Origin of the sequence: Lederbergia graminis, assembly GCF_042655485.1 — a bacterium.
GTDB lineage: Bacteria > Bacillota > Bacilli > Bacillales > Bacillaceae_C > Lederbergia > Lederbergia graminis.
Map to the genome: position 1 here is coordinate 57672 of NZ_JBHSMC010000011.1, position 57532 is coordinate 115203.

The 57532-nt window shown below is 36.5% G+C and carries 63 protein-coding genes, 1 tRNA gene and 1 pseudogene (1 of these 65 running past the window's edge); 18 read left to right on the plus strand and 47 right to left on the minus strand.

Features of this window, described 5'->3' with window-relative positions; all coding sequences use genetic code 11:
* Positions 1–689: 689 nt before the first annotated feature.
* The gene (locus ACFPM4_RS08265) at positions 690–1829 is read left to right on the plus strand and encodes a two-component system sensor histidine kinase NtrB (RefSeq protein WP_382350026.1); all 1140 of its coding nucleotides are present in this window, start codon (positions 690–692) and stop codon (positions 1827–1829) included.
* A 109-nt stretch (positions 1830–1938) separates the two neighbouring features.
* Here ACFPM4_RS08265 and ACFPM4_RS08270 read toward each other — a convergent pair.
* Positions 1939–2022, minus strand: a pseudogene (locus ACFPM4_RS08270) (YjcZ family sporulation protein); the annotation flags it as partial.
* Positions 2023–2239: 217 nt separating this feature from the next.
* Here ACFPM4_RS08270 and ACFPM4_RS08275 point away from each other — a divergent pair.
* On the plus strand, positions 2240–4327 hold the full coding sequence (locus ACFPM4_RS08275; protein WP_382350029.1) for a DNA topoisomerase III: 2088 nt from the start codon (positions 2240–2242) through the stop codon (positions 4325–4327).
* 184 nt (positions 4328–4511) lie between these two features.
* Here ACFPM4_RS08275 and ACFPM4_RS08280 read toward each other — a convergent pair whose 3' ends face one another.
* Positions 4512–5447: a dipeptidase gene (locus ACFPM4_RS08280; protein WP_382350398.1), complete on the minus strand. Its 936-nt coding sequence runs from the start codon at positions 5445–5447 to the stop codon at positions 4512–4514.
* A 140-nt stretch (positions 5448–5587) separates the two neighbouring features.
* On the opposite strand from ACFPM4_RS08280, the gene ACFPM4_RS08285 reads away from it, so the two are divergent.
* Positions 5588–5683, plus strand: a complete 96-nt coding sequence (locus ACFPM4_RS08285; RefSeq protein ID WP_144928159.1) for a YjcZ family sporulation protein — start codon at positions 5588–5590, stop codon at positions 5681–5683.
* A 472-nt stretch (positions 5684–6155) separates the two neighbouring features.
* On the opposite strand, the gene ACFPM4_RS08290 is transcribed toward ACFPM4_RS08285, so the two are convergent.
* Positions 6156–7565 carry a SpoVR family protein gene (locus ACFPM4_RS08290; protein WP_382350033.1) on the minus strand — a complete coding sequence of 470 codons (1410 nt, stop codon included), beginning with the start codon at positions 7563–7565 and terminating at the stop codon, positions 6156–6158.
* Positions 7566–7787: 222 nt separating this feature from the next.
* Here ACFPM4_RS08290 and ACFPM4_RS08295 point away from each other — a divergent pair, with 222 nt between their 5' ends.
* Positions 7788–8048 (plus strand): YhdB family protein, encoded by a 261-nt coding sequence (locus ACFPM4_RS08295; protein ID WP_144928164.1) that lies wholly within the window; start codon positions 7788–7790, stop codon positions 8046–8048.
* Between the two features lie 47 nt (positions 8049–8095).
* Here the strand turns inward: ACFPM4_RS08295 and ACFPM4_RS08300 are convergent, their stop codons facing one another.
* Genes ACFPM4_RS08300 through ACFPM4_RS08310 form a run of 3 tightly spaced genes read right to left on the minus strand, consistent with a single transcriptional unit; the run spans position 8096 to position 10445 of the window.
* Positions 8096–8644: an NADPH-dependent FMN reductase gene (locus ACFPM4_RS08300; protein WP_382350037.1), complete on the minus strand. Its 549-nt coding sequence runs from the start codon at positions 8642–8644 to the stop codon at positions 8096–8098.
* A gap of 26 nt (positions 8645–8670) precedes the next feature.
* Positions 8671–9312: a response regulator gene (locus ACFPM4_RS08305; RefSeq protein WP_382350040.1), complete on the minus strand. Its 642-nt coding sequence runs from the start codon at positions 9310–9312 to the stop codon at positions 8671–8673.
* 11 nt (positions 9313–9323) lie between these two features.
* Positions 9324–10445, minus strand: a complete 1122-nt coding sequence (locus ACFPM4_RS08310; RefSeq protein WP_382350043.1) for a GAF domain-containing sensor histidine kinase — start codon at positions 10443–10445, stop codon at positions 9324–9326.
* A gap of 222 nt (positions 10446–10667) precedes the next feature.
* On the opposite strand from ACFPM4_RS08310, the gene ACFPM4_RS08315 reads away from it, so the two are divergent.
* Both ACFPM4_RS08315 and ACFPM4_RS08320 read left to right on the plus strand, forming a co-directional pair.
* Positions 10668–11093 (plus strand): disulfide oxidoreductase, encoded by a 426-nt coding sequence (locus ACFPM4_RS08315; protein ID WP_382350046.1) that lies wholly within the window; start codon positions 10668–10670, stop codon positions 11091–11093.
* 12 nt (positions 11094–11105) lie between these two features.
* Complete coding sequence (locus ACFPM4_RS08320) at positions 11106–11573, plus strand: thioredoxin family protein (protein ID WP_382350049.1); 468 nt, start codon at positions 11106–11108, stop codon at positions 11571–11573.
* 52 nt (positions 11574–11625) lie between these two features.
* On the opposite strand, the gene ACFPM4_RS08325 is transcribed toward ACFPM4_RS08320, so the two are convergent.
* Positions 11626–12036 (minus strand): DUF5365 family protein, encoded by a 411-nt coding sequence (locus tag ACFPM4_RS08325; protein ID WP_382350052.1) that lies wholly within the window; start codon positions 12034–12036, stop codon positions 11626–11628.
* Between the two features lie 102 nt (positions 12037–12138).
* Between ACFPM4_RS08325 and ACFPM4_RS08330 the strand changes: the two genes are divergently transcribed.
* Positions 12139–13017, plus strand: a complete 879-nt coding sequence (locus ACFPM4_RS08330) for an RluA family pseudouridine synthase (RefSeq protein WP_382350055.1) — start codon at positions 12139–12141, stop codon at positions 13015–13017.
* 198 nt (positions 13018–13215) lie between these two features.
* Here the strand turns inward: ACFPM4_RS08330 and wrbA are convergent, their stop codons facing one another.
* A complete protein-coding gene (gene wrbA, locus ACFPM4_RS08335) occupies positions 13216–13827 on the minus strand; it encodes an NAD(P)H:quinone oxidoreductase (RefSeq protein WP_382350058.1) in 612 nt (203 codons plus the stop codon).
* 145 nt (positions 13828–13972) lie between these two features.
* On the opposite strand from wrbA, the gene ACFPM4_RS08340 reads away from it, so the two are divergent.
* Complete coding sequence (locus tag ACFPM4_RS08340; RefSeq protein WP_382350061.1) at positions 13973–14368, plus strand: thiol-disulfide oxidoreductase DCC family protein; 396 nt, start codon at positions 13973–13975, stop codon at positions 14366–14368.
* 159 nt (positions 14369–14527) lie between these two features.
* A complete protein-coding gene (locus ACFPM4_RS08345) occupies positions 14528–15826 on the plus strand; it encodes an NCS2 family permease (protein ID WP_382350064.1) in 1299 nt (432 codons plus the stop codon).
* 16 nt (positions 15827–15842) lie between these two features.
* On the opposite strand, the gene ACFPM4_RS08350 is transcribed toward ACFPM4_RS08345, so the two are convergent.
* From ACFPM4_RS08350 to ACFPM4_RS08380, 7 genes are all read right to left on the minus strand, one after another.
* Positions 15843–16181, minus strand: a complete 339-nt coding sequence (locus ACFPM4_RS08350) for a hypothetical protein (protein ID WP_382350067.1) — start codon at positions 16179–16181, stop codon at positions 15843–15845.
* A 22-nt stretch (positions 16182–16203) separates the two neighbouring features.
* Entirely contained in the window at positions 16204–17001 is a 798-nt protein-coding gene (locus tag ACFPM4_RS08355; RefSeq protein ID WP_382350070.1) for an ABC transporter ATP-binding protein, read from the minus strand.
* The gene (locus ACFPM4_RS08360; RefSeq protein WP_382350073.1) at positions 16979–18028 is read right to left on the minus strand and encodes an ABC transporter permease; all 1050 of its coding nucleotides are present in this window, start codon (positions 18026–18028) and stop codon (positions 16979–16981) included. The genes ACFPM4_RS08355 and ACFPM4_RS08360 overlap by 23 nt, the downstream gene beginning before the upstream one ends.
* Before the next feature lie 17 nt (positions 18029–18045).
* Positions 18046–19041, minus strand: a complete 996-nt coding sequence (locus ACFPM4_RS08365; RefSeq protein ID WP_382350076.1) for an ABC transporter substrate-binding protein — start codon at positions 19039–19041, stop codon at positions 18046–18048.
* A gap of 141 nt (positions 19042–19182) precedes the next feature.
* Entirely contained in the window at positions 19183–20349 is a 1167-nt protein-coding gene (gene yhbH / locus ACFPM4_RS08370; RefSeq protein ID WP_382350078.1) for a sporulation protein YhbH, read from the minus strand.
* Positions 20350–20646: 297 nt separating this feature from the next.
* Complete coding sequence (locus tag ACFPM4_RS08375) at positions 20647–22542, minus strand: PrkA family serine protein kinase (RefSeq protein ID WP_144928196.1); 1896 nt, start codon at positions 22540–22542, stop codon at positions 20647–20649.
* Positions 22543–22867: 325 nt separating this feature from the next.
* Positions 22868–24382, minus strand: coding sequence for a DHA2 family efflux MFS transporter permease subunit (locus ACFPM4_RS08380; RefSeq protein WP_382350401.1), 1515 nt, complete (start codon positions 24380–24382; stop codon positions 22868–22870).
* A gap of 196 nt (positions 24383–24578) precedes the next feature.
* Here ACFPM4_RS08380 and ACFPM4_RS08385 point away from each other — a divergent pair, with 196 nt between their 5' ends.
* Positions 24579–25466 (plus strand): TetR/AcrR family transcriptional regulator, encoded by an 888-nt coding sequence (locus tag ACFPM4_RS08385; protein WP_382350082.1) that lies wholly within the window; start codon positions 24579–24581, stop codon positions 25464–25466.
* A gap of 46 nt (positions 25467–25512) precedes the next feature.
* Here ACFPM4_RS08385 and trmL read toward each other — a convergent pair whose 3' ends face one another.
* On the minus strand, positions 25513–25992 hold the full coding sequence (gene trmL, locus ACFPM4_RS08390; RefSeq protein WP_382350085.1) for a tRNA (uridine(34)/cytosine(34)/5-carboxymethylaminomethyluridine(34)-2'-O)-methyltransferase TrmL: 480 nt from the start codon (positions 25990–25992) through the stop codon (positions 25513–25515).
* 83 nt (positions 25993–26075) lie between these two features.
* Positions 26076–26939, minus strand: coding sequence for an amidase domain-containing protein (locus ACFPM4_RS08395; RefSeq protein WP_382350088.1), 864 nt, complete (start codon positions 26937–26939; stop codon positions 26076–26078).
* 95 nt (positions 26940–27034) lie between these two features.
* Between ACFPM4_RS08395 and ACFPM4_RS08400 the strand changes: the two genes are divergently transcribed.
* Complete coding sequence (locus tag ACFPM4_RS08400) at positions 27035–27214, plus strand: hypothetical protein (protein ID WP_382350091.1); 180 nt, start codon at positions 27035–27037, stop codon at positions 27212–27214.
* 480 nt (positions 27215–27694) lie between these two features.
* Here ACFPM4_RS08400 and ACFPM4_RS08405 read toward each other — a convergent pair whose 3' ends face one another.
* The 9 genes from ACFPM4_RS08405 to ACFPM4_RS08445 all read right to left on the minus strand — a co-directional run bounded on the left by ACFPM4_RS08405 (position 27695) and on the right by ACFPM4_RS08445 (position 35110).
* Positions 27695–28009, minus strand: a complete 315-nt coding sequence (locus ACFPM4_RS08405) for a hypothetical protein (RefSeq protein WP_382350094.1) — start codon at positions 28007–28009, stop codon at positions 27695–27697.
* Between the two features lie 116 nt (positions 28010–28125).
* Entirely contained in the window at positions 28126–28626 is a 501-nt protein-coding gene (locus ACFPM4_RS08410; protein ID WP_382350097.1) for a DUF402 domain-containing protein, read from the minus strand.
* A 57-nt stretch (positions 28627–28683) separates the two neighbouring features.
* Complete coding sequence (gene queG, locus ACFPM4_RS08415) at positions 28684–29829, minus strand: tRNA epoxyqueuosine(34) reductase QueG (protein WP_382350100.1); 1146 nt, start codon at positions 29827–29829, stop codon at positions 28684–28686.
* Positions 29830–30012: 183 nt separating this feature from the next.
* Positions 30013–30086, minus strand: a tRNA-Gly gene (locus tag ACFPM4_RS08420).
* Between the two features lie 191 nt (positions 30087–30277).
* On the minus strand, positions 30278–31102 hold the full coding sequence (locus ACFPM4_RS08425; protein WP_382350103.1) for a sugar phosphate isomerase/epimerase family protein: 825 nt from the start codon (positions 31100–31102) through the stop codon (positions 30278–30280).
* 17 nt (positions 31103–31119) lie between these two features.
* Positions 31120–32175 (minus strand): oxidoreductase, encoded by a 1056-nt coding sequence (locus tag ACFPM4_RS08430; protein WP_382350106.1) that lies wholly within the window; start codon positions 32173–32175, stop codon positions 31120–31122.
* Between the two features lies 1 nt (position 32176).
* Positions 32177–32926, minus strand: a complete 750-nt coding sequence (locus tag ACFPM4_RS08435; RefSeq protein WP_382350109.1) for a sugar phosphate isomerase/epimerase family protein — start codon at positions 32924–32926, stop codon at positions 32177–32179.
* 257 nt (positions 32927–33183) lie between these two features.
* Positions 33184–34293 carry a Gfo/Idh/MocA family protein gene (locus ACFPM4_RS08440; protein ID WP_382350112.1) on the minus strand — a complete coding sequence of 370 codons (1110 nt, stop codon included), beginning with the start codon at positions 34291–34293 and terminating at the stop codon, positions 33184–33186.
* Between the two features lie 97 nt (positions 34294–34390).
* Entirely contained in the window at positions 34391–35110 is a 720-nt protein-coding gene (locus tag ACFPM4_RS08445; protein WP_382350115.1) for a glycerophosphodiester phosphodiesterase, read from the minus strand.
* Between the two features lie 137 nt (positions 35111–35247).
* On the opposite strand from ACFPM4_RS08445, the gene ACFPM4_RS08450 reads away from it, so the two are divergent.
* Together ACFPM4_RS08450 and ACFPM4_RS08455 are read left to right on the plus strand one after the other, a co-directional pair.
* Positions 35248–35751, plus strand: coding sequence for a DUF6241 domain-containing protein (locus ACFPM4_RS08450; protein WP_382350404.1), 504 nt, complete (start codon positions 35248–35250; stop codon positions 35749–35751).
* A gap of 84 nt (positions 35752–35835) precedes the next feature.
* Positions 35836–36525, plus strand: coding sequence for a zinc ribbon domain-containing protein (locus ACFPM4_RS08455; RefSeq protein WP_382350118.1), 690 nt, complete (start codon positions 35836–35838; stop codon positions 36523–36525).
* 599 nt (positions 36526–37124) lie between these two features.
* Here ACFPM4_RS08455 and ACFPM4_RS08460 read toward each other — a convergent pair.
* The 15 genes from ACFPM4_RS08460 to ACFPM4_RS08530 form a co-directional block, all read right to left on the minus strand.
* Positions 37125–38042 carry a LysR family transcriptional regulator gene (locus ACFPM4_RS08460; protein ID WP_144928685.1) on the minus strand — a complete coding sequence of 306 codons (918 nt, stop codon included), beginning with the start codon at positions 38040–38042 and terminating at the stop codon, positions 37125–37127.
* A gap of 155 nt (positions 38043–38197) precedes the next feature.
* Positions 38198–39298 (minus strand): ABC transporter permease, encoded by a 1101-nt coding sequence (locus tag ACFPM4_RS08465; protein WP_382350123.1) that lies wholly within the window; start codon positions 39296–39298, stop codon positions 38198–38200.
* The gene (locus tag ACFPM4_RS08470) at positions 39298–40548 is read right to left on the minus strand and encodes an ABC transporter permease (RefSeq protein ID WP_382350126.1); all 1251 of its coding nucleotides are present in this window, start codon (positions 40546–40548) and stop codon (positions 39298–39300) included. Before ACFPM4_RS08470 ends, ACFPM4_RS08465 begins: the two co-directional genes overlap by 1 nt.
* Before the next feature lie 15 nt (positions 40549–40563).
* Positions 40564–41496: an ABC transporter ATP-binding protein gene (locus ACFPM4_RS08475; protein ID WP_382350129.1), complete on the minus strand. Its 933-nt coding sequence runs from the start codon at positions 41494–41496 to the stop codon at positions 40564–40566.
* A gap of 230 nt (positions 41497–41726) precedes the next feature.
* Entirely contained in the window at positions 41727–42164 is a 438-nt protein-coding gene (locus tag ACFPM4_RS08480) for a PH domain-containing protein (protein ID WP_382350132.1), read from the minus strand.
* A 49-nt stretch (positions 42165–42213) separates the two neighbouring features.
* On the minus strand, positions 42214–42846 hold the full coding sequence (locus tag ACFPM4_RS08485; protein ID WP_144928675.1) for a response regulator: 633 nt from the start codon (positions 42844–42846) through the stop codon (positions 42214–42216).
* The gene (locus tag ACFPM4_RS08490; protein WP_382350136.1) at positions 42839–43876 is read right to left on the minus strand and encodes a sensor histidine kinase; all 1038 of its coding nucleotides are present in this window, start codon (positions 43874–43876) and stop codon (positions 42839–42841) included. Before ACFPM4_RS08490 ends, ACFPM4_RS08485 begins: the two co-directional genes overlap by 8 nt.
* A gap of 147 nt (positions 43877–44023) precedes the next feature.
* Positions 44024–44584 carry a 3-dehydroquinate synthase II domain-containing protein gene (locus ACFPM4_RS08495; protein ID WP_382350139.1) on the minus strand — a complete coding sequence of 187 codons (561 nt, stop codon included), beginning with the start codon at positions 44582–44584 and terminating at the stop codon, positions 44024–44026.
* Positions 44585–44666: 82 nt separating this feature from the next.
* Positions 44667–45374, minus strand: a complete 708-nt coding sequence (locus tag ACFPM4_RS08500) for a hypothetical protein (protein ID WP_382350142.1) — start codon at positions 45372–45374, stop codon at positions 44667–44669.
* Between the two features lie 118 nt (positions 45375–45492).
* Positions 45493–46146, minus strand: a complete 654-nt coding sequence (locus tag ACFPM4_RS08505; RefSeq protein WP_382350145.1) for a TVP38/TMEM64 family protein — start codon at positions 46144–46146, stop codon at positions 45493–45495.
* Between the two features lie 16 nt (positions 46147–46162).
* A complete protein-coding gene (locus tag ACFPM4_RS08510) occupies positions 46163–46468 on the minus strand; it encodes a DUF5658 family protein (RefSeq protein WP_382350148.1) in 306 nt (101 codons plus the stop codon).
* An 85-nt stretch (positions 46469–46553) separates the two neighbouring features.
* Positions 46554–47177 carry an LPXTG cell wall anchor domain-containing protein gene (locus ACFPM4_RS08515; RefSeq protein ID WP_382350151.1) on the minus strand — a complete coding sequence of 208 codons (624 nt, stop codon included), beginning with the start codon at positions 47175–47177 and terminating at the stop codon, positions 46554–46556.
* Between the two features lie 53 nt (positions 47178–47230).
* On the minus strand, positions 47231–47824 hold the full coding sequence (sipW, locus tag ACFPM4_RS08520) for a signal peptidase I SipW (RefSeq protein ID WP_382350154.1): 594 nt from the start codon (positions 47822–47824) through the stop codon (positions 47231–47233).
* A gap of 16 nt (positions 47825–47840) precedes the next feature.
* On the minus strand, positions 47841–48764 hold the full coding sequence (gene tapA / locus ACFPM4_RS08525) for an amyloid fiber anchoring/assembly protein TapA (RefSeq protein WP_382350157.1): 924 nt from the start codon (positions 48762–48764) through the stop codon (positions 47841–47843).
* Between the two features lie 125 nt (positions 48765–48889).
* Positions 48890–49567 carry a TasA family protein gene (locus tag ACFPM4_RS08530; RefSeq protein WP_382350160.1) on the minus strand — a complete coding sequence of 226 codons (678 nt, stop codon included), beginning with the start codon at positions 49565–49567 and terminating at the stop codon, positions 48890–48892.
* Between the two features lie 327 nt (positions 49568–49894).
* On the opposite strand from ACFPM4_RS08530, the gene ACFPM4_RS08535 reads away from it, so the two are divergent.
* Positions 49895–50257: a helix-turn-helix domain-containing protein gene (locus ACFPM4_RS08535; protein WP_382350163.1), complete on the plus strand. Its 363-nt coding sequence runs from the start codon at positions 49895–49897 to the stop codon at positions 50255–50257.
* A 13-nt stretch (positions 50258–50270) separates the two neighbouring features.
* A complete protein-coding gene (locus ACFPM4_RS08540) occupies positions 50271–50420 on the plus strand; it encodes a hypothetical protein (RefSeq protein WP_382350166.1) in 150 nt (49 codons plus the stop codon).
* Between the two features lie 31 nt (positions 50421–50451).
* Here the strand turns inward: ACFPM4_RS08540 and ACFPM4_RS08545 are convergent, their stop codons facing one another.
* Positions 50452–51207: a pirin family protein gene (locus ACFPM4_RS08545; RefSeq protein ID WP_382350169.1), complete on the minus strand. Its 756-nt coding sequence runs from the start codon at positions 51205–51207 to the stop codon at positions 50452–50454.
* A 110-nt stretch (positions 51208–51317) separates the two neighbouring features.
* On the opposite strand from ACFPM4_RS08545, the gene aac(6') reads away from it, so the two are divergent.
* Positions 51318–51752: an aminoglycoside 6'-N-acetyltransferase gene (gene aac(6'), locus ACFPM4_RS08550; RefSeq protein WP_382350172.1), complete on the plus strand. Its 435-nt coding sequence runs from the start codon at positions 51318–51320 to the stop codon at positions 51750–51752.
* Positions 51753–51803: 51 nt separating this feature from the next.
* On the opposite strand, the gene ACFPM4_RS08555 is transcribed toward aac(6'), so the two are convergent.
* The 3 genes from ACFPM4_RS08555 to ACFPM4_RS08565 form a co-directional block, all read right to left on the minus strand.
* Positions 51804–52010: a hypothetical protein gene (locus ACFPM4_RS08555; protein ID WP_382350175.1), complete on the minus strand. Its 207-nt coding sequence runs from the start codon at positions 52008–52010 to the stop codon at positions 51804–51806.
* Between the two features lie 111 nt (positions 52011–52121).
* Positions 52122–52607, minus strand: a complete 486-nt coding sequence (locus tag ACFPM4_RS08560; RefSeq protein ID WP_382350178.1) for a hypothetical protein — start codon at positions 52605–52607, stop codon at positions 52122–52124.
* 111 nt (positions 52608–52718) lie between these two features.
* Positions 52719–53447: a LysM peptidoglycan-binding domain-containing protein gene (locus tag ACFPM4_RS08565; RefSeq protein ID WP_382350181.1), complete on the minus strand. Its 729-nt coding sequence runs from the start codon at positions 53445–53447 to the stop codon at positions 52719–52721.
* Positions 53448–53607: 160 nt separating this feature from the next.
* Between ACFPM4_RS08565 and ACFPM4_RS08570 the strand changes: the two genes are divergently transcribed.
* A complete protein-coding gene (locus tag ACFPM4_RS08570) occupies positions 53608–54276 on the plus strand; it encodes an RluA family pseudouridine synthase (protein WP_382350407.1) in 669 nt (222 codons plus the stop codon).
* Between the two features lie 125 nt (positions 54277–54401).
* Here the strand turns inward: ACFPM4_RS08570 and ACFPM4_RS08575 are convergent, their stop codons facing one another.
* Together ACFPM4_RS08575 and ACFPM4_RS08580 are read right to left on the minus strand one after the other, a co-directional pair.
* A complete protein-coding gene (locus tag ACFPM4_RS08575) occupies positions 54402–56126 on the minus strand; it encodes a sulfate adenylyltransferase (RefSeq protein WP_382350184.1) in 1725 nt (574 codons plus the stop codon).
* 155 nt (positions 56127–56281) lie between these two features.
* Complete coding sequence (locus tag ACFPM4_RS08580) at positions 56282–56833, minus strand: TetR/AcrR family transcriptional regulator (RefSeq protein ID WP_382350187.1); 552 nt, start codon at positions 56831–56833, stop codon at positions 56282–56284.
* A 152-nt stretch (positions 56834–56985) separates the two neighbouring features.
* Between ACFPM4_RS08580 and ACFPM4_RS08585 the strand changes: the two genes are divergently transcribed.
* Positions 56986–57532, plus strand: partial view of a DsbA family oxidoreductase gene (locus ACFPM4_RS08585; RefSeq protein WP_382350190.1) — the 5' portion only. It continues 377 nt past the right edge of the window; only the first 547 of its 924 coding nucleotides appear in the window; its start codon is at positions 56986–56988; its stop codon lies beyond the right edge, outside the window.

Consider the following 57532-nt stretch of genomic DNA (forward strand, 5'->3'; position numbering starts at 1 on the left):
ATGTTGACTTATCGTAGGAAGAAATAGTAAATTTGCTAGTCGCTAGTCGCTAGAGCTAGACAATAAGAAAAGCGGAAGTGCCTGTTCATCGACGTACAGATTTACTAAGGACCTGACGAGATAAAGGAAACACGACGAGGTACGAGTCGATGTTGACTTATCGTAGGAAGGTACTGGAAATCTGCTAGTCGATAGGCACTGGAGCTAGACAAAGAAAAGCGAAAGGCGCTCGAAGGTGAAGGAAGGCTAAAAACGCAACATCCTGTTGCAACGCCTTTCTGACCCGCATCGTGCGGGCCCGCGACAAGCAAATGTTCTGAGGCAACGAAAGGCGTTTTTTGCCTTTCATTGCCTCAGGTTATTTGACCTCGAGCCGATAGCGCCTTGAGCTAGACAAAGAAAAGCGGAAGGCGCTTGTCCCTATAGCTTATACTTCTTACTTCACCATTTGCATAGGCCATGATGATTTTAGTCGAAATTATTGTACAGAATAAAAAAACTATGTTACAATCTAGAAATTTATCCATGTTCTTTATTGCGAAATTTCAATATAGTATGTATATTGAAAGTATAAGTTTTTGTAAGTTTTTAGCATAATTCGTTGAATTATAAATATATATCTAATAAATGTTTTATTGATTGATAGATTTACAGTATTTAAATTCGTATAATGAGATTGAGGTGAAATGATGAACCAGCTGGAAACTGATGTTTTAACCATTATTAATCCAAGTAATGATTATATCTTTTCAAAATGGAAAGAAAAAATTAGCATGCCCTCCAATTATAATCTTGTAAATGATATTACGGATTACGGCCAGAAAATGTTTCAAACTATTTTCGAGGCATACGTGATTCCTGTCGAAAATCGAGATAAATTTATTAAAAAGGCAGCATGTGAAGAAACAAACAGAGAATTGTTCCATCAAATACCTCTAAGTTTTTTAATAAATACAGCTAATATTGCTCGAAAAGTTATTTTTACAGAAATTAATCGTTTTCCAGAAACAATTAAAGATATTGGTACAATTCAAATTGTATTTTCTGATATTATCGATACATTCATATATTATATTAGTGAATACGTTGAAGAAAAGTCTATCCAAAAAGATAAAAATCAATTAACAAAAGAAAGTCACGAGGAAAGACTAACATTATTAGGACAAATGACTTCCAGTTTCGTCCATGAATTTCGAAATCCTTTAACTACTATACACGGCTTTATTCAATTATTACGTTCAGAGAACCCCGAATTGCCATATATGGACATAATTTCTAGTGAACTAGAGCAATTAAAATTTCGAATTTCTCAGTTTTTATTACTTTCCAGACGTGAATCCGTCAATCAAGAAAAAACATTATTTAATGTACATGACATCTTTGATCAAATCATCGCATTTATCTATCCGCGACTTCTAGAATTTAATGTGGAATTAGAAAGAAGAATAGATAGAGATTTATATATTGAAGGCTATGTAGAAGAATTTAGACAAGTCATTATCAATATTATCTTTAATGCCATTGATGTGTTGGCAGAACAAGAATCATCTTCTGCAATTAAAGTAAAAGGTTACCGTAATGAAGATTCAATTGTCTTAACCATCTCTAACACAGGCCCAAAAATTCCTGATGACCTTTTAGCGACTATTTTCGAACCTTTTGTCACAACGAAAAAGTCAGGAACTGGCTTAGGTTTATATGTATGTAATGATATTATTAAGAAACACAATGGAAAATTATTGTGTACTTCTAATGATGAATGGACTACATTTACCATTGTTATTCCAATAGCATCACAAGAATTAGAAAAGAGAACCAAGGAAAATTAATTCCAATGGTTCTCTTTTTTTTCGAGGAAGTGCAAAGAAACTATTCATTTCTCTGCAGTCTTCACATGGTTCCAAAGGATATTCATCTAGCGTCAACAACTTGTGTCAATTATAGCCAAGCTGCTCCTACAATAATTAGTAGGATAAATAATACTACGATAAGAGCGAAACTATTTCCGCCACCGTAGCCTCCGCCATAACCGCCATAGCCATAGCCACAGCCGCCCCATCCGAAGCCCATTCTGCCTCACCTCCTAATTTGTAGGATAAAGTGAAGTAAAATCACCTTGCACGATATTGTATTCAATTGCACTTAAAAAGGGATGGACTTTTTCAAAAAAAATGTTCTGCTTTTACTAAGTTATGACTTTTCGTTATACTGAAAGCTAGTTAGAAAGGGGAAATACATAATGAAATCACTTGTTCTTGCTGAAAAGCCGAGTGTGGCACGTGACTTAGCTCGTGTATTAGGCTGTTCAAATAAGCAAAAGCACTATATAGAAGGACCAACATACATCGTAACATGGGCTTTAGGACATTTAGTTGAGTTAAAAATGCCTGAGGATTATGATAAACGCTATCAAACATGGAGAATGGAGGATTTGCCAATAATCCCGGACAAAATGGGGTTAAAATTAATTAAGCAAACAACCTCCCAATTTAGAGGAATTCAACAACTTGCAAAAAGAAATGATATTAAAGACATTATCATTGCTACAGATGCTGGACGCGAAGGTGAATTAGTAGCACGCTGGATTATTGAAAAGATTCATTGGAAAAAGCCTGTGAAGCGACTATGGATATCTTCGCAAACGGATCGAGCAATTAAAGATGGTTTTGCTAAATTAAAGCCTGCTAAACAATATGATGCATTATATGAATCTGCCCTCTGTCGCGCGGAAGCAGATTGGTTAATTGGATTAAACGTAACACGTGCACTTACAACGAAATATGATGATCCTCTATCGGCCGGTCGGGTTCAAACCCCTAGTCTTGCGATGATTATGGATAGAGAAAAAGAAATACAAGCATTCGTACCAAAAGAATATTGGACAATTCAAGCAAAAATCGGATTGTTGACGGCATCTTGGCATGATAATAACGAAAAACGTATTTTTTCTGAAGATAAAATGAATCAGATTATACAAAAGATTAACGGGGCCAAAGCAGAGGTTACTTCTGTTCAACGAAAAGAAAAAACAGAGCAACAGCCATTACCGTATGATTTAACAGAACTTCAACGGGATGCGAATAGACGATTTGGATTTTCAGCGAAAAAAACCGCAAATGTACTTCAAGGGTTGTATGAACAGCATAAGCTTGTTACATACCCTCGTACAGATTCGCGTTATTTAACAACAGATATGGAAGCTACTATGGCTGAACGGATGCAAGCTCTCCAGTCTGCTTATAAAGAGGAAGTTAAACCAATCTTGAAAGGGAAAGTATTGGCTAAAAAAGTCTTTAATAATGCCCGTGTTAGTGATCATCATGCCATAATTCCAACAGATGAGCGACCGCGCCTAAGTGATCTTTCAACTGATGAAAGAAAGCTATATGACATTATTGTTAGAAGGTTTTTAGCTTTATTTTATCCTGCATATCAATATGAGACGATTAGTGTAGGATTTAGTGTTGCTGGCGAACAATTTTCTGCTCAGGAAGCAATCATAATCGATAATGGGTTTAAAACAGTAACAGGTAAAGGAACAGATGAAGATCACCAAGTGAAACGATTGACAAATATGAAACAAGGACAAACGTATGAAGTGAAGGATATTTTCTCTGACAAAAAGTTAACCGAACCTAAAGCCAGTTATACAGAGGCTGACTTACTTGCACAAATGGAGAAATATGGACTCGGTACACCAGCAACACGAGCAGATATTATTGAAAAGCTACTCAGTTCTGAGGTGATAGATCGCAATAACAATCGATTACATCCAACTCCTAAAGGAAAGCAATTAATGGAGCTTGTAAATGAAGAATTAAAATCACCTAAACTTACGGCAAAATGGGAAGCTGACTTAGAAGCAATAGCTCGAGGAAAAGGAAATGCAAATGCATTCCTACAAAATATTCGTAAACAAACAAAGCAACTTGTGTTAGAAATTAAGAAGAGCGATAAAAAATATAAAGCACATAATTTAACAGGTTCTAAATGCCCGGATTGTGGTTCCTTAATGAAGGAAGTAAAAGGCCGAGATGGTAGAATGCTTGTTTGCTCAGATCGTGAATGTGGGTTTCGAAAACGGAAAGACCCTAAATTATCCAATCGTCGGTGTCCACAATGTCATAAGAAAATGGAAATTCATAGTGGTAAAGCGGGAGCATATTTCCAATGTAGAAATTGTAACCTCGTAGAGAAAGCAGAAAATAAGAAAAAGACCGTATCAAAAAGCGAAGAAAAACAACTACTGAAGAAGTACTCTAGCAATGACGGATTTGGAAATAGCCTTGCCGATGCATTAAAAGCAGCAATGGAAAATAAAGATTAACAAATAGTGATTTAATATATCTGTTAATTAATTATTACACTAAATAATTACGGCTGTTCGTTGATTGTAGCGGAAGGAGCGAGGCTCCTGCAGTGTAAATCAACAATTCTCAGTAGAAAATTCATCTAATTTAAGAAGCTGTCCATTCGTCAATCACTTTGGCAATTTGGAACAGCTTCTTTTGTTAAGATTGAAAATTTCTTTTTATAAATTTTAGGAAGTTTTTTGCTGCAAACCCCTTCACTTGTTCCTCCGAATAATATTTCAATAATTCATTAATTAGGTTTTGTTGTTTCCCTGAGTTCTCTAAGTTGTTAACGTGGAGCTCTATCCCATCAAAATCCGATCCTAGTCCTATATTCTCAACCCCACCTAGCTCACAAAAATGATCAATATGTTTAATTAAGTCCGCTATATTTGCTTTCTCTTTATTTGTAATAAATGGTGGATGATACACGACATGAATTATGCCATTTTTTTGAAAAAGTTGATCCGCTTGTTCATCCGTTAAATTTCTAGGATGAGGACAAAGTTTTTTGGAATTAGAATGGCTAGCAATTGGATATTTAGCTCTCTCCATCACATCCCAAAAAGCTCGTTCACTTAAATGTGAAACATCAGTAAGTATCCCATGCTCATTATGAAAGGAAACAATTTCCTTCCCAAAATTAGTAAGCCCGGCACCTCTTTCTTCCCCTACTCCATCAGCAGCAAGGTTAGCAAAGTTCCATGTAAGTCCTACAGACTTAACACCTAATTCATGTAAAATGTGTAATTTAGAAATATCATTACCAATGCAGTCCACCCCTTCAAGTGTCAGCATAGCCCCAATTTCATCAGTTTTTAATGTGAAAAAGTCTCCCCAGTTTTGTATCTGTTTCATCCTTTTATTGTTAAGAATCATTTGCTTAAAATAATGTACTTGCTTAATAGCAGCAGAAAATTTCTCTTCTGTATTTACATGATCTGGGATAAAGATAGCAAAGCACTGTACTTTAACCCTTCCTTGTTGGAGTCTATGGAAGTTTGCATCAAGTTCAGGAGAATCTAGAAAACGAAGCTTCCCTTTACTTAACCATAACTTATATAGTACATCACAATGCAAATCGATAATTTTCATAAAAATTCGACCCTTTTTATTCATTTTTCCCAACTATTATATTTTTTTCGTCTATTCTTAATGATTATAGAAAAAATTCCCATAGCAAAACTGGATAAGTTTCATAAACTGAATTAGAACCTTTAAGGAGGTGCCAATTAATGGGAAAAGACCATGGCGGCTTTAGCAACAATTTTGCTTTGCTTGTAGTGCTGTTCATTTTGTTAATTATCATTGGTACAGCTTACGTATATTAAAATGCACGGCAACTAACAAAAATAGCACACTGGGATTTCCTGGTGTGCTATTTTTATGGGCGTCTTTCTTTGTCTAGCCAGTGTCTATCGACTAGCAAATTTACGATTTCTTCCTAAGATAAGTCAACATCGACAAGTGGAACGTCGATAAACAGGCACTTTCGCTTTTATTATTGTCTAGCTCCAGCGACTAGCGACTAGCAAATTTACGATTTCTTCCTACGATAAGTCAACATCGATTCGCCATTGGCTCATCGTGTTTCCTTTATCTCGTCAGAAATCTTTAAATTTGTACGTCGCTGATCAAGTCGCTTCCGCTTTTCTTTGTCCAGCTCCAGTGCCTATCGACTAGCAGATTTCCAGGACCTTCCTACGATAAGTCAACATCTCGACTCGTTCCTCGTCGTGTTTCCTTTATCTCGTCAGTTCCTTAATAAATCTGTACGTCGATAAACAGGCACTTTCGCTTTTCTTACAAAAATTTTCTTTGCATGTTGCGGCCGTCGTAGCTGAATGTCATGGGGCGGTTTTCGATGACGCTTTCTAAGTGGACTGGTCTTCCCCATAGTTGATGAATATATGGTAATACTTTCTCCAAGTACTTGAGATCGAGTTCGATTCCTTCGTACCAATGTTTTAAGTAAAGTTCTCCATTTTTCATGTAGTCTCCATCATTTACGGTAATGTATGGAAAACCTCCGTTGACGCGCATGCTAACAAGTTGATTCCTAACCTCTGTCCATTCCTTATCTACAACTTTATAATCTCTACCTTGCTTTTGGAATAGGTACATATCTTCCCGCATTACGAGATCTTTTGTTAAGTAATTTCGCAGGAATGATATATCTGAATCCAGCTCACGAACTTCAAATATTTTTTCTCGTCCAGAATTTGGTTGAACTCCTTGTTCTCGCATTTCTTCGTCAGGGTTATTCCAACGCTCCTCTATATCTTCAAAAATTTTCAAACCTAAATAATATGGATTTATAGACGTTCTAGATGGTTGCACAACACCTGCATTTAACTTTGCAAATTCAATTGACTCATCACTCGTGAGATCCATCTCTCGTAAAATCCGTTGATGCCAATAAGATGCCCATCCTTCATTCATAATTTTTGTTTCCAGTTGTGGCCAAAAGTAAAGCATTTCTTCGCGAATCATAGTCATAATATCGCGCTGCCAATCTTCTAGTTCACGACTATACTGCTCGATAAATAACATAATGTCTTTTTCCGGCTGTGGTGGAAATTTCTTTTTCTTCTTTTTCTTTTCCTTTTTTTGTTGCCGATTATCTAAAGACCATAAATCATCGTACTCCGTTATAAGTTCTGTTTCTTCCTCCCACTCATCCTCATCATGGATGGACCATTCTAACTGTGGACGCAGTAAGGATGGATCTATATGTTCCTCAATGGCGAGGACAGCGTCGATAAAACTTTCCACCTCATACTTACCATATTTAATTTCATACTCTCTTACACGTTCTGCAGTAGCAGCCATACTCTCGACCATATCTCGTTTTGTATTACGGAACCTGGCATTATTTTTAAAGAAATCACAATGGGCAAGAACATGTGCAACAATTAGTTTATTTTGAATGAGCGAGTTTGAGTCTAATAAAAATGCATAACAAGGGTTAGAATTAATCACGAGCTCGTATATTTTACTTAATCCTAAATCATAATGAAGCTTCATTTTAAAGAACTGTTTTCCAAAACTCCAATGAGAAAAACGTGTCGGCATCCCATATGCGCCAAACGTATAGATAATGTCTGCTGGACAGATTTCATAGCGCATAGGGTAAAAGTCGAGACCAAAGCCACTAGCAATTTCTGTGATTTCGCTAATCGCATACTCCAATGCTTTCATTTCTTGCTTCATCACGATTCCTCCTTTTATCCACAATGTATGAATGAAAAGGAGTTTTCATGAAAATTGCAGGAAAATAATATCATTTTGGACGTTTTTTTCATTATGTATGTTTCACCAATAAGAATCTTGTTATTGATTGAAAATAAAGTAAAAGAATTTGTCAACATTTACAGAGGAAATAACCCTTCTTCTTGCAAATAATAAATGTAACTCCAAAAGGAGGGTTATAAAATGAACAATGTTGATTACGATCGAGCATTGTATTATACGCACCGTTCAGAATGGGATAATCTTCTTGTACTGATGGTACGAACTGAAGATAACATTTTGTCCAAAAAAATTGAGCATTTTTTACATGCGTATCAATTTTCTAGAGATTACTCTGTTTTAGAGCGAAAATTATATGCGCTCTTACGTTATTTAGATCATGCCAACTCAACCGTTGGAAACACATTGTTAATGCAAGCAGACTCCACCGTACACACCATATAAATAAGGTCATACCTCTCGATTCAATAAAGAGAGGTATGACCTTTACATTATGAGTATTTTGTTTTTTTAGTGTGGTCTATTGTTGGCAAGAACTTGATATACATTTCAAATTCTTGGATTAGTTCATGGACGAGGTTTTTAGCTTCTGGTAATAATTGTTTTGTTTCGGAGTGGAAACAGTCTGGGTCAATCACGAGTTGTTTTGGAATAACATTTGCATAAAAGCCACGCATCACCGTCCGCATGTTATTCAAACAATTGATTCCACCTTTACCTCCCCCAGCAGTAGCAATTAGTGCCACTGGTTTATGAGCAAGTTGTTCTCTAGATAAAAAATCTAATGTGTTTTTTAATGCACCAGACATGCCACCATGGTATTCGGGTGAGATAAGGATAATTCCAACAGAGGATTGAACTTTTTTTATGAAGGATGTAACCGAGGGGAGTTGCCACTGCTTTTCCTCACCATTTAACATGGGTAAATTCGCCTCATTAATATGAATATAGTCGAATCGATATTCATTGCTAATATATCGTGTTAATGTCTCTGTTCTCCCACCTTTCGGAAAGCCCCCATTAATAATTAATACTCCCACAAAATCTCCTCATTTCTTGATGCAAATTACATTTTGGTAAAACCATTTTTTACAGCAAAAAGAGCTGCCTGTGTCCTGTCTGCCACTTTTAATTTCGTTAAAATATTCGATACATGTGTTTTTACTGTTTTCTCCGTAATATTTAGATGTGCACCAATTTCCTTATTACTCCGTCCATTTGCAATTTCTGCTAACACTTCTTTTTCCCTAATTGTTAAATTATCGATTGGGTTATGATCTGTATTTTTCTGACTAACAGACGTGATGAGCATGTTAGTTGCTTTCGGGTGTAACGTCTTTTCCCCACGTGCAAGCTGCCTAATCGCGTTTACTAATTCATCGGGTTCTATATCCTTTAACTGATATCCAGATGCTCCTGCTTCTAATGCTGGCAGTACATGATCTTGGTCAACAAAGCTTGTTAACACCATTATTTTTATATCTGGACAAGCTTCCTTAATCTTCTGTGTCGCTTCAATACCATCCATTACAGGCATAACTAAGTCCATAAGTACAACTTCTGGTTTCAATGAAAGTGCTAGGTCTACTGCTTCTTTTCCATTCTTTGCTTCCCCTACAATTTCAATGTCTTTCTGTGTTTGAAGAAAGAAGATAAGACCACGTCTCACAATATGGTGATCATCTGCAATCATTACATGAATTGTCATTTCGTCCCTCCCTAATATGGCAGCTTCGTATATATTTTAGTACCTTTACCAGGTTCACTTTCAAGAGTAAAAATTCCATTTAATGCTTCAGCGCGTTCTTGCATACTTTCAATACCGAGAGAAGGTAATGCTTTTCCTTTATCATATAAAAATCCAATACCATGATCGACAATCGTCATTTCTACTTTACACTTTCCAACATTGATCGCTATTTCTACATCGTTTTGACCAGAGTGACGTTTACAATTATTCAGAGCCTCTTGGCTAATACGCCACAATGATTCTTCGACCTGTGCCGGTAGTGATAATACACCACATAAGTTGGTTTTAACAGATAAGCCAAGCATTTCCCCGTAAGCTTTAATTGCTTGTATTAACCCTTTCTCCAGTCCACTCGGTCTAAGCTGCCAAATTAGTGCTCGCATTTCTGTTAATGCATCTTGAGCCAATGTTTGAATATGTTTAAATGTATTTTTCGTAGACTCTTCTTCTGTCATCTCTGCCCCACCTCTCGCTGTTAAGGTCAACGAAAATAACAGTTGGTTCACAGAATCATGAAGATCGCGAGCTAAACGATTTCTTTCATCTATCAAGGCAATTTCTTGTTCCTTTTTTGTGAGTCTTATCCGTTTAATAGCAGAGCCAATTTGCAATGCAATCGATTCTAAGAGTGCTAATTCGTTTGCTGTAAATTCCCTTTTTTCCGGAGCAGAAACATTTAATAAACCAAATTGTTCATTACCAGATTGAAGTGGAATCGTCGCATGGAAAGCAATACCATTCGTTTCTTCCTTATTTCTCATTGCTTTTTCCAATCGTCTGCATTCAATGATGTTTGTCGCCTTCGTTAATGTACCGTTTTTAAACCATTCGATACACCAACAGCTTCCCTTTTTTAGAGGATTACAGTTATTTTTTTCAAGTGCCTCAGGCAAGTTCTCCGTTGATACGACGGTATGACGCCCATCATGGTCAATGAAAAAAATCCAGCCTGTTGTGACACCTGTTCCCTCTAACAATTTTTGTAGAACTTTTTTCAAAAGAGGTGAAATTTCTGTACCTTCATTTAATAGTTCTGCAATTTCTTTTAGTACTCGCAAATTAGAATCTTTATTTAATTCCTTACTTTGCACAAAAACCCCTCCAAAAACCCTACTTACTTCCATTATACAGAATTATATGACAAGAATTTATTCTATTTTTGACGTAAACCGTCTACAACTTTAGTATGAAGGATTTCTGATAAACATCGTATTACAGTTTCGTGAACAAGTTAAAAGAAATTTACATTTTATAAAAATATCTAATATAATCAAGTAAGAATGGACAATTTAAATGAATTGTGAGGTTAATATATGGACAAAGGGAAAACAGATATCCGAGAGCATTTACTATTTTTCGCTTGGGCAGTTTCTGTTATTGCTACTTTAGGGAGCTTGTATTTTTCCGAAATACTAAAATATCCTCCGTGCGAAATTTGCTGGTTTATTCGTATTTTAATGTACCCGCTAGTCATTATTCTTGGAGTTGCAATTGTAAAGAAAGATTATAAAGCGGCATTATACTCTGTCATATTTTCTGGCATCGGAATACCTGTAGCTATTTATTTATACTTAATTCAGAAGGTCCCTACTTTTTCTGATTCCGTACCAGCATGTGGCTTAATCCCTTGTTCTACCGAGTATATAAACTGGCTAGGTTTCATTACCATTCCTTTTTTGGCGCTAACAGCATTTATTATTATTTTTATTTGTAGTTTCATCATTTTGAAACGGAACTAGGAGGACTAATATTTGAAGAAGTTAATTATCTTTTTAGCTATATTTATCGGTTTATTTGCTACCATTGCCATTGTAACGAAGATGCAACAAAACAAAGCAGCAGAAGGAAATATGTATAACAAGTCAGATTTACACCCAGAAACAATAAAACAGTTAGATGATCCTGAATATCAAAATATCATCTTACCTGAAGAGTTGGATAAAAAACTGAAAGATAAAGAAGATGTGACGGTATATTTCTTTAGTCCAATCTGTCCTTACTGTGTTCAAACAACACCAGTTATTAATCCTGTTGCAGAAGACTTCGATATCGATCTCGTTCAATATAATCTATTGGAGTTTGAAAAAGGCTTCCAACAATTCAATATAAAATATACACCAACTGTTATTCACTTTGAAAATGGCAAAGAAGTCGCCAGGATTGAGGGCGGTCACCCTGCAGAAAACTTTAAAGAGTTCTTTACAGAAAACGTAAAATAGAACATGCGGTATAATATAAAAAAGAGGCTGATTTACATCATCAGCCTCTCTTTTATATTAATATTTCATTCATTGGCTCTGCATACATACTACAAATCGCATCTGCGTCTGAAATATTTTTACAGGTAAAATTAGCAAAGTTAAATGGAAATGATAGACCTGTTTGTTCTAGCATTTTCACATTTTTATTAAATAACTGCTCCTCTTGCTTATCCTGTTTCTGGTGTGGAAGTATTTCTAATATGGCTATAATAACTTGTAAGCTGCTAATCGCTTGAAATGCTGTATCTAAAGTAAATAAGCGATTATCCTTTTCTTCTGGCAAATGCAGAATTTTCATCGCATCATACTCGCTGATTTCCCTATCACAAAAATACCTAGGGAAAACAGAAGAATACATATACGAAACTAACTCTTGCAACTTCAGTTCTTGTTCTTCTGTTGATGCGCATACGACTTTCATAACGTAACCCTACCTTTTACTAATGTAGTTATTAATAGAATAACATAAAAACATAACAAAAAAGCTTGGGAAAATCATGTAACTTTTCGGTGGTGAATAAAAATGATACATACAAAAATAAGAATAAATGAGCAATGGGCTAATTTATCACTGCAACAATTGTTTCGTGATATTTGGCAGGCTCCCAAAAAACTAACTCATGAACTAAGAATGAGTAAAAATGTATCAGTTAATGGAGAAATTGGTAATTGGACAAAGCAATTAAGCGAAGGCGATATGATGGAGATTGTTTTTTCTGATAGTGTTACAACTTATAAATATTATGAAGAACCTATTAATGTTTTATATGAGGATGAACATTTATTCGTTGTTAATAAACGAGCAAATATGCAAACTCATCCTAATACGAATGAAACTGATACATTGCTGAATGCTGTTGCAGCATATTTTGACTCTAAGGATGAGGATCGCTTCTTCCAGCCAGTTCACCGACTTGATAAGGATACAACGGGCGCTATTTTATTTGCTAAAAACCCGTTAAGCTTAGCTGTTTTACATAAGTTGCTCGAGGAAAGAGCGATTAAGAGAACTTATTGGGCTCTTGCTGACGGTTTATTAAAAGCGAAGCAAGGAAAGATAAACGAACCGATTGGTCGTGATCGTCATCACGCTACAAGAAGACGGGTCTCTAAAACAGGACAAACTGCTATCACAAATTATCGTGTAGTAAAGTTATTCCCTGAAAAACGACTATCTCTCATTGAATGTCAGCTTGATACTGGTAGAACACATCAAATTCGAGTTCATTTACAGCATATTGGACATCCACTTGCTGGAGATACACTCTACGGAGGAAGTCCTATCTTCCCACGCCAAGCACTGCATGCGAAAAAAATTGAATTCATTCATCCATTCACATTAGAAAAAATAAATGTGGAGGCACCATTTATAGACTCCCCTCCCATTTTTCCAAAAGTATAAGAGACTGGGACAAAGGAATAATGGTGAAGTCAAAAACCGAACTATAGCTCAAGATAGTTCGGTTTTTTATCAATCTATACGATTTAAAAGTTACAGCGTAGGCAATACACGAAGACTCCTATGGAAAGCAAAGCCGCCTAGAACGGAAATCAACAACGACATGTTACCATATCGTAAAAATCAAGGGACTATTATTGCCTATTGATTACCCTTTTTCACCCATTCCGCAACGGTAACCGTTCTTTTCGCTTGATGCTTAACAGCTCCTTGAACATCTTCTATCATTTTTCCATTTTGATCAACAGATACACTCGTACCATATGGATTTCCACCAGCTCCAAATAAAACTGGATCTGTGTAGCCAGGTGCCACAACAATAGCACCCCAATGGTACATTGTCGTATACAAGGATAATATAGTTGCTTCTTGTCCACCATGTGGATTTTGAGCAGAGGACATCGCACTTACGACTTTATTCACTAATTTACCTTGTGCCCACAGTCCACCTTGTGTGTCGAAGAATTGCTTCATTTGACTCGCAACATTACCAAATCGGGTTGGTACACTGAATATAATGGCATCTGCCCATTCGAGATCAGCAGATGTTGCTTCAGGTACATCTTTCGTAGCATCTACATGTGCTTTCCAAGCAGGATTGGATTCAATCGCTGCTGGTGGTGCTAATTCAGGAACCTTTACAATTTTCACTTCAGCTCCCGCTTCTTTAGCGCCTTCTTCCGCCCATTGTGCAAGTTGGTAATTCGTACCTGTAGAACTGTAATAAACAATCGCTAGTTTTACATTAGACATAGTTTCTTTTCCTCCATTTTCATTCTGACCAAAAAGTCTTCCCTAGTATGTGAAAGTTGTGCTATTTTTACACAGAAAAATGCATTGCTTTCACCATACTTCTTAGTTCATAATGAAAATAGAACGATGTGCAAGGAGGGTTTCTATGGGACAGAGAATTGTACTCTTTGATGGAGAATGTAATTTTTGTGATACAAGTGTGCAATTTATTATTAAACGAGACCCAAATGGATTCTTTCATTTTGCTTCATTACAAAGTGATGTCGGACAGTCAATGCGAAAAAAATATAATATCCCAGAAAATATCGATAGCATGCTATTAATTGAAAACGAGAAAGCATATATGAGAAGCACCGCAGCACTTAAAATATGTAAAAAATTAACTGGAGCTTGGAAACTATTTTATTTATTTATCATCATTCCACCACCTATTAGGAATATAGTTTATAATTATGTGGCTAAAAACCGTTATAAATGGTTTGGGAAAATGGATCAGTGCATGATTCCTCCTCCAGAAATTAGAAGCAGATTTCTTTCTTAAATGCGTTCCGAAAAAGGAATGCTTTTTTTGTTCGAACATTGTTTATGCTCCATCTTGACGTGAAAAATTAACATTATAGGATATTTCTCTTGCAAATAACGTTAGTAACGAATATTATAATTAATGGTCTTATAAATGTTCGTATTTCGGAGGTATTCGATGTTTAAATTAAAAGAAAACAACACGAATGTAAAAACAGAATTAATTGCTGGATTAACTACTTTTCTCACGATGGCATACATAATTGTGGTCAATCCTATTATCTTGAAAGATGCCGGTGTACCTTTCGAGCAAGTATTTTCTGCAACGATTATCGCTACTGTGATCGGGACTTTGTGGATGGCACTGGCTGCAAATTATCCAATTGCAATTGCTCCAGGTATGGGATTAAATGCTTACTTCGCTTATTCTGTAGTTGAAACACATAATATTAGTTATCAAACAGCATTTGCTGCAGTATTTGTTGCCGGTATTATTTTTATTATTTTATCGTTAACTCCGTTTCGGAAAGTGTTAATCGAGGCAATTCCGGAGAACTTAAAAAATGGGATTACTGCTGGAATTGGGCTGTTTATAGCTTTTATTGGGATGAGAATGTCAGGATTAATTGTTGCACATCCTGATAATCTAGTAAAACTTGGAGATCTTCATGCATCTGGTACACTCCTTACATTACTAGGTTTAGCTATAACATTAATCTTAATGGCACTTAGAGTTCATGGAGCATTATTTATTGGCATGATTGTAACTGGATTAATAGCATTTTTCACTGGTGATTTAAGCTTTGAAAAAGGATTTATGGACACACCTTCTCTTCCAGAAGGAATGATTATTACAAATCCCATTACGGCATTTGTAGAGGTATGGGACCATGCTCTCTATGCAGTTGTCTTCTCCTTCTTACTCGTTACGATTTTTGACACTACTGGAACGATGATTGGTGTAGCGAAGCAAGCAGGATTAATGAAAGGTAACACGATGCCACGTGCACGCCAAGCCTTATTAGCAGACTCTGTTGCTACTACAGCAGGTGCTATGTTTGGTACGAGTCCGACAAGTGCATATGTTGAATCATCTTCAGGTGTTGCAGCTGGTGGCCGAACTGGATTAACAACTGTAACTGTTGCCATATTATTTTTAATCGCTGCATTTTTCGGCCCACTTGTTGATGCTGTTTCAGGAATTACTGCTATTACATCACCAGCACTCATTATCGTAGGTAGTTTAATGATCGGTGCCGTTGCTAATATTAAATGGAATGAAATTGATGAAGCATTTCCTGCGTTTCTTATCATACTAAGCATGCCACTAACATCAAGTATTGCAACCGGGATTGCGCTAGGTTTTATTTCTTATCCTATTTTAAAAATCGTTACAGGCAAATGGCGCTCCGTGCATCCATTAGTCTATATTTTTGCAGTATTATTTTTCTATCAACTAGTGTTTTTGCCACACTAAGCCAAAAACCGTTGGATTAATCAATCCAACGGTTTTTTACTTTCCTCTCATGACGATAACCACAATAAGGGCACGAGGACCTATCTTCCTCATATTCATATTTACATTTCGGACAATTTTTCATTTTTTTCTTTTTCTTTGTTTCCTGATGCTCTACTAATTCATCTTGTTTGTTTAATTTAAATAAAATTGTATTTTGATTTTCTATTATCTTTGCTAATGCAATGAGTGTGATTGCTGAAACAATAGATCCAAAAATAGCAATGAGAAGACCTAATAATGAATTTGTTAGTAAACCAGAAATAACCCCAACTACTATCACCATTATCCCAAGGACATATAAAGCCGTTACCATGTAAGACCCCCTTTTTATGGAATTACACGGATAATAAGGTCTTATCGTCTACTAGTTTTTCTCCTCGTATTCGTTGGAATTCTGCCATTAATTTATCAATGGTAAGGTCTTTTTTCTGCCCTTCATCCACTTGGAGGATGATTTGTCCTTTATCCATCATAATTAATCGATTTCCAAGGTCTAATGCCTGTTGCATATTATGCGTAACCATCAATGTTGTTAATTGGTACTTTTCAACTAGCTGCTTTGTTAAGTTTGTAATTAATTCAGCTCGAGATGGATCAAGTGCTGCTGTATGTTCGTCTAATAAGAGAATCGATGGCTGTGTAAAAGTTGCCATTAACAGCGATAATGCTTGCCTTTCTCCTCCTGAAAGTAAACCAACTTTTGCATTTAGACGGTTTTCTAAGTTAAGATGCAATGCCTCTAAAGACTCTTTGAAAAACTCTCTTCTTTTCTTATCGATCCCTTTTTTTAAGCCACGCTTTTTATTTCGAGAAAAAGCCATTGCTAAATTCTCTTCAATTGTCATTGATGGTGCTGTTCCTGCCATCGGATCTTGGAATACCCTACCTATTAATTGCGAACGTTTATATTCTGGTTGCTTCGTCACATTTTTATCGGCAATTAATACTTCGCCAATATCTGGTACGAGAGCCCCTGAAATCATGTTCATTAACGTAGATTTCCCAGCCCCATTACTCCCAATGATGGTTACGAAGTCGCCTTGCTTCAGCTCCAGATTAATTTCATCGAGGGCAATTTTCTCATCTGGTGTACCTTCATTAAAAATCTTATTAATCTGTTCCAGTCTTAACAATTGACTTCGCCTCCCCATCTACTGACATTTGAAGGGATTTTTCAGCACGTCGCTTAGCTTTGCGCCTTGCTTCTTTTCTTTTGGAAAGCATTTGAGGAATTACTAAAGCTAGGATAACGATAATTGCAGTAATTAATTTCGTATCTCCTGATTCAAGAAATTCAGCTCTTAGTGCTAGCGCGATGATAATACGATATATAATCGCTCCACCAATAATGGCAAATGTAGTACGAACGATTGATTTCGTTCCAAAGATTGCTTCTCCGATTATGACAGAAGCTAATCCGACGATAATCATCCCTATCCCCATCGTAATATCGGAAGATCCTGCGTATTGAGCAAATAGTGCACCAGAGAATGCTACAAGAGCATTAGATAGTCCAAGGCCAAGAATTACAAGATTATCTGTATTGGCAGAGAAGCTGCGAATCATCTTCTTGTTATCTCCAGTTGCTCGTATCGCTAGACCAACTTCTGTTCGTAAAAACCAATCCGTAATTAATTTTATTAAGATAATAATAATTAAGATAACTAATAACGTTCCATAAGTTGATGGTAAGAATTCTACACCCATGGAGGTTAAGATATTATTAATGGAAGTATCAATACCTAACTTACTCCAAAAATCAGCAAACATCGTAAATATCGTTTCTTCTCTCATCAACGGTATATTAGAACGTCCTGCTGTAGATCCAGCATCTAACGTCATACCCATTATTCTTAAGTTAATAGAATAGAGAGCAATCATCATTAAAATACCAGACAAAAGGGAATTGATTTTCCCTTTTGTATGGAGAATACCCGTAAAACAACCTGCGATAAAACCAATAACTAATGCCGTAAATGTAGCTAAAACGGGGTTATATCCAAGTACAATCATCGTTGCTGCTGTACCAGTACCTGTAACAAAACTCCCATCTACTGTAAGGTCCGGAAAGTCAAGCACACGAAATGTTAAATAAACACCAAGCGCCATGATGGCATAGATGATTCCTTGCTCTACGGAGCCGAACATTGCTGCAAACATAAAGAATCATCTCCTATCTATTCTAATTCAGCGTTCCATTCATCTTTTATTTCTAATTCAATTGTTTTTGCTGTTTCTTCATTTACTACAAATTTTAAGTTTTGTGGTACTTGTACAGGAATATCTGCTGGTTTTGTACCATCTTTCAATATTTTCACTGCCATTTGTCCAGCTTCATATCCAATATCAAAATATTCAAAACCATAAGCAGCTAATCCGCCTTTTCGTACGGAGTCAAATTCACCGACCATTAATGGCATTTTATTTTGATTCGCAACTGCAATAACAGACTCAAGAGCTGATACTACTGTATTATCCGTGAAGATGTAGAAAGCATCTACTTTACCTAGCAATGATTCTGTCGCTTGTTTAACCTCAGCTGCTGTGGATACAGAAGCTTCTTCCAAATTCATATCTAAATCATCGAGAACTTTTTTAATAGCATCTACTTGAGCACGTGAGTTTTGTTCACCTGCATTAAATACGATACCAACGCTCTCAGCACCTAGTTGTTCTTTTAGGAACTTAAATGTATTTGGAATCGCATCAGGGTGGTTATCTAATGTACCTGTAATATTTGCACCTGGTTTTTCGTTGGAATCTACTAATTGAGCTGAAATTGCATCTGTTACAGATGTAAATACGATCGGAATATCTGCTGTTGCATTCGCAACTGCTTGTGCACTAGGAGTTGAATTAGCAAAAATTAAATCAACATTAGAGTTTACTAGATTCGTAGCAATCGTAGTATTCATACTGGAATCATTTTGCGCATTTTGCACATCATATTCGACATCTAGTCCAGCATCAGACAACGCTTTCTTAAAACCGTCAAATGCTGCATTTAAGGAATCATGTTCTACTATTTGCGTAACACCGATTTTATACTTTTCTTTCGCATCTCCATTTTTATTTCCATCATCGTCTGATTTAGAGTCACCTTGTCCACATGCAGATAATAACAATGCTGCACCTAAGAGGACAGCTGCCCCTTTTTTCCATTTTAACTTCATCCAATTTCCTCCTCATTCTTCAACCCTTTTATGTAATAAAGCCACCAATATTTTATCGTTATGGTACACTGACAAGCGCCAATTGTCAATAAGTTTAAAATATACAAAAAACCTAGACACTTGTTCGTCTAGGTTCTTTTTTTATACTGTTTGCCGATCTTCTTCCTTCTTGAAAAAGCTCTTCATTGCATGAAAAACATCTGCTTTTTGTTTTAAAATATAATAGTAAAATTTGTCGTCTTTAATATTTTTGTAGGCGGACATTAATGTCGAATTACGTTGATATTGATTTACTTCTCCATAACCAAACATATTGGCTTTCTCCATAATTTCATTCACTAATTTGATGCAACGTGGATTATCCGATGTTAAATTATCTCCGTCTGAAAAATGGAATGGATAGATGTTATAACGTGCAGGATCATACTTTTCGGAAATTAATTCTAGTGCTTTTCGATAAACAGAAGAACATATCGTTCCACCGCTTTCCCCTTTTGAAAAGAAATCTTCCTCTGAAACTACTTTTGCTTCTGTATGATGAGCAATAAATTCAATTGTTACAGATTCATATTTCGTCCTTAAAAATCTCGTCATCCAGAAAAAGAAACTTCGTGCCATATACTTTTCCCATATTCCCATACTTCCACTCGTATCCATCATCGCAAGTACAACTGCTTTTGACTCCGGCTTCTGAATTTCATTCCATGTCTTAAACTTTAAATCTTCTGGATATATTGGATAGAATGCTGCCTGGCCACTTAAAGCATTTCGTTTAAATGCGGACATCATTGTCCTTTTCTTATCAATATTACCCATTAATCCTGTTCTACGAATGTCATTATATTCTACTTCTTCTACTTTATTTAGATCCTGTTCTTTTCTTTGCAAATTCGGTAATTCCAATTCCTTAAATAAAGCTTCTTCTATCTCCATTAAAGAAACTTCAGCTTCATAGTAATCTTCCCCTGCTTGATCACCAGCACCTTGCCCTTTTCCGGGTCCCTTCTGCGCAGAACCATCGCGAGCAACTACATCTCCAACTTTACTGTCACCATCGCCTTGGCCTACATGCTTGTTTTTATCATAGTTATAGCGGATCTTATATTCATCTAGTGACCTTATTGGTATTTTGACTACGTCCTTCCCGTCGGACATGATGATGCTTTCTTCTGTAATTAAATCAGGTAAATTGCTACGAATCGCATCTTGAACTTTCTCTTGATGACGCTGCTGGTCATCATGACCTTTTCGGTGGAGGGACCAATCTTCCTGAGATATCGCGAACTGATGATGCTCTGTATCTGCCATCTTCACACCCTCCTATAAAAATTCACATATTTTCGTCGATTGCATATAATAGGTCGACTTCATTATTCTTAGAGACATAATCTCTAATTACTCTATCCTATGCATTTCGCAAAATATATTTACACTTAATTTCGAAAAATGGACGATTCAGATTTTTTGTACAACCTATATCGTTAAGTGCCTACAGCTTAAAATATCTAAACAATCTATAGGAAGTTTGCAGGATACTTTTTAGGAAAAATATTAAAATCCTTAGCTACAATGAATATTATTCAAATGTAGCTAAGGATTCTTGATTTAGCGATTTAATAAACTACCAACATATCTCAATAATTCATTTGCGGAAGTAGAATTGTAGCCATGTTCATCAATTAACCTTGCTACAACTTCATTAACTTTCTTCAATTGCTGTTCATCCGGCGTCGTGGAGGAAGTCGTAATCTTCACAACATCTTTCAAATCTGCGAAAAGTTTCTTTTGAATGGCTTCTTTTAGTCTAGCATGTGAGCGATAATCAAAACGCTTCCCTTTCCTTGCTAGTGCAGAGATGCGAATGAGAATTTCTTCTCTAAATGCTTTCTTCGCATTTTCTGAAATACCAATTTGCTCTTCAATGGATCTCATTAATTTTTCATCTGGATTAATTTCTTCTCCAGTTAATGGATCTCTTAGCTTCGTTTTATTACAGAATGATTCTACGTTATCTAAGTAATTATCCATTAACGTTTTCGCTGATTCCTCATAAGAGTAGACAAATGCTTTTTGAACTTCTTTCTTGGCGATTTCATCATATTCTTTTCTTGCTAAAGAAATATAGTTCAAATATTTTTCACGCAATTCATTTGTGATAGATGGATGTTGATCCAATCCTTCTTTCAAGGATCTAAGCACATCTAGCGCATTAATAGAAGTCATGCCTTTACGAATAATCGTGGAAGATATGCGGTTAATCACATAACGTGGATCAATTCCACTCATACCTTCTTCTTGAAACTCTTTTTTCATCTCCTCCACATCTGCAGAATTATAGCCTTCTACATTTTCACCATCATATAAACGCATTTTCTTAATTAAGTCGACATCACTACGTTTGGAATCATGCAGACGAGTTAGGATCGTAAACATGGCCGCTACTCTCAATGTATGAGGGGCAATATGAACATCTGCCACATCACTTTCTCGAATCATCTTTTCATAAATCCGTTCTTCCTGAGAAACTTTTAAGTTATATGGAACTGGCATGACAATGATACGTGAATGTAAAGCTTCATTTTTCTTATTTGCAATGAAGGAGCGATACTCCGTTTCATTCGTATGTGCAACGACAAGTTCATCCGCTGAAATTAATGCAAATCGGCCAGCTTTGAAATTTCCTTCCTGTGTCAATGACAGGAGATGCCATAGGAATTTTTCATCGCATTTTAACATTTCCTGGAATTCCATTAAACCGCGGTTTGCTTTATTGAGCTCTCCATCAAATCGATAGGCACGCGGATCTGATTCGGAGCCATATTCGGCGATAGTAGAGAAATCAATACTACCAGTTAAATCAGCAATATCTTGTGATTTCGGATCGGATGGACTAAATGTACCGACACCAACCCGTTTGTCTTCTGAGAAGAATATTCTTTCCACTATGACATCTTCAATTCTACCACCATATTCTTCCTCTAATCTCATCGTATTAAGTGGAGATAAGTTTCCTTCTATGCGAATTCCATATTGTGCATAGAAATCTGGACGTAAATGTGGTGGAATTAAATGTAATGGATCTTCATGCATCGGGCATCCTTTTATTGCGAATACTGCACCTCTGTCTGTTCTTGTATAATTTTCCAACCCTCTTTTTAACATCGTGACTAGTGTCGATTTTCCTCCGCTAACAGGTCCCATTAATAGTAAGATTCTTTTCCTAACATCCAAACGTTTTGCTGATGGATGAAAATATTCTTCCACTAACTTTTCCAATGCCTCTTCAAGACCAAATAATTCTTTACTGAAGAAATGATATTTTTTCTTTCCGTTTTTCTCCTCTACTCCCGCATCTTTAATCATGTTATATATTCGAGAGTGGGAGGATTGTGCTACCCATGGCTTCTCCTTAAGTAACTCTAAGTACTCAGCAAATGTACCTTCCCATTTCAACGCTTCTTCTTGTAAACGGTATTGTTCTACCTTCTTTAAAATATCCATTTGTACCTCCCTAGTTTGCATATTGGAGAGATGATTATTTAATTCTATGCACTTGGCCAACCAAACATGATTAATTCTAGCTATTCACTTTGAAGACACAAAATTAATGAAAAAAATAGTGATACATTCACTTTATTTTAAAAATGGGCTATAATATTAATACACTTTCGCTTACAAGGAGGCTATACATAACATGAGATTAATTCTTGTTATCGGTGTAACGATTGCATTCTTGGCTGCTATTTTCACTTCAGGTTATGAAGACAAGCCAGGTGTAACAAAGAAATAACATAAAAAAACTGCCAACTATTTGTTGGCAGTTTTTTTATTCTGTTGCTACTTGTTTTGTAGGTACTGCTACTTTTTTCGGCATCTCTGACATTGGAGGTTTTACTCTTCTAATGAAGAAGGCTAAAACTAAAGCAATAACAGCAATATAGGTAGAAATTAAGAATGAATACGTTATTCCATCTAACAATGCTTGATGCTCAATTAATTTACCCATTTGATCAATCACTTCTTGTGATGGTGGAGCAGCATTAGGATCCATATTTGCTTGTGCTTTAGCTGCTAACGCCTCACCTGAACTAGTAGCTCTCTTATTCATGATTGTAATCATAAATGCAGTACCTATCGCACCAGACACTTGTTGAAGTGTATTATTCATGGCTGTTCCATGTGGATTCATCGCCATAGGTAATTGATTCATTCCGTTAGTCATGACAGGCATCATAACCATCGACATTCCAAAGCTACGGAATGTATACAACATTAATAAGTGTGTATATGTTGTTTCCAATGTAAGTTTTGTAAATAAAAATGTCGTCACGACCATGATACTAATTCCAGTGATTGCTAGAATTTTCGCTCCATACTTATCAAATAACTTCCCGTTAATTGGGGACATGATTCCCATTAGTAATGCGCCTGGAAGCATTAATATACCAGAATGAAATGGTGAAATTCCTCTTACTTCTTGCACATACAACGGTGTTAAAATCATCCCTGAAAACATCGATATGGAAATGACAATAGAAATAGCAGAAGATAATGCAAACATCGGATGTTTATAAATTTTAAATTCAAGCATTGGTTCTTTCATACGTAGTTGACGTAATACAAACGTGATTAATCCAATTGCACCGATTGTAATGGTCACATAAACAATTGGAGCGCTCCAGCCCTTATCCCCTGCTGTACTAAATCCGTACAATAAACCTCCAAATGCAACACTGGATAATACTAAGGAAGCTTTATCTAAATGGACTTCTCGCAATGGAGTTATATTTTTCAATTTAAAGATAGCCCATAATAAGGTAAGAACTGCGAATGGAAGGATTACATAGAATAATGTTCTCCAATCATAGTGTTCAATAATATACCCTGATAAAGTCGGTCCAATTGCTGGAGCCATAATCATAACTAATCCAAAGAATCCCATTGCTGTTCCCCGTTTTTCAACTGGAAAAGCCGTTAACATTACATTCATCAATAATGGCATCATAATGGCAGACCCAGAAGCCTGAACCATTCTTCCTGCTAGTAATACACCAAATGATGGTGCTAAAGCTGCTAGAAGAGTTCCCAATGTAAACAATGACATTGCTGTAATAAATAATCTTCGGTTAGAAAATCGTTGAATAAAAAAGGCACTTGCAGGTATTAAAATACCATTTATTAGCATGTACCCTGTAGATAACCATTGGACAGTAGCTGTACTAATTACAAATTCATTTTTTATCGAGGGAAGTGCAATATTAATAAGTGTATTGTTTAAAAACGATACAAACGCCCCGATAAAAAGTATTGCTATTACGCCATAGGGCGGTTTCTTATGCATGGATTCGATATCCACTATAAATTCCCCCAATCATACTATAAGTTCAAATTTTGTACCCGTAGTCTTTTGCACTTAAAATATTTTATACCGCTAGTTCAAAAAAAGCAATAAAAAAATTTACCTACATTAACAAATGTTGATTTCAAGCAGAATACAAGCTAAAATACAAATAGACTACGAGTACAAAGGTGATAAAATGAATGCTCGAAAAAAACAAATTATTGATGTAGCTCACCGTTTATTTATCGAGAAAGGGTTTGCTTCTACATCAATTCAAGATATATTAGATGGGGCTAAAATTGCAAAAGGTACTTTTTATAATCATTTCAGCTCCAAAAATGAATGTTTAATTGCCATCCTTGAACAAGTCCAAAATGAAACTTTTCTATTAAGGAAGGAATTGTCTTTTGGTAAAAATAAGGATGATCAAGAGGTATTCATTGAACAAGTTCATGTCAGATTGAAGATGAATCGAGAACATAACTTAATCGCATTATTCCAATCAGTCATGCATTCAAAAGACGATGATTTGAAACAACTTATGCAAAAGCAACTTGTACGCGAATTAAAATGGACTTCTCATCGCTTCATCGATCTTTTTGGCAATGATGTAAAACAGCATTCTTTAGACTATTCCATCATATTCTTTGGTATCATCCAACAAATGATACATGTTAGTAAGATTGGAACGAAAAGCGAGTATACGTTAGAAAGTATCATCCGTTTTTCCTTACAAAGAGTGAAATTAATGATTCATCAACAAGATGAGTTGGATGCACCATTTTTTCCAACTAACTGGCTATCTGACCAAGAACAAAAAGAAGAAATATCACAGATACAATTAAAAAAACAAATTATCAATCGTTTAAAAAATCTTTCTGACCATATGAATAAGGAAGAAAAGAACAAAAAAAATATCGAATATATCGAATTCCTTTTATCTGAATTCCAGGCAAGCGAACCACGTGAGTTTCTCATTACAAGTGTCGTACGCACTGTAACAGAAGTGTTTGATGAGTCGATATATCGCTCTGAAGTTAATGATATAACAGAACTTGTTCATCAATATTTTGCAACAAAGTAGGAAGTTACCTATAGAAAAAAACTGCCCACATGAGTGGACAGTTTTTTTAATTTAACGCTGGATAATTTTGTTGACGTAATGCTTCGTATACTAAAATAGCAGCGGTATTGGATAAATTTAAGGAACGGACATTTTCATTCATAGGAATTCGCAAACATCTATCCTTATTTTCAGCAATTAAGTCTTTTGGAAGACCAGTTGTTTCTCTTCCAAACATAAAGAAGTAATCTTTCTCTAAATGACTGTAATCGAAAGTTGTGTGAGGTTGAGTCCCGAACTTTGTTAAGTAGAAAAATTCACCTTTAGGATAAGCTAAGAAGAAATCATCCAAGGAATCATGATACGTAATATTCACATACTGCCAATAATCAAGACCGGCACGCTTTAACATTTTATCATCAGTAGAAAACCCGAGTGGTCGGATTAAATGTAAATGTGTATCCGTTGCAGCACACGTTCTCGCAATATTTCCTGTATTCGCAGGAATTTCTGGTTGATATAAAACTATATGATTTGGCACAATCATTCACCTCATTCGTAAACTATACTGTGCCATTATACTATATTTTTAAAGAACGAAGCTACGATAAAAACGAAGGATATCATTTCCTAAGCATCATCTACGATCGAATACATTTTATATTTAATATTCGGAGTGTACGCAGTGGAATCCTCGTATGCCCAATAACGCATTCGACTATTATACGTATGTGCATTTACGAGTGGCTCTCCATTATAGTCCTTTCCAGTGACAATGGTATTGTGGTCAAAACGACCATCTCCTTGGAAATCATAACAAATCACATCACCTAATTTTAACTCTAATGGGTCATGCACTTCTCTTGCTCTTAAACCTGTTTTCGAACTTCCTAAATATATCTTTAATGCATTGGCTACAGACCAACTATAACTCCAATTTTTATTCTGGTACCACCAACCATTACTCCTATTAGGATACCCCCTCATCGGAGAACCGCCTGCACGTAGACATTGAGAAATATAATTTGTACAGTCATTTTCAAATTTTTCATATGCTGGATTATATTCATTCCACCAACGTTCCGCATACTGAACTGCTTTCAGACGATCATAATAAAATGGTGCTCGTGCTTGTGATGAATCCGCATCTATTAATAAATCAAGAGGTTGCTGCGATGTTGGTACCGGCACCTCTACTTCTTCATAAAGACTTCCTTTATAGAAGGATGCTTTTCGATTTTCTACTTCTTCCTCTATATACATCTTTCCGCATTGACGAATCAGATATTTAAAGCGAACATCATAATGAAGATAAACATGCTCCCCATCTTCATCTAGTGAGTTAATTTGCCCCTCTGCCAATACTTTTACAATATCAGCTTTTCTTTTCATACAACTATCTAGCTTCTTTATTATTTTTTCATCATTCACTTTCCGTCTGCGCACAATCTGCTCAATACGCTCATCCAACTTTGCTAATAACTGCTCGCGCATGCAATCCCTCCTCAGAAAATGTATATGCTTATGTTGGAAGGATTTATCATACTTGGTGTGAGGATTTTCATAATTGCGCGAGATGGAGTTCTTGTGTGGGGGTTGTGATTGGTTTCGTGTATCCTGAGTATGATTTTGCGAGTATTCCTAGAACCGGTTCGCGAGTATTTGATGGGGAATCGCGAATATATTTTGTTTATCGCGAGAATATGATTCGGAATCGCGAGATTTTGAAGCAGAATCGCGAGATTATTCGTTTTATCGCGAGATTTTGATGCGGAATCGCGAGAATATTCGTTTTACCGCGAGATTTTGATGCGGAATCGCGAGATTGTTTTCTTACGCGAGTTTTGCGTTCGGAATCGCGAATATATTTTTTTTATCGCGAGATTTTGACCTAGAATCACGAGAATATTCATTTTATCGCGAGATTTTGACCTAGAATCACGAGAATATTCATTTTATCGCGAGATTTTGAAGCAGAATCGCGAGTATTTTCGTTTATCGCGAGATTTTGAAGCAGAATCGCGAGATTATTCGTTTTATCGCGAGAATGTGATCCGGAATCGCGAGTATATTTTTTTGCACGAGTATTGTGCTCGGAATCGCGAGAATATTCATTTTATCGCGAGATTCGGATCCAGAATCGCGAGAATATCGCGCAAATCGCGAATAAGAATCGGTTCAACGTGAATTAACTGCTTGTTTCCATGAGATTGTTCATTCACGATAAAAAAAACGCTATTAAATTATCTTCATAGCGTCATGTTACCTGTATATCTTTTATTTATATAAATTATTAGTGCTATACATGCCAAACCTAGAAGGATGTAAGTCGGTAGGAAGATCCAGGGGTTAGGTTGATATCTGTATTCTATTTGTCCCATCGTGACAACAATAAGACCAAAAAGAATATTCACTTTACCAACTTTCTTCAGATAGCTTGACACCTCTTCATCAGAAAGGCGTTGAAATACTACTTTTGAAATTAACAAGTTTGGTTTTCTAATAAAGTGTTTCGTAATGCCTTGAATGATGAAGAAAATCCCCAAAAATAATTGTGCATACAAAATGCAATCCCCCAATGAAAAATTTGGTTACGCTTCCATAATAACACAATATTCCGAAAACAACACAAATATTTTGTTAAAATAAAAGACGATTCAATGATGAACCGCCTTTACTTTTACTTGTTTAACATATTTAAAATACTTTCATCAAATGGAAATTGTTTATGTAGTGCTTTTTTCTTTAATTCTTCTAATGAATGTATTGCATAATCTTTTAATTCATTCGAATAGCTGAATTTCAAGCTGTTCTCTTCAAATTCATCTTCATCGACCACTTGCCAATCTGCGTTCACTTTTTTCACTAAGTCCAAGTCTAGGTCGACAAAAGTTAGCTCGTTTCCATTCATTTTGGAAGGCATGGCAACATTACAATAGTAGGAAGTAATCTCGCCCTCTTCTACACCGGCTGCAACCGTATACCACTCTTTGAAAGAAAAAAGCTCAATGGAAGTATTTTTCATTGTGAACGTTTTTCCTTTTGTATGATGCTTCAGTTGCCTTCCTGGTTTACATAGGACAACGATATATTCATCCGTTTTTTTAATTATTTCACCTTCCCATTCATAATGAGGAATATTTGGATGTTTTAGAGCCATAATATGTATAGTTTCACTCATTTTTCCCTCTCCCTTAAAAAAATTGCAGACCAATTGGCTACTGGTCTGCAAACAATTTTATACTTCGTCTTTCACTTCAAAGAAAGCTAAGCCTTTTGCAATTTCAGCTTGAACTTCTTCGTCTTTTTCTCGCTGTTGAGCTTCCAAGAGTGCATTTTTTGCTTTTTCACTACCTATTTTTCCAAGTGCCCAAGCTGCAGATCCTCTTAATACCGGACGCACATCTTTCGTTAGTACCTCTATTAAATCATCTACAGCAGGTTCTTCTTTAAAGTGTGCTAGAGCAAAAATCGCATTTCGTTGGATTGGTTTTTTTCCTCGCCAAGAACCAGCTACATGTCCAAATTTCTCTTTAAAATCACGATTGGAAATTTGTAATAATGGTTGTAATAATGGTTTTGCTATTTCCCCATCCGGTTCCATGAGTGGATGATGGTGAAAATCCATGCCTTTATTTTTCGGGCAGACTGTTTGGCATGTATCACATCCATAAATACGGTTTCCAATTTTCGTTCTAAATTCATCTGGAAGTGAGTTTTTCGTTTGTGTTAGAAATGAAATACATCGTTGTGCATTTAACTGGCCAGCTTGAACGAGTGCGCCTGTTGGGCAAGCATCTAAACATAAGCGACAGTCACCACATTGATCCAGTATTGGTTCATCCGCTTCCAGTGGAAGATTGGTGATCATTTCTCCAAGATAGACATAGGAGCCAAATTCAGGAGTTATAATGGAACAGTTTTTACCGCTCCAGCCAATTCCTGCTCGTTCGGCAACTGCCCTGTCTGATAACTCTCCCGTGTCTACCATTAATTTATAGCGTGCTTCTGGTACTCTACTATCGATATACTCAGCAAGTAGCTCTAATTTTTCACGAACAAGCACATGATAGTCCACTCCCCATGATGCACGGGCAAAAATTCCTCTCCGCTCTCCTTTTTTCCCGCGCGGGGCATCTTTAATTTTGGATGGATATGCTAACGCTATTGCAATAATCGACCGTGGTCCATCAAAAATTAAGGAAGGATCTGTACGTTTTTCAATATCCTTCTCTTCAAAACCAGATTGGTAACCAAGTTCTTGTTGACGTATTAAGCGATTTTTCAATTCCGCAAATGGCTCTGAACTAGCAATACCAATTTTATCAATGCCGATTTCTTTGCTATACGCAATAATATCTTCTTTCAATTTACCGTAATCCATAGAAACTACCTCCTTCCTTGTGGATTTTTATATGTGAATGTTTTTTATATAATAATTAATGAACAAATTTATCATAACATGAATACAATTGAATTTCCGCATCATAAAAAAGGTAATAAAATGAAAAAAACGCAATGCCTCATTTTTCTAGAAAACGAAACACTACGTTAGTAAAAGTATGTATGGAGCGGGTGATGAGAATCGAACTCACATCATCAGCTTGGAAGGCTGAGGTTTTACCACTAAACTACACCCGCAAAATATGATGCTTTAAAAAGAATACTTTGTTAGTATACAAAAAGGAACGAAAAAACGCAAGCTTTGTCACATTATGTTCACAAGATTTTGGTTTATTCCTTTGAAGGTGCTTATTCAAGCGATTCACTTCTTCCATTTTTCTAAAATCAAAGCCAAACTAATGTTGAAATTATTAGTTTGGCTTTTTTCGTCAAATGGAATATGCTTTTTTCATTGCATTCAATCCATATGTCGCAACTTCTAATGCACTCTTGCCTTCGAAGTCTTCGATAAATAGTTCTAGTGATAGGTAGCCTTTGTAGCCGATGTTGTGAAGTGTTTGAGCGATTTCTTTTGTTGGTGAGACACCTTCACCAGGAAATACGCGGTCCGCATCTACTAGGCTTTCTATATTTTCAGCATGTGGGTAGTCATTCACATGGAATACTCCGATTTGTTCTCCGGTTAATTGTTGGATTGTTGCAAAGTCACTACCTCCAACATGCATATGAAATGGATCAAGTAAGAGTTTACCATTTTCTACTTTACTTTCTTTTAGAACATGAATTGCTTCAGGAAGCGTGGATAGTTTTAATGCTTTGCCCCAAAATTCAAGAACTGGCTCGACACCGATTTCTTCCCCTAATGAAACAAGCTGCTGGAAACTATCTGCCATGTCCTCTAATTCTACTGAAGCTACGTCTCCAAACGGAGGAGCTGCAATATAGCGGCAACCAATGTCTGCTAATAGCTTCATTTCACGCGTTGCCTGTGCGAATCCTTCTTCACGTACGCTTAGATCTGCGTCTGCCCATTTGAAGAAGGCAATGACATTCACTAACTCCACTTTAGCGTCGTGTAGCGCATTTTTCAGTTCTTGTACAGAACCGCCATTTTCGATAAAAGCTTCGATATCACGCATCCATAATTCAATTCCATCATATCCTGCTTCTGCTGCAATCTTAATTTGTTCGATTACATTTAAAGAAAAAGGAAAGAGTGTAGATGTATTTAATGCTGCTTTAAATGGAAACACGTTGTCACTCCATTCTGTTATGGTGTTACTTCTAATATTCGTCCTTCCTTACTGCTTTGGAGAGCAAGTTCAATAAGGCGAATATTTAATCTAGCTTCTTCTGGTTTAACCTCTAGCTCTGCATTACCTTTAATATGGTCATATATATTTTGATAGTAATCTTGGTAAGCACCTGGGATTGTTTCTACTACACTATCAACATTTAGTTTTCCAATAGTTGTCTGTAGTTTCCCCCACATTTCTTGTGGCTCTTGTCCCCAATGATGAGTTGTTGCTGGTGACTCACCGTTAATTAATGCTACTTCTTGTGGATCAATGCCATATTTTATGAAGGATCCTTTATCTCCATGGATGACGTAACGTGGTCCATGTGATTTTACAAATCTAGAAGATTTTAAGATTACTTTTAAATTTGATTCATAGCCAAGGGTAACGTCAAAATAATCATGAGATTGTCCACCCTCGCGTTGAATTTGCACATCGCCAAGTATTGTTTTCGGTGTACCGAACAAACTGAGAGCTTGGTCCATTAAATGAACACCTAAGTCATAGAAGACACCATTTGCTGGTCCTGCTTTATCGCGCCAATTATCACCGACAATTGGGCTAAAGCCATCCCAGTGCATTTCACATTCCATCACATTTCCGAGTAAGCCTTCTTGTAAAATTTCCTTAATTGTCAAGAAGTCTCCATCCCATCTACGGTTGTGAAACACACTTAGTACTTTATTTTTTTCTTTTGCTAATTCAATTAATTCATCTGCTTCTGCAGCTGTTGCAGTAAAAGGTTTTTCTACTACCACATGCTTACCTGCATTGAGCGCATCTCTCACAAATTCGACATGATCAGAGCTTGGTGTTGTCACAACAACGACATCAATATCAGGGTCAGCATATAGTTCATCCACCGATTTTACAACATTTACCCACGGATAACGTTCTTTTGAATATTCACTTCTTCTTTCCACTACTGTTTTAAGGTTCATGCCTGGAACCGATGTTATCACCGGTGCATGAAAAGTTCTTCCGGCAAACCCATACCCAATTAATCCTACTTGAAGCTGGGTTGTCAAATTAAATCACTCCCATTTTCTCTAAATTTTCATAGCTTGTTTTAATACATTCGAACTCGTCACGACGGCAAAGATCTTGCTCTACAATGATCCATTCTGTACCAATTTCTTCAGCTACTTTGAAAATCTCCTCAAAATTAAGGATTCCTTCCCCTACTTCTGCAAAGAATTGTTCCTCACCAGGCTCCATATCTTTTATATGAAGTAATGGGCAACGGTTATTCAATTTTTTCATATATTCAGCTGGATCTTCTCCACCTTTTTTCACCCAATACGTGTCAATTTCAAACTTAACGAGATCAGGATCTGTTTCTTCGATTAACATATCTAATGCATATTTGCCATCAAATTTTACGAATTCCCAATCATGGTTATGGTGTAAAAATCCAAGTCCATGTTCTTTTAATTCTTTACCAACTTTATTGTATAGCTCTACTGCTTCCAGGACTGCTTCTTTCGTTTCAAAACCTTGTGATAGCACAACATATTTCGCACCAACTTCTTTTAAAAAGTTAATGATTGTTCCGAGATCATTTTTTAATTGATCTAAGCCAACATGTGCACTTAGTGCTTGAAGACCTAATTCATCTAGTTTTGCCTTCAATTGTGCTACTGTAATACCTGCTGGTGGCATTCCAACTTCAATACCTTTATAGCCAACTTCCGCAACTTTTTCAATAGCACCAAAGTAATCTTTTTCCATTGCTTCTCGTAATGTGTATGGTTGTAATCCTACTGGGAATTTTTTCATTTTATTCACTCCATTTATTAATATATTCTAATGAGACCGTTGATTTCCGCTTCAGGGGCTTCGCTTTCCGCGGGGCGGGCGGTGAGCCTCCTCGTCGCGAATGCTCCTGCGGGGTCTCACCTGTCCCGCTCATCCCGCAGGAGTCTCGCCCCTTCCGCTACAATCAACTTAGAGGTAATAAATCAACTATTTCTTTTAAAATGGCTTAATATTAAGCAAGATTATCTATTTCAGTAGATGATACGAGCAATCTTTTATTATTTATCTAATTGATTAAATTTCAAGCCAATTGGTAGAGCTGCTGGTTGTTCACATTTTGCTGTGATATCAAAATGACGTCCTTCTTTAGATGACTCCAAAATACCAATTGAGATATCAAGTACGTGTCTAGCTAGTTCCCCACTTGCACGATGTTTTCTACCAGTTTGAAGAGCAGTAGCCATATCAGCTACCCCAATTCCTCTTGTGTTTTCCGCATGTGCGTGTGAATAAGGGAATTCTTTCTCTTCCCCATTCGGGAATCGTACTTTGACAACTCCTTCAAAGAAGTTCGGATCAGGAATGAGAAGAACGCCTTCTGTTCCGTACACTTCCATTCTTGGTAAGTAACCACCACTATCCTTAGAAGCAAAAATATGTCCAATTGCACCGCTTTCAAAATCAATGATTCCAGTGACATTCATTGGTGCTTTTACAGGTAGTGTTTCTCCATAGAATGGGGAGTTCATATTATCTACTTCCAGTTCTGTTCTCGCATTTCCTACAGAGCCTGATACTCTTGTTGCTGGTCCCATTAAGTGAACCATTGCTGTTAACCAGTATGGGGCCATGTCAAATAATGGATCCCAACCAAAGTCTAGAAATGCTGGTGTATTAGGATGTGATGCATCCCAAGCAGTACCTGTGATGAACATACCACCAGCACCATATACTTTACCAATCCAGCCATCATCAATTAGTTTTCTAGCTGTTTGTAGCTGAGCGCCTAGGAATGTGTCAGGAGCACTTCCTACTAATAAACCTTTTTCTTTTGCTAGATTGAGAACTTTATCTGCATCTTCGCGAGACATTGCAAATGGTTTTTCTGTATACACATGCTTGCCCGCTTCTAGAATTTTCAAGTTTACCTCTGTATGAACAGTAGGAGACGTTAAATTGACAACGATTTCAATTTCAGGGTCTGCTAATAACTCTTCTACTGTGTAAACTTTAGGGATATTAAATTCTTCTGCTCTTCTTTGTGCCATTTCTGGAAAAATATCTGCAACTGCCACAACATCCAAAATATCAAATTTTTGTGTACAGCTCGTTAAATAAATGTGACTAATGTTACCGCATCCAATAAAACCAATCTTAACTTTTCTCATTGTTGGATGAACCCCCCTATGTGATTCGACTGTTTTTTCGAAACGTTTCGAGTTAATTATAATATATTAAAAATTAAATTCAATTATTTTTTCTTTTTTATTTTGATATGTGAGTATATTCGTTTCTTAAATGAACGAGTGTTTTCACGTTATTTGTTGTAATCGATTGAACACCAAGCTGCATAAATTTAACCATATCTGTAGGCTGATCAACAGTCCAAACATATACTGGTAACCTATTTGCTTTGGCACTTTCAAGCAGCTCTTCTCGGCAATGCTGATAGTGAATATTAATCCCATCACTTTTTGAATCAATAGCATCCGCGATTGTTTGTTGCACGTATGAGGAGTAATCACACGTTTCAAATAATGCGAAACTGGCATTTAAAAGCACTTTATATGTAGGGTAGTGTGCTTTTATAAAGGCTGCTCTCTCTTTTTCACATCCAGTGATCAGTACTTGATTTTGCATGTCAAAATGTTCGATAATGCGGATCATTGGTGCAATCGCGTTATCTTCCTTTACATCTAAATTAATGGTGCGATTATTCATTTTGATATAAGGCAATACATTTTCAAGGAGAATTACATCATTCAATGCTTCATATGGCAGTTCACGCAGGAGCTTACTCCCGTCAGAAGTTATGATGCTTTCGTCATGATAAAGTACAACATGGTCATCCTTCGTCGCCCGGATATCTACTTCCATCATATCTGCACCTTCTCTAATGCCAGCAAGAACGGATGCATGAGAGTTCTGGCGTGTATTCATGCAGCCACTATGTGCAGTAATAAATAATCGACTAATAATACTCACCTAATTTCTTTAGTTTCGTTATATTCTACATTACCAGTTTACGAGAATTTTGCTATACTATTCTTTAATATGAAGGGGTGATTACAATTAAAGGTGGAAAGATTATCATTCTTGTCACTGTACTCTGTATTTTGTTTGTGGTTATTGCATTCATCACTTTCTTTTATTTACAAAACAACAAAAGTACAGTCACCATCATGGAGAAGCAAGTGGTTGTTTCAGATAAAGACTCTGAAACAGCTACTGTGCTTCAAATACAAGAAGAAGAACGAGAAGAAACTGTTGAGGAAGAGTTTCCGATCAACATGCATGAGAATAGAGTTCAAACTGCGATTCACCGTATGTCCCATCAAAAAATAAGAGCCGATGAAAAGTGGGGCTTTCTTCCCTTAACAGATGAACGTGTGCAACGACTAATTGAAGTCGTGGAAGCAAATGATTATAAACATAGTGAAACATATATGGCCATACTAAAACGCTGGGAACGACATGATTTCTCTCAAGCGGACAAAGATCATAATGCCATTTGGACAATTCAAAATGGGACAATTGGTAAAGCAACAGGATTGTTAACAATCGAGGAAGAAAAAGCATTTATCCGCAAGCATTTCAAAACAATTGAGGTAGATTTTGCCAACTAATTTCTCAATCTTTCAAATTGCTACTATCTTTTTTATATAGTATTATTTTACTATATAAAAGTAAGTGACTTTTGGGGGATGAAGATGGGGTATTGTATAAAATGTGGGAATGCTTTAAAACCGGGTGGCAATTTTTGTGGTCATTGTGGGTTCGCAATTGAAAAGAACGAGGAAATAACTCCAGAGATATTGCAACAACCACAACAAGTTACAACTTCGGTAGCAACCCAGCCAAAAACAGCGCGTAAAAATAATAAAATATGGATGGCGATCGTTTTAGCCTTAGCTGTATTCATTGTCTATCAAGTGGTGACACCAAAAAAATTAACCGAAAAAGAATTTACCGATTTATCGATTGAAATAATCGTGCTAAATCAAATTGCGCAGGATAAATTTCGTCAGGCTATTAAATATTCTGATGTTCCGTTAAGCTTAGATCCAGAATGGACACCTGAATATAAAAAGTTAGTAACACCTGCAGAAAAACTTATAAAGGATTTTGAGGCGAATACAAAACGGTTGAAAAAAGTAAAAGCCCCAGAACATTTACAGTTTGAGCAAGAAAACCTGCAAAGAATGTTACACGCCTATAAAAATATGGCAGTACACATTCGTTCCTACGCAGAGTCCGGTGATGAAAACGACTATGAACTTTACGAGGAATATGAAAACAGAGCCGAAGACTACCTAGAAGACTCCATCTTCGTAGCAGAACGATACGAAGATACAATTAGAGAAAAGTATATGAAACTACGGTTAAATACGTATGAGTAACCATTTTTCAAAGAAACGAGCCGAACTATTATTTATAGTTCGGTTTTTTTTATTAAAGCTCTATTAAACTCTGTTGTTGATTTTCGCTCCTGTACACTCGCTTTCCGCGGGCACGGCCTCAGCTAACTTGGCAAAGAAAACCGCTTTGCCAAGTGGATCTTCGGCTCGTGCTGTTCCCGCAGGAGTCTCGTGTACATCCGCTACAATCAACTAAGTTGTTAACAACAATGAACTTTAACAGAGCCTTTATTAAAAAGAAATAGATGAAAAATCCTTTGTGCACTTTGACTTACTGCATTAAAAGAAAGAAAAAAGTTTTGAATACAAATGGGAGCTTTTTTTAGTGATTTTCAATAGGAAAAATCATTACCAGCGGAGGAAATACACGGAGACTCCTGCAGGGAGCTTAAGCGACCGAGCGGCTCACCGCTCCCCCGCGGAAAGCGTCCGCCTAGAGCGGAAATCAACTATATAAATTTATCTATTTTTCACAGAAATTTTTTCAATTATGAAAAGCGCAGTGTATTTCCGTAGTGGTATCCCTGATCTCTTTTATTTTAAAGAAATTGACAACTTCATTTATCATCCGTCGTTTTTATCTATAGCTCCCCTCGCTCTTCTTCAATCGTTTCTTTTAAATATTGTATATAAATATTAGCTAATGGGCTTGTTGTTACGTTTTTATGGAGAATGTATCCTACCGTAATGGTTTCGTCGACCTGCAATGGAACCGCAACAATGTCTTCATCATTTAATTCATGACTAATAACCCCTGTCGATATCGTATAGCCATTTAAGCCAATTAATAAATTAAAGATCGTCGCACGATCGGTCACGCGAATATTTTTTGGGCGAGAGAGCGTACTAAGTATCTCTTCTGAGAAATAAAAAGAATTATATTCTCCTTGTTCAAAAGAAAGATATGGATAAGGATGTAAGTCTTCTAATGTAACGTAATCTTGCTTTGCCAATGGATTTTTCGAACTAATAAAAACATGGGGCTTGGCATCAAATAAAGGATAAAATTCTAAATTTCCTTCCCTCAGAAATTTATGAATTACTTTTTGATTAAACTCATTTACATATAAAATACCGATTTCACTCCGCAAGTTTTGCACATCATCGATGATTTCATATGTTTTCGTTTCTCGGAGCGCAAACTCATATTCATCACGGTCATACTCTTCTAATAAACGCACGAAGGCACTTACAGCAAACGCATAGTGCTGAGTGGATACAGCGAAATGCTGTTGTGGTGCAGCAGTATTGGCATAGCGATTTTCTAGAAGCTCTGCTTGTTCCACTACTTGGCGAGCATAGCCTAAGAACTCCGCCCCTTCTGCTGTAATGATGATTCCCTTATTCGTCCGTAAAAAAATCGTAATTCCCAGTTCTTTTTCTAACTCTTTCAAAGCATTCGAGAGACTTGGTTGACTTATAAACAAGCTTTGTGCGGCTTGACTAATCGAACGACTTCTAGCTACTTCAATCACGTATTTTAATTGTTGCAAAGTCATATGGAATCCCTATTCCTTTCCGTATTCCTATCCTGTTATAGGCTTCGACATGACTCGTTCGCCTTATTATAAGTATCGTTAAAATTAGTAGACTCTGCAACTATTGTATAAAAAATAGTGTGAGGTCAGCCCCACACTATCTCTATATGTTACTTCTATCCTTTTTGTCGTTCTACTAGGTTAATTCCTATCCCCATGCATACAACGGCTATGAGGAGCATGAAGATAAGTGAGAACGTAATATCATTCCAGCCAGCGTTGTATATAGCTACATCCATCATTGCTTCTACTCCATGGGACAAGGGGAATATTTTTGCGATGAAGTTAAGGACTGCGTTATCTATCGTACCTGGTGGCATATAGACACCACTGATAATAGGAATAATTGGGATGATTGATGGAAAGATCATATTAAATTTCTCCGGTGTTTTTGCTATCCCTGCAATTAACATCGCCACACTCACCATACTCAACGTATATACTGCAGCAATAACTAGAATCATTGACAAGTTTCCGATGTCATACTTCATGATATATCGGAAAATCAGAAACACCGTTACCATTTGAAACAGCCCAATGCAATAGCTATACAAAAGGTGCCCGACATACATATTTGTTTTACTCACTGGGGAGAGTATCATGCGATTCCAAATACCATTTACCTTATCGGCATTAACTCCATTCACTTTAAAGCCAATCGTAAACATCGCAATAAACAAGGTGAAACCAAATAACAGTTGCATGCCCATATTATAGGAAGGTAACTCGTCCCCACTCAATGATAAAGTATCTACTTGAATCGGTGGATTTTCTAACACATCATTTACTTCTTTTCTTACTTCAGCAATAACACGTGTATTGGCAGCCGCACTAATTCTCGCTTCCTTCGTAAAAACTTTCTTCACTTCTTGTTCCACTAAGTGAATCGTTGGAAAATCAGATGCGACGATAAGACGGTAATCGTCCTCCATTAAGCGAACTGCTACATCACTTTTTCCCGTAGAAACTTGATCACGTGCTTCCTCTTCCTTCATGATTACAAACTCAATTTCACTGTTATCATTTAGTAACTGATTCCATTTTTCTTCGATTTCACTTGCATTCGTTTCCGAACTAAAGATTGGTACTAATTTTTGTTCATACTGATCAACATTACCAAAAATAATCGTTGCTAAAATGCTTAAGAAGATAAACAGGAGAATGAGATATGGTTTCCTTTTATCTTTCATCCATTGCGCCAATAAAACAGGATACATTATGCTCTCCCCCTTCTCGGAAAGATAAAGAATGCAATCATCATACAAATAACAAAGAATAGTGCTAGGAAGAATAATGGCATGATGATATCTTGTAGATTACTATATTGAATCCATTGAACTAATAATGTTTGTGTTAACCCATTTGGTGTCCACTCTCCAATTTTTTGCATGAATTCTGGAAGAGCTTGGAGAGGAAAGAAACTTCCACCTAAAACACCGAATCCCATCGTAATTAAAGTGAATATCCCACTAGCTGCATTCGCATCCTCTAAATTCAACGTGATACCAGTGAATACAGCGGATAAACCAGCAATTGCTAATGCAAAGATGGTATTAGCTAAAATTAATCCGACCCAAAATTCCAGCGATTTATCTGGAAATACATCTAATATTAATTGACTTAGGGTGATGGTAATCATTACTTGCAACCAGCTCAAAATAAAAGTGGCAGTTGTTTTTCCCAGTAAGTAATGGATTGGATTTCGATCCGTTAGTATGATTCGGTTAAAAACACGTTCTCTTTTTTCCGTACTTGTTTTTATTGCAACCGTTTGGGCAATGAATAATGCAAATAAAGTACTAATTGCTATTGTGAAATATTGCGATATGTTATATGTCTCCTTGCCTTCGACCGTTTCGACTCCACCTTGGGGCATGTTCACTTCTGCCACTTCCACTCCACCTAAGGCAAACTCCATGTTGAGAGAATCCATATAAATAGACACTATTTCTTCTAAGGCGGAAAGAGCGGCTGATTCTTTCTCCGCTAATATTGCTAAAGGAACAGCTGGCTCTTTTCCAAGTAAAATCGAAGAAAGAACAGAATTCGTAAATCCAGATGGAATTTTAATAATCGCATCTAATTCTCCTGCCTCTACTAACTCCTTCGCTTCTGCTTCACTTAACTGCTTCGTATCTACCCATTCCTGTAGCTCTGGCCCATTTAGTAACTGTTCTACTAGTGAGATAGGCTGTATATTTTCTGCTTGTGTTAAAATTGCTTCTTTCTCTGACACAGGTATATCTAACTCTTGCACATGGTTAGTGAATTGCTGCATACCGATTTCTGCATTTTCCTCATGAACAATTCCTACATGTATCGTCTCCATGCTGGAATCTTTTTTAAAAAGACCTGAAAATGCTATATTTAAAACAAAGATGATGACGATAGGAAGTAATAGAGCAATCAGGATTTCTTTGCGATCGCGCCAAAATACTAATAAGTCTTTTTGGAAAAATGGTCCCATTTCTATTACCTCCTTCTAATCCCGTAAAGTCTTTCCTGTTAAATGTAAGAATACGTCCTCTAGACTCGGCACTTCCACTTGATAGTGGGATATTTGAATGCCTAAAATTTCCGTAGCATGTACGAGGTCACTTAAAATATTACTGCCTTTTTTACAAATAATTCTTAAGCCATCATTTGTTTCTTCGACTTGACGAACATATTCGATCCCTTTTATAGACTTCATTAGTTCATTACTTTGCTTACTTAACTGTACCTGTATCGTATCTTCACTCGATAAAATGCTTAGTAATTCTGATTTACTTCCTGAAGCAACTACTTTTCCATGATCCATAATGTAGACGCGATTACATAGCTGTTCTACCTCTTCCATATAATGACTTGTGTACAGAACAGTTGTGCCATTTTCTTCATTTAATTTTTTCACTGTCTCTAATATATGGTTTCTCGATTGCGGATCGATTCCGACGGTTGGTTCATCCAAGATAATAATTTTCGGTTGATGTAATAAGGCTGCTGCAATATTCACCCTTCTTTTCATCCCACCTGAAAAGGTCTTCACCAATTCTTTTTGACGGTCTTTTAATCCAACCATTTCGAGCACTTCTTGAATGCGATTGTCTAGTACATCTTTTTTCACTTGATAAATCTTCCCGAAAAACTTTAGATTTTCTAAAGCAGATAGTTCTTCATATAACGCGATTTCTTGAGGAACAACTCCTAGAACTTTTCTAAGTTCAGATGGGTCTTTAATAGTGCTTTTTCCATTTAAACGAACATCCCCTGAAGTAGGCTTCAGTAAGGAGGATATCATGGATATAGTGGTAGACTTACCTGCGCCATTTGGTCCTAGTAAGCCAACCGATTCGCCTTCTTGTAAATATAAATCAATTTCATCGACAGCTTTTTTATCTTTAAATGTTTTGCTAAGTTTTACTGTTTCCAGCATGTATCTTCCACTCCCTTATTGACGTATACTGGTTATTTCTACTTAACTGTACAAAAAAAGAAACAGTGTCACCACTGTCTCCAGTAACACTGTTTTCAAAAAACCATTACTTTTATCATTTTAATTGTTAAAAATGTGGATTTTATATGATTTTCGCTGCAGAAGCTCCAATCAACGTAGGAAGTAGTATCTTCTCAAATAATGGATTTATTTTGAAACAAATACTAACACTATTGTTTTATTTTGATATTTGGGTTTTGTTGTAGTAATTGCTCGATGAACTCGGATTTGTTTTTTGGAGAAATGGCAATTGTATCGTATTTGGCATAGTTTATTTCTAGTTTGTCCATCGATAACGCTGGATCTGCAAACGGATTTTTCGTTTCCCTTATATTCTTAATTTCATGAATTGGGATGTTCTTTTTAAAAGGGCCGTATTGGATTTTCAGATTCCCTTCTTCAATTGTATAACCCGTTTTGAACCAAAACGAAATGATAAAACAAGCCAAAGTGAATAAAATGACTACTCTAATCCATTGCTTATCGAGGAAGTCTGGGACCATCCACACTCCTAACTTAGGAAAAAAAACGGGTGGTATCGTCATTAAAAAGAAGGCAGCCCAAAGGACTAACGTCATCCATACATCTCTTTTTGAAGGATAATACAATGTCCTCACTCCTTTCCATCATTCCTTACGATAATACACAGGAAAAGATTCACACAAGATTATGATTAATTGCATAAATAGCTAATTGGGTTCGATCACGTAAATCCAGCTTCGCTAATATTTGACTTGTATTATTTTTCACTGTTCCTACAGAGATAGAAATTCGTTCTGCAATTTCCGCATTACTGAGGCCTTCCCCTATGCATTTTAATATTTCACGTTCACGTGGTGTTAAAGAAGGATCCGGTTGTTTCTCTTCTCCACGTTGTAATAGTTTAGGTACCACTTTTGCAGCAACTTGGTCTTCCAGTGATAGGCCACCAGCTAAGGCACTGCGGATGGATCGCAGTAACGATTCTGTATCACCTGTTTTGAGAATATAGCCATTTACCCCAATTTTTAATGTTTCCAGTACATATTTCTCATCATCAAATGTCGTTAATATTAAAGTCTTCGTTTGTGGCCAGCGGGTTTTAATGATCTTTGCAGCCTCAATGCCATCCATATTAGGCATGCGAATATCGAGAATGACGATATCGAATAATTGCTTCTCACAAAGAGCGATTGCTTCTTTCCCATCATTCGCTTCACCTGTTACTTTCATTTCCTTATCTGATTCAATCATCATCTTTAAGCCTTGCCGAACCATTACTTGGTCTTCTGCTAGTAAAATTCTAATCATTGTTTCCTCCATAGCCAATTTTTAAATCGCCTTTGAGAATGAAAAGCTCTGTTGTTTTATATACTTGCAAATTCCCACCGAATTTTTCCAAGCGTTCTCGCATCGATGTAAGGCCGAAGCCTTCTTGATATGTATCATCATCTGTGACAGGATTACTGATTTCAAAGCGAAAAATACTTCCACCTGGTGCTTCAAACATTATCTCCGCTTCCCGTGCATTACTATGTTTCATAATGTTTGTGAGCCCTTCTTGTACCGAGCGATAAATAACAAATGACTGTTCACCTGTAAGCGGCGCTGTGAATGCTCCATGCTTCACGGAAAAATGGATGCGAATATAGCTTTCCATTTCTAACTTGCGGATTAAGCGTAAAATTCCTGGTAAACCACCAATATCGTTTGCCTTTAATGATTTTACCGCTCTCCTCGTCTCTTCTAAGCTAGAACTAGCTAGCTCCTTTAATGATTGAACTTTTTCCTTATATTCATCTGGTGCTTGTAAGCGAAATCCTTCCAGTTGCATCAGGAGTGCTGTTAACTTATGACCAACAGAATCATGAATTTCATGTGCAATTAGTACCCGTTCTTCTTGCCTCGTCATCTCTTCTTCTGAAACAATTCTCCTTTTTAAATTTCGATATTCAGCTAGGAGTGCTTCATAACGAGTTTCCACATCATCTGTACGGTCTTTCGTGTTTTTATAAAAGATAAGTGCAATTAGTAACATGACGAAATACAATGCGAGTAATAATTGTTCGTTATGTTCGACATTGGACGGAAGTACCGCAATCGAAAGTGCAGCTGTGCCAATTCCAGCAAGTAAAAGACTGCGCTTGAACGATAATCGAAAAAATCCTTCTGCAAGGATCAATGATAGGATGAGTACTAATCCTGGGTGAAATATTCCTTGTTCACCTGGATATAAGGTTAGCGTTGCAATCATAATATTCATGGCTAACATGACGAAAAGAATTCCAGGTCTCTTCATTACTAATGGAATGAGAAAAAATAAAATAAAATATACTGCCACGCCGAGCAGCTGAAATGGCATATTCCTTAAACTTTCTCCTATATAATAGAAGGAAAAAAGCCAAGCGCATGCCTGTAAAAAGAGCCAAAGCCAGTATGAACGCACGGAAACACCTCCTTGCTTATTCGGGGCTGACCCCGATATTCCTTAATACTCGATAATTTCCTCTGTAATTTGTTCACCTAAATGACGTCCCGGCGCGTCCAATATACAGTTGATTTTATCTCCAGCTTTTATGTCGAGGATACATACTTCTCCTTTTGTTTCCTCCAGCACATGCACACTCGTTGATTTTTGCAAAGTGGCCGAGATAATTTGGCCGGTTTCTCCATGCTTACATTCAATTCGCAACAGTGGCCGTTTTTCAATTTTCACACGTCCTACTGGAATCGATCTTTCTGCCTTCGCATCTGATATGTATAGAGTCTCTCCTGGTTTTATTTCATGGAGATAGTATGTTTTATCTTTCTGAATAACGTATTGATGAAACGCACCGCAATTTATTCGGAATGGTCGCGGTGGATAGCCGTCTGATGCTCGATTTTCTGATAAAACTTTTATGTAACCATGTCCCGTATTTCCTACATACAACCCATCCTCCGGTTGTAGTACATCGACAAAGTCAATACAAGCGCGCATCCCTTCACCGATTTCAGTTATGCTGATTACTTCTAGATAAACAGTTCCCGTGTTTACATTCTCATTCATAACGATCCTCCTCAAAAAATGCAGACATATTATGCCTGCACATTCATTGTAACTATTTTATCATATCTAATATGCCGCTCGTTTACGTTTCACTTTCCATTTTATTTTTTCGCAACAATTCTACTCCAATCCAAACCTTCCAAATTACAAATGCCCCCAAGAACGTTAGAATACTAGCAATAATGCCAAGTCCTGTTCCTCTTCCATAAAGCGACTCATAGCCAGAGGAAAAAAGAACAATTATGCTTATGACGATAGTAAAATATCCTAAAGGTTTCGAAAACGCTTTTGTTTTCAGCGTATAATAGCCCAACTGGATCAGCCATAAACTTAGAAAGAATCCGGAAAGTGCAGACAATACTAATCCTAGTTCCATCACAGTACGAATTACTTCAAGTGCTTCTGAAATTACTTTATCTCCATTTGCTAAGTCATGGAGGACAGCAACTGGCAGCAACATGTAAAGGGCATACGTGAATAAATGGATATAGCCAAACCTCGCCATATTTGTAGTCAATTTTTGTTTCTTGGCTCGTAATCGTTCATCAACCGCTTCCACTAATGAAAATAATAGAATAATAGCAAAAACACCAGCTAATATTAAAATCCAATTAAGTACTGGATAAGTAGCTAGTGAATGTACCGTTATTTCATATACATCTTCCCCTGCGATATTTTTCATCGCAAAGCTTTGTGTAACAATCATAATGATAACAAGCAATATAGCAGAAACAATCGCACTCCCTCCAGCAATGCGTTGGCGACGAGATATGTCATTCATTCTCCTCATGTTGGACCTCCCGTTTTTATAAGAATAAAGTACTAACTTATAAAAACTATGCCAAAAGACGTATGTCTATGTGTAAGTCAAATAAAAAAAGAGCTCTTCAGCTCTCGTGAGATTTTATTCATGATGTGGTGGTGTTGGAGGCATTGTCCACCGTTTCTTTCTCCCATTTCTTCGATATCCATTTGTAATTAAGAAGTAGGATGATGATTAGATATATTCCATAAATCCCGAAAGAGAGCCATTTGTTGTTTGAAAAGTTGGCTCCAGCTACGGTAAGAACGATGATGTTTGGTAGTTTCCCAATCGCAGAAGCGGTAATAAATGTAATCAGTCTTATGTTACTTAGACCACATATTATATTTACTACAGGCGATGGAATGATTGGAATTAGTCTTGTCAGTAAAACAGCGGTGAAGGAATTCTTTTCGAAGAATGCTTCATACTCCTTTACTTTTGGATATTTTTCTAGCTTTGCTTGAGCGGATTCTCGAAAGCTATAACGAATTAAAATAAACATCAAGCATGTCCCAATGATCGTTCCAGATAATGTGATGATTACTCCTTGTGCCATGCCAAATACAGCGCCGATTAATCCGGCCAAAAGTTGAAAAGGTACGATGGGAAAGAACACGCAAATCATGACTAATACCATACTGACAAGGATTGATAGGAATCCGCCTTGTTCCACTACTTGAAGAAACGTATCTTTTTGAAAAATTCCTACGAGAATAATAGATAAAATGATTAGAAGACTTAGTATTTTCTTTAGCATATGTATCACCTATCTCCTACAAAATGGTAACCGAATCAACAATCCAATAACAATGGATACACATAACTAAAGTATACCCGAAACAAGCAAAAATCGATAAACGTTTTACTAAGCTCGAAGTTGGCATTTTCTTTAACACGACAAAACTAACTAACAAAAAAGACAAAGCCAACTTCACAGCTAAAAATAGGTACGGATCGGATGAATAAAGAAATTGCATAAGAGGATTACTTTCATCAATGAAATGTAACTGCAAACCTATGAACGTAAGGATACCGTCCACTAGGTTGAGGAGTGCTATGTATGGGAAAAGGAGTTTCATGGGTAGTCACCACCATATTTCATTATAAAGAACAACTAATAATAAGAAAAACCTTAAAATTTCATTGGCGAAATTTCAAGGTTTTTTAACCTATTCTTCTCATTTTTCGCAACCTATTGATTAATAATAATACTCCTCCAACAACTAAAAGAATAGTTCCAGTGAGTAAAATATTGTATGCATTTGTCCCAGTTTCAGGTAATTTGGGACCGTCAACTGGTAATGTTCCCCCTAAAGTCCCTTCAACATAATACTTAAATTCCACTTCACTACTAAGACCTTGAAAATCATTACCTAACTCAGAAGGAAATTTAATTGTAAAGATAAGTTCTTCTTCTTGGCCACTTATCAAAATTCTAGGATCTAGTTTCTTAAATTCCCCCAGCTTATTATTAAATATCTCGCCATCACTATCAGTAATAATAAGAAGTAATTCATTATATAGTTTTTCTGAACCATTTTTTAATTTTGCAGAAGTGATATACTTATAATCTTCTTTTCCACTATTCGTGATAATTACTGTTCTTTTAGCCCAATCACCTGGTTTCAAATTATTAATATTGAATAGTAATTTTTCTGGAGTTGTCATTATATCAATTTCATTAACCTTGTTTTCGGCATATATTTGTATATTTCCTAATGAAATCATTAACAGTAATACAGCAATGAACATATAAATAGATTTTATCAATAATCTCCTATCAAACATCTAGATCCTCCCTTCCCATTTTAGTAACATCATAGAGAAGAAAATCTATGATGTTATTGGGGAGTTGTTTCATCCACATTTGGAACAATCTTAGTACCTTTTTCAAGCTCAGAAAGTGCTCTCCATATAGTAAATGCAGAGTATGCTAATAAAAGTAATCCTGGTAAGATTAATAAAAATAGATTTCCATTCTTTGATTGTGCAAAATTAATTAGGTATCCTACAAATGGAATGGTAAATCCTTTGTATTCAGCAACGACATTATCTGATAAAACAAGTTCACTATCAGGTGCACCATTATTATCCCCTTTAGTGCGATACATTACTTGATTATTATTCTTAATAACTTCAACAACTCTATGGGTAACTAACATATCTTTTTCTTTCAAAAATGTAATAATGTCATTTTCTTTAAAGCGATTCATGTCACCACCTGGTTTTACTGCTATTATTGACCCAGTTTTAATTCCAGGTTCCATCGATCCAGATAATACCGTTTTCAATTCGAAGCCAAATATGGATGGTTCTCCTCCAGATGCTTTGGATGAAATTACTACAAAAATCATAAAAATGAGGGTTATAGTTAATAATGTGGTAATTACTCTACTAGACCACTTCTTAACAACTTTTAATGTTTTTGATTTCATTATATTCACCTTATATTCACCTTCCATTTTCAGTAGAAGTTTCTGTTTCGGTCCCATCTACTTCTACCTCTACATTAGATTTTTCATTAGCTGGTTGATTATTTAGCGATTCTTCATTTTCTTCTTTATTTTCTTGTTGAGTTTGCTCTTCAACTGCTTCTTTATTCTCACTCTCATCCTTAGACGCTTCAGTATCCAATTCTGGTTCAATTTCATCTTGTTGATTAATAGAATTTCTCTCATTTTCAGTACTTTCTACAGGTTGTTCTTCCATAACTTCTTCTTCCTTCTCAAGTAATTCTTCACTAGATTCTTGGTCTGTACTAGCTTCTTCTTTACTTTTTTGATCTGTGGTTATCTCCTCATCGGTAGTTTTTTTATTATTTTCTTCATTTGATTCCTCAGTCTTTACTTTCTGGCAATGTATTCTTACTTTTTCGCTCCAAATTTCATATTTATTTTCATAATCCCCCTTATAACCATCCCGCTGTAATGCTTTAAAGATATACCAGCCCTCTTTACTCGCGTCATATGTAAGACTAGTTATTTCCCCTGCTTCTAATGGCTCTATTACTCCATCAGCTATTTTCTTTCCGTGTTTCTCTGGATTACCATTTTTTTCGGAATAATATATTTCATACTTAGTAGAGTCAGTCATAGTCTGACCTATATTCTTTATATCTACAGAAATGCTTAATGGAGGACATCCTTGAATAACTTGTGTTCCTTTTCCTATAAATTGCAAGTCACTCTTATCCCACCAATATTTTGCGGTAGATATAGATGATTTAGTTTCTGCAATACCACTTAAATAGGCAACTGTGTTGGAGGTTAATAATGTAAAAGAAAGAAGTAACAAATATAGAATAGTAACTATTTGAACAGTTATTATCAACTTTTTATGTTTATTACGATACTTCATCAATCGTGACTTCCTCATCATTCATACCTCCTCCAAGGATTAAATTTATTTACTTTCATGAATCTATAAATTACTTTATAAAATCATGATAATAAACAAACAGGTAGGAAAGATGAGGAAGTCTCATCTTTCCCAAAATCAAATTATCTTTGTTCACCATCAGTTTGGTAACCCTCGAATGTCCAGTTAAGCTCTAGTTCTAAACCTTGAAGATCATTTTGTCTGTCACCAGTTTCATCAAATCTAAATTGGACATCAAAACTTGCTTCATCACCTGATTCAATACCAGAAACTTCAGTAATTTGATCTTCATATTGTGGTGGAATAATCCATCCAAAGATTGGAAGCCAAAATCCTGGGTATGTCATGATCCTTTCAATATCAATTTTAGTCGCCAACTCATCAGGAGTTAAATCTCTTAAATCCTTTAGAGATATTGAAGCAATTACCTCATGATCTGCATCACCTGATGTATTATTCATAAAATCTACTATGATAGAATCAGCATATTTGTCTGCTAAGGTGCTACCTACTGCAACTCCATTCTTTTTAACCGTATAACTCGTTTTAAGGTCTACATATTTCATATCTAAAGATCCATTGTTTATTAAATTAAAAGTTCTAGGAATCCAATCACCTGGTTTTAAATCTTCTAGATTGACAATAGTAGTTGGATCAACATCTAATACGACAGTTCCGGAAGCAAACGTATTTGTTTGTACAGCTGTGTCACTGAAATACGCATATGTACCGCCTCCGATTAATGATAAACCTAGTGCTGCTGAAGCTACCCCTAAACCTAACTTCTTTTTCAAACTCATTCTTTTTTCCTCCTCTTTTTCTCTTAATGTTTTTTATATTGAACCCTTATGAATCCATAAGGAATTTCAACCAGTTTTGAAATTGTTGATTTTGTTCTTGGTGAAGTTCGTTATCGTTCTCTTTAGCGAATCACTATGTTGAGTATAAAACATACTCTCTTACATTCAAAACTTCAAAATTAGCCGTTTTTTCTCTATAAAGAACACTTATCGTTCGTTTTCACGAAATTGCTCTTGTTTTCTTACTATTTTGTGATTTTATTAAGAACAATTTGTTTCTTATAATGAACACACGAGGTCATATTACATAATTTAAGGAGAAGGAAGATGATTGGTGAAAGAATTAGGAATCTAAGAGAGAAAAAAGGGCTTTCCATGACAGAGCTTGCGCGGCGAGCCGGTGTTTCCAAGTCGTACTTAAGTTATATAGAACGTAATGTTCAGAAGAATCCTTCTCTACAATTTCTATCTAAAATCGCACTGACGCTTGATACTACGATTGAATTTTTGTTAGGTGAAGACACGACAGATGCTAGTGAAGTGCTGGATCAAGAATGGGCCTTTCTTTTACAACAAGCTATTGATGAAGGATTGAGTAAAGAAGATTTCGAAGAGTTTCAGGAGTTTCTAAGATTTCGCAAGTGGAAAATTGAACAAGATGGGTTGGATCATCGTTCCAAATTGAAATGAGGGAGTGTTGGGGATGGAGACTTCATTCAATCAAAAAGAGAGATTAGATCCTGAATGGGTGCAGTTGTTTTTATATGCTAAGGAATTAGGTATTTCGAGACAAGAATTGGAAGCGTTTTTAAGAAAGGATATTGAAAGTGATCATGAGAACAGCACACTATAGGTAACGAAAAAATGACCAACAACTTTGCTGGTCATTTTGTTTGTTCTTTTTTACCTTTTCTCCCACTAATCGTTCCTTCCATCGACATCGGTGCATTCATATCAACTAGGAATAGTACAATCGTAGAATCAGTTACAGTTGTAATAGACGGGATAGGTTTTTCCAAATCTGTAAGTGCTTCTAGTTTTTTAAAAGATTGCCCTTCTACTTGAATTTCTCCATCCAAAACATATAAAAATGGCTGGAATCTTTGATAGACAGGGATTTCTAGCTGATCTCCTTGTTTCGGATGGGCATCGAGAATATAGACATTTTGCCTAACATGCAGAGGAGCTTCACTTCCTTCTGGCCCCACCATCACATACCAGTCTCGGTTGGATTCTGGTTTTTCATGAAATTGAATCAGCGGTTCCAGGTCCGTATCTTTTGGTCTTACGAAGATTTGCAGCATCTCGACGTGATCATGCTTCACTTTTTCTTCATGCCAAAAGCTAGATCCAGCATTCATGAGCATAAGATTTCCAGGGGTTACCGGCACTTCCAAGCCTGTAGAATCTTTATGATACATCGTCCCTTTCCAAACATAGCTTAGTATCTCATCATTCACATGCTCATGCATTTTAATTGTAATTCCTTTTTTCATCGTTGCATGATCAATCATACTTAATGGTCCAAACGCGAAATCTCCACTCAAATCTTCCAGTAAGTCACCTGGTTGAATTCGAGTAATTGTAATCGGTCCTCTATATGGTTGAGTATGTTTATCAGCAGTTAATTTTCTTAACATAGATTGGTCACCTTCTATAGCGCTTTTTACCGTTCGTGTCTATAACTAATTATACACAAAAGGAAACTTCCGTTATATTAATAAGAAAAGAGATGAAAGGAGCAAGGCCCATGATTTCTCAAGCAACTCTTCAAAACGCAACGGAGGCTGCACAGCTTGCGTTACTGCTCTGGCCCGATCATACGTTGCAAGAATTAGTAGATGAAATGGAGGAATTTATTCAAAGTGAGGATTCGGCTGTATTTTTAGCTTTTCATGATAATGAAGCGATTGGGTTTGCGCATTGTCAATTGCGATTTGATTATGTGGAAGGTACGAGTACGAGTCCTGTCGGTTATTTAGAAGGAATCTTTGTAAAAGACGAGTTTCGTAAGCAAGGGTTTGCTCGAAAATTAGTGCTAGCTTGTGAGCAGTGGGCGCGAGAAAAAGGCTGTACAGAATTTGCGAGTGATTGTGAATTAGACAATGCAGATAGTTTGAAAATGCATGTAAAATTAGGATTCGACGAGGCGAATCGGATTATTTGTTTTACGAAAAAAATATAAAGAAAGAAGGATAGATGAATCAAACTCGGTTCCTCTATCCTTACGGCTTTCTCAACTTTGCTTATTATTTTTAATGGAGTAAATCAATGCACCGGCTATTGTCCCAAACGATATGCCAAACGCAGGACCCACAATTTGTATAAATGTACTATCGAACATGAACCCAATCAAACTAATGAGGGAACCTGCAAATATTCCAAACGTTATTCCATAGGCGACATAGTTTCCAAGTTTCTTATTATTTGTATCCTGTGACATGGACACACACTCTCCCTTCGACTGTGCCTACTCCCTTTTCACTTTTATACGATACACATTGAAAATGGTTTCACTAACCAAAAAAAGACCAAATCCATTTTGATTTGGTCTTTATCTCATCCGAGTTGTAAAGTGTAACCATTTATGTCTTAACAAGTATATATGGCGATCCTTCATGTTTTCATACCAATATTGGATTCCATATAATAAATACGCTTTATAGTGAATGTAGAAAAAGAACTGTAATGTATTTAAATTATTGAGACGAATGATTTTCATCGCTTTTAGGATTTTCATGACAACAGCCGCAAAAATGCCATCAAAGATTGCATTTAGTAAAATAAACTTTTTAAAATTGCCGTACGATAATTTTAACAGCCATAATGTGACCGGCATATAAGGCCCTATGCTAAACGGTAATTCATTTAGTAGAAATGAATTACTTCTACCGTAAAACGTCCACCATTTTCGTTTCTTTCCGTACATATGATTTAGAATTTCAAACACAATAATAAATATGCCAGTGAAGGAAAAGCGTTTAAAGCTTCTTTTTCCTATAAATAACACCGAAAGCCACGGAAAGATAATCAGTACCATGTTAAAAATAAACTTTTTATTTAGCTTCAACTATTCTCCCTACCCTCTGTCATTTTCTTCTAGTTAAATTAACCAAAAAGTGAAAATGTATACGGGATAGAGAGGTAATAATTATCTTTGTAAATCTGGATAAAGTTTAATCATGGCATCTGAAATCATATCGGCCATTTCTCTGGCTTGTTTTTCAATTTCATCATAAATGGCAATATCTTTTTCATAATCTTTATTGATCATGGAGATTGCTTCATCCTTCGTCAACCTTAAATGCGTGTAGAACATGTCTCTCACTTCATTTTCCTCGAGGTATGGGTTCACACTGTTCAAGAATACAGCAATTTCATCAGCGTTTTGATACCATTTTCTTTCTGCTGTTTCCGCAGCTTGTGCATCTCCAGCAATAGCAGCTTTTACAAGATCAGCCGCAATGAGAAGGTGTTCCTTAATTAAAGTAGCATACGTATCTGCAGCTACATCACCATAAATCGGGCGGAACATATCCCCCATATCTGTTGCATTTTTCAAGAGTCGAGCAAGAACGAATTCGATGTCAGGAAGATTAAACGTTAAACTAATAATTGCCATTCTCGTCCAAGCTACATGTTCTTCCCACAAACTGCGTTCATTTCTCATTAACTCTACTTCTCTTGGCGTGATACAATCCTTTTGTCGCTGTAAAGTAGGAATAAATAACTCCTGGCCAACAAAAAGATAATACGGATTCACATATGGATTCGCTGCATAAAGCTCCTCAGCGTTCAAAGCAAATTGACGTGCTAATCCCCAAAAGCTATCCCCTGGCTGCACGCTATACCTTACTCCCTCATGATAATTTCTGTACATGGCATATCCCCCTAGATGTAATAATACTATTTCGCCATATCATTGTATTCGTCTAGGCATATGTAGTGAAAAACAATTAGCATTAGGCACTTATCTGTTTCTTACTCCCGGAATATGCTATGATTCTAGTATTATATTAGTAAAGGAAGTTATACGATTGATGAATGTCCCTGTCCTTTTTGAGGACAATCATTTATTATTTGTGGAAAAACCGGTGAATGTTCCGGTTCAAGAAGATAGTTCGCGAGATATGGATTTACTTACTTTTTTAAAGGAAGATATAAAAATTCGCTACAATAAACCAGGGAATGTGTACCTTGGACTTCTACACCGATTGGATCGACCTGTTGGAGGCGTGATGGTTTTTGCGAAAACATCAAAAGCAGCATCCCGGCTATCGGATGCGTTTCGCACTCATTCCGTTACGAGAAAATATCTGGCCGTTGTCCGAGGGAAGCTGCCAAAGAAACAGGATGTTCTAGTCGATTATTTAGTAAAAGATGCGAAAAAAAATATGGTGTACTCGGTTGAGTCGACTCATAAAGAAGCGAAAAAAGCTATATTAGAATATAAAGTGATTCATAGTAAGGGAGATTTTAGTTTACTTTCTGTTCAATTGCATACAGGAAGACCCCACCAAATTCGTGTCCAGCTTGCCGCACGTGGCACCCCACTTTTTGGCGATCAAAAGTATGGAAAAGCTGTTAATCAGCCTTGCCAACAAATCGCACTTTGGTCCCATTCACTTACATTAATCCATCCAACCAAAAAAGAGGAAATACACGTCACGTCCCCGACACCAAATGAGTATCCGTGGAATATTTGGTAGAAAGCCTCTAATATGATGTAGACTTACTATTCGTAAATACCTGATTCAGGAACTAAAAAACGCTTGGAAAAAATCCAAGCGTTTTTATTATTTAAGGGAATACACCTCGAGAAAACCCTTACAAATTACTCCTCGTCACTGCCACGATAGCGTTGATATGGGAGTGCATTCCATACGCGGTATTGCAGTTCTTCTGCGCGCAATGGTGATGGAATGTCCGCAATGATTTTTTTCGCAACTTCTAATTCAAGTTCAGCTTCTTCTTTATTTTGATACATAAATTCATCCGATGCTTGTTTCGGTGCGTTTTTCACTTTTTCTTCTAAATTTTCCACAACCATTTCTTGTTGTCTCTTAATCGATTCACGTGCATCGGCTACCCAATCTGGTTGAGTGGACCGCAATGTATCGGTTAAATAACTAAATTCCGCATAAATATCACGGTAAATCCGGTCTGCATTGGACCTAACGTCATTGATTGCTGCCTCTAAGTCTTCGATTGTGAGCTCTTCAACTGCAAGTGGTTGATTTCGTTTCGTTCCGCCGAGTCTAGATGTATGTAAGTAATAAGGGAAGATACTCTTGATTGTTTTTCCAACTGGTGCAATTGCTTGATTATTGACGTCGACACCTTTTGGTTGCACCCCTTGCATCGCAATGCGCGCTGATTCTGGTCGAACAATTTCTTTCGGAGGTAGCACACCATAGCGCAATAATTCTCGAATTCCTGTACCAGAAATATTAATTTTATAGCGATCCTCATGGGGACAAGTTTGCACTGTTCCTAAGCTGTCACATCGAGTACAGTAAAATACTTCATGGAACAAGCGAATATCGATTCCTAATTCTTCTTTTGTATACTCATCAAAAATCGTATGACTTGCATATTTATCGTAATAATCACCAACACCTGCATGGTCACGACCGATCAATGCATGTGTACAGCCATAATTTTTCATAATTAAGGCATGAAGAACTGCCTCACGGGGTCCTGCAAAAATATATGTAACCCGAAGTGGCGCCAGAATCGTTCTTTCTTTCGGATAATACGTATCTAGTACACTACGATAAGACAGCATCCGAAATTCATGTCTTGTGTATTCGCGTTTTGCAAGCTCCACTAGTGGTTGAACAAATAAACCATCCAGCTCTTCTAACGCATTGCGATGAATATATTCATGTCCGCGGTGCAATGGATTCGCTCCTGTAATAAATCCACCTACAGAACGAAACTTTTTATCTTCATAAAATAGTTTCCAAGTGTCCTTCGGTTCCATTCTTAAACTTTCAAATGGTCCCCAATGGACGCGGCGCAGTAGTTGAATAGGCCCGCCTAATGCCGTATCTCCCATTCTACGATAAATGGCATCGACTCCAGGATGGTTACGGTCATTCGTTCCAAACAGATTTTTTGCGCGGAACTCCCTGTCATAATAAAAAATGTCGTCCAATTTTAATATCGCCACAGGTTCACGAGTTTCATCCGCAAGTGCTACTTCATCCCCTACCGATAACGATTGGATGACTTGCTTATTTCTATCTCCTATTGGCGCAAAGCTAAGTGGAACTGGCCACACTAACCCATTTTTCAGACGACCGGTTGTGAGAACTGACTTATAATCCTCCTCGACCATAAAGCCTTCATTCGGAGATAATACGCCCGTTGCTATCATCTCAAGCGTTATTACCGCCTCCAAATCAACCATGATCATCGGTAACTGCTTCGCTCTTTCCATTGCTTCATCACGTTCTGCACCTGTTAGAACGCGATTCACTAACTTCCCACCATGTGGCTGCTGTGGGTAAGTATTTAATTTCTCTACACTCACCATTTTCGCATCTTGACTCATCAAATCTCCTCCTTTCTATTTCTATTCGCTTGATTCCCCATATTTCCTTCTATTTTTTTATAGGAAAGAAGTAAGTTTTTGTATTTAGGGATTTTTTGATTCGAAAAATGAATAGGTCTGTCGCATCTATTTGGATGGACAGACCATTTCGGTGCTTACGAAAAATCAAATATATATGGTAAGGCTTCTTTAATATAATCTTCGGGTGTAATGGTTTGGCTATTTCTTCTCCATTCGACGGATGCACCATACAGACCCCAACTTAACATGACAGCCGTAACTTTTAGTGCATCATCTTCTTGTATATTGTGCTTTTTTAACAAAAGTTGATAAAAGATAATTTCCAATTGGTCGCGAATAATTCTTGCAATCGTGTCCTCATAGCCGCGATGACAACGATTCGATAAGGAAAGTTGAAACGTTGTAATTGCTTCGAAAATATTAATAATTACTTCTTCTGTTAGTCCTCTTTCTTCATAGTTTTCCTTATCCAAGTTAATCAATAATTCTTCAGAAAGGACTTTTTCCAATAAATCATAAATGTCCTGAAAATGATAATAAAATGTGGCACGATTGATCATAGCTTCCGTTGTAATGTCTTTTACCGTTATATCTTTAAACTCTTTTTTACTAGAAAGATCAATGAAAGCATTCATAATATTTTTACGAGTACGCTGAATGCGCAGATCTGTTTTTGGTTCACTCATGTTGCATCCCCCTACTTTTTAAACACTTATCGGAATGTGTTGTATATCCTACATTTCCAATTATCTATTGGTACGTATGATTTTTATTATGGACTATAATCAAGTTACAAACAAATAAAAGAAACTAATAATACAGAAAAGTGAGGAGATTTATGATGTCGAATAATTTAATTTGTGATCTTGAAACGGGAATTTGTGGAGTACCAGGGGAAGAAGAATTGGAAGTAGTTGATTTCAATCAACCAGCGAAAACAATCGATTTATACTATGTTACTGATCCTATTTGTTCCCATTGCTGGGCTTTAGAACCAACACTACGTCGTTTAAAAGAAGAATATGGGCAATATTTCAATTTCCATACAGTCATGGGTGGGTTATTAGAAAAATGGGGTGGCGGTCCAGTAGACCCGGGTAACGGCATATTCGGACCTGCAGATGTTGCTGGACACTGGAGAGAAGTTGGGGAATATTCACGTATGCCAATTGATGGATCTGTGATGGTTCATGATCCAGTGCAATCCTCCTTCCCTCCATCACGCGTATATAAAGTAATTCAACAACAACATGGCGCAGAGAAAGCAGATGAGTTTTTACGCCAAGCAAGAGAAGCTTTGTTCGCCTTTAACCAAAATATTTCTGCTGATGCGAAATTAATCGAACTTGTGAATGAAATCGGCTTAGATGGTGAGAAAATTGTAA

Coding starts and splice junctions, on each gene's coding strand:
- ACFPM4_RS08265 (WP_382350026.1), top strand. CDS start 690: ATGAACCAGCTGGAAACTGATGTTTTAACCATTATTAATCCAAGTAAT.
- ACFPM4_RS08275 (WP_382350029.1), top strand. CDS start 2,240: ATGAAATCACTTGTTCTTGCTGAAAAGCCGAGTGTGGCACGTGACTTA.
- ACFPM4_RS08280 (WP_382350398.1), bottom strand. CDS start 5,447: ATGAAAATTATCGATTTGCATTGTGATGTACTATATAAGTTATGGTTA.
- ACFPM4_RS08285 (WP_144928159.1), top strand. CDS start 5,588: ATGGGAAAAGACCATGGCGGCTTTAGCAACAATTTTGCTTTGCTTGTA.
- ACFPM4_RS08290 (WP_382350033.1), bottom strand. CDS start 7,565: ATGAAGCAAGAAATGAAAGCATTGGAGTATGCGATTAGCGAAATCACA.
- ACFPM4_RS08295 (WP_144928164.1), top strand. CDS start 7,788: ATGAACAATGTTGATTACGATCGAGCATTGTATTATACGCACCGTTCA.
- ACFPM4_RS08305 (WP_382350040.1), bottom strand. CDS start 9,312: ATGACAATTCATGTAATGATTGCAGATGATCACCATATTGTGAGACGT.
- ACFPM4_RS08315 (WP_382350046.1), top strand. CDS start 10,668: ATGGACAAAGGGAAAACAGATATCCGAGAGCATTTACTATTTTTCGCT.
- ACFPM4_RS08325 (WP_382350052.1), bottom strand. CDS start 12,036: ATGAAAGTCGTATGCGCATCAACAGAAGAACAAGAACTGAAGTTGCAA.
- ACFPM4_RS08330 (WP_382350055.1), top strand. CDS start 12,139: ATGATACATACAAAAATAAGAATAAATGAGCAATGGGCTAATTTATCA.
- wrbA (WP_382350058.1), bottom strand. CDS start 13,827: ATGTCTAATGTAAAACTAGCGATTGTTTATTACAGTTCTACAGGTACG.
- ACFPM4_RS08340 (WP_382350061.1), top strand. CDS start 13,973: ATGGGACAGAGAATTGTACTCTTTGATGGAGAATGTAATTTTTGTGAT.
- ACFPM4_RS08345 (WP_382350064.1), top strand. CDS start 14,528: ATGTTTAAATTAAAAGAAAACAACACGAATGTAAAAACAGAATTAATT.
- ACFPM4_RS08350 (WP_382350067.1), bottom strand. CDS start 16,181: ATGGTAACGGCTTTATATGTCCTTGGGATAATGGTGATAGTAGTTGGG.
- ACFPM4_RS08360 (WP_382350073.1), bottom strand. CDS start 18,028: ATGTTTGCAGCAATGTTCGGCTCCGTAGAGCAAGGAATCATCTATGCC.
- ACFPM4_RS08365 (WP_382350076.1), bottom strand. CDS start 19,041: ATGAAGTTAAAATGGAAAAAAGGGGCAGCTGTCCTCTTAGGTGCAGCA.
- yhbH (WP_382350078.1), bottom strand. CDS start 20,349: ATGGCAGATACAGAGCATCATCAGTTCGCGATATCTCAGGAAGATTGG.
- ACFPM4_RS08375 (WP_144928196.1), bottom strand. CDS start 22,542: ATGGATATTTTAAAGAAGGTAGAACAATACCGTTTACAAGAAGAAGCG.
- ACFPM4_RS08380 (WP_382350401.1), bottom strand. CDS start 24,382: ATGCATAAGAAACCGCCCTATGGCGTAATAGCAATACTTTTTATCGGG.
- ACFPM4_RS08385 (WP_382350082.1), top strand. CDS start 24,579: ATGAATGCTCGAAAAAAACAAATTATTGATGTAGCTCACCGTTTATTT.
- trmL (WP_382350085.1), bottom strand. CDS start 25,992: ATGATTGTGCCAAATCATATAGTTTTATATCAACCAGAAATTCCTGCG.
- ACFPM4_RS08395 (WP_382350088.1), bottom strand. CDS start 26,939: ATGCGCGAGCAGTTATTAGCAAAGTTGGATGAGCGTATTGAGCAGATT.
- ACFPM4_RS08410 (WP_382350097.1), bottom strand. CDS start 28,626: ATGAGTGAAACTATACATATTATGGCTCTAAAACATCCAAATATTCCT.
- queG (WP_382350100.1), bottom strand. CDS start 29,829: ATGGATTACGGTAAATTGAAAGAAGATATTATTGCGTATAGCAAAGAA.
- ACFPM4_RS08435 (WP_382350109.1), bottom strand. CDS start 32,926: ATGAAAAAATTCCCAGTAGGATTACAACCATACACATTACGAGAAGCA.
- ACFPM4_RS08440 (WP_382350112.1), bottom strand. CDS start 34,293: ATGAGAAAAGTTAAGATTGGTTTTATTGGATGCGGTAACATTAGTCAC.
- ACFPM4_RS08455 (WP_382350118.1), top strand. CDS start 35,836: ATGGGGTATTGTATAAAATGTGGGAATGCTTTAAAACCGGGTGGCAAT.
- ACFPM4_RS08460 (WP_144928685.1), bottom strand. CDS start 38,042: ATGACTTTGCAACAATTAAAATACGTGATTGAAGTAGCTAGAAGTCGT.
- ACFPM4_RS08465 (WP_382350123.1), bottom strand. CDS start 39,298: ATGTATCCTGTTTTATTGGCGCAATGGATGAAAGATAAAAGGAAACCA.
- ACFPM4_RS08470 (WP_382350126.1), bottom strand. CDS start 40,548: ATGGGACCATTTTTCCAAAAAGACTTATTAGTATTTTGGCGCGATCGC.
- ACFPM4_RS08475 (WP_382350129.1), bottom strand. CDS start 41,496: ATGCTGGAAACAGTAAAACTTAGCAAAACATTTAAAGATAAAAAAGCT.
- ACFPM4_RS08485 (WP_144928675.1), bottom strand. CDS start 42,846: ATGATTAGAATTTTACTAGCAGAAGACCAAGTAATGGTTCGGCAAGGC.
- ACFPM4_RS08495 (WP_382350139.1), bottom strand. CDS start 44,584: ATGAATGAGAATGTAAACACGGGAACTGTTTATCTAGAAGTAATCAGC.
- ACFPM4_RS08500 (WP_382350142.1), bottom strand. CDS start 45,374: ATGAGGAGAATGAATGACATATCTCGTCGCCAACGCATTGCTGGAGGG.
- ACFPM4_RS08505 (WP_382350145.1), bottom strand. CDS start 46,146: ATGCTAAAGAAAATACTAAGTCTTCTAATCATTTTATCTATTATTCTC.
- ACFPM4_RS08510 (WP_382350148.1), bottom strand. CDS start 46,468: ATGAAACTCCTTTTCCCATACATAGCACTCCTCAACCTAGTGGACGGT.
- ACFPM4_RS08515 (WP_382350151.1), bottom strand. CDS start 47,177: ATGTTTGATAGGAGATTATTGATAAAATCTATTTATATGTTCATTGCT.
- sipW (WP_382350154.1), bottom strand. CDS start 47,824: ATGAAATCAAAAACATTAAAAGTTGTTAAGAAGTGGTCTAGTAGAGTA.
- tapA (WP_382350157.1), bottom strand. CDS start 48,764: ATGAGGAAGTCACGATTGATGAAGTATCGTAATAAACATAAAAAGTTG.
- ACFPM4_RS08530 (WP_382350160.1), bottom strand. CDS start 49,567: ATGAGTTTGAAAAAGAAGTTAGGTTTAGGGGTAGCTTCAGCAGCACTA.
- ACFPM4_RS08535 (WP_382350163.1), top strand. CDS start 49,895: ATGATTGGTGAAAGAATTAGGAATCTAAGAGAGAAAAAAGGGCTTTCC.
- ACFPM4_RS08540 (WP_382350166.1), top strand. CDS start 50,271: ATGGAGACTTCATTCAATCAAAAAGAGAGATTAGATCCTGAATGGGTG.
- ACFPM4_RS08545 (WP_382350169.1), bottom strand. CDS start 51,207: ATGTTAAGAAAATTAACTGCTGATAAACATACTCAACCATATAGAGGA.
- ACFPM4_RS08555 (WP_382350175.1), bottom strand. CDS start 52,010: ATGTCACAGGATACAAATAATAAGAAACTTGGAAACTATGTCGCCTAT.
- ACFPM4_RS08560 (WP_382350178.1), bottom strand. CDS start 52,607: ATGGTACTGATTATCTTTCCGTGGCTTTCGGTGTTATTTATAGGAAAA.
- ACFPM4_RS08565 (WP_382350181.1), bottom strand. CDS start 53,447: ATGTACAGAAATTATCATGAGGGAGTAAGGTATAGCGTGCAGCCAGGG.
- ACFPM4_RS08570 (WP_382350407.1), top strand. CDS start 53,608: ATGAATGTCCCTGTCCTTTTTGAGGACAATCATTTATTATTTGTGGAA.
- ACFPM4_RS08575 (WP_382350184.1), bottom strand. CDS start 56,126: ATGAGTCAAGATGCGAAAATGGTGAGTGTAGAGAAATTAAATACTTAC.
- ACFPM4_RS08580 (WP_382350187.1), bottom strand. CDS start 56,833: ATGAGTGAACCAAAAACAGATCTGCGCATTCAGCGTACTCGTAAAAAT.